Annotated in this window: 42 protein-coding genes (1 of these 42 running past the window's edge); 24 read left to right on the plus strand and 18 right to left on the minus strand. The window is 41.5% G+C overall.

Features of this window, described 5'->3' with window-relative positions; genetic code table 11:
* Positions 1–120: 120 nt before the first annotated feature.
* Entirely contained in the window at positions 121–306 is a 186-nt protein-coding gene (locus tag H6G14_RS18465; protein ID WP_242053475.1) for a PIN domain-containing protein, read from the minus strand.
* Entirely contained in the window at positions 303–521 is a 219-nt protein-coding gene (locus H6G14_RS18470) for a hypothetical protein (protein WP_190568790.1), read from the minus strand. Before H6G14_RS18470 ends, H6G14_RS18465 begins: the two co-directional genes overlap by 4 nt.
* 417 nt (positions 522–938) lie before the next feature.
* Between H6G14_RS18470 and H6G14_RS18475 the strand changes: the two genes are divergently transcribed.
* The 4 genes from H6G14_RS18475 to H6G14_RS18490 all read left to right on the plus strand — a co-directional run bounded on the left by H6G14_RS18475 (position 939) and on the right by H6G14_RS18490 (position 5,397).
* Complete coding sequence (locus tag H6G14_RS18475) at positions 939–1,652, plus strand: biliverdin-producing heme oxygenase (RefSeq protein ID WP_190568791.1); 714 nt, start codon at positions 939–941, stop codon at positions 1,650–1,652.
* A 367-nt stretch (positions 1,653–2,019) separates the two neighbouring features.
* Positions 2,020–3,402 (plus strand): oxygen-independent coproporphyrinogen III oxidase, encoded by a 1,383-nt coding sequence (hemN, locus tag H6G14_RS18480; protein ID WP_190568792.1) that lies wholly within the window; start codon positions 2,020–2,022, stop codon positions 3,400–3,402.
* A 194-nt stretch (positions 3,403–3,596) separates the two neighbouring features.
* Complete coding sequence (locus H6G14_RS18485; RefSeq protein ID WP_190568793.1) at positions 3,597–4,982, plus strand: aromatic ring-hydroxylating dioxygenase subunit alpha; 1,386 nt, start codon at positions 3,597–3,599, stop codon at positions 4,980–4,982.
* 205 nt (positions 4,983–5,187) lie between these two features.
* The gene (locus H6G14_RS18490) at positions 5,188–5,397 is read left to right on the plus strand and encodes a hypothetical protein (protein ID WP_190568794.1); all 210 of its coding nucleotides are present in this window, start codon (positions 5,188–5,190) and stop codon (positions 5,395–5,397) included.
* A gap of 69 nt (positions 5,398–5,466) precedes the next feature.
* Here H6G14_RS18490 and H6G14_RS18495 read toward each other — a convergent pair whose 3' ends face one another.
* On the minus strand, positions 5,467–6,381 hold the full coding sequence (locus H6G14_RS18495) for a polysaccharide pyruvyl transferase family protein (RefSeq protein WP_190568795.1): 915 nt from the start codon (positions 6,379–6,381) through the stop codon (positions 5,467–5,469).
* Positions 6,382–6,625: 244 nt separating this feature from the next.
* Complete coding sequence (locus tag H6G14_RS18500) at positions 6,626–7,894, minus strand: tRNA nucleotidyltransferase/poly(A) polymerase-related protein (protein ID WP_190568796.1); 1,269 nt, start codon at positions 7,892–7,894, stop codon at positions 6,626–6,628.
* 85 nt (positions 7,895–7,979) lie between these two features.
* On the opposite strand from H6G14_RS18500, the gene H6G14_RS18505 reads away from it, so the two are divergent.
* The 4 genes from H6G14_RS18505 (at position 7,980) to H6G14_RS18520 (ending at position 12,671) form a co-directional block, all read left to right on the plus strand.
* On the plus strand, positions 7,980–8,228 hold the full coding sequence (locus H6G14_RS18505) for a Ycf34 family protein (protein WP_011320529.1): 249 nt from the start codon (positions 7,980–7,982) through the stop codon (positions 8,226–8,228).
* A gap of 98 nt (positions 8,229–8,326) precedes the next feature.
* Positions 8,327–8,983 carry a tRNA (adenosine(37)-N6)-threonylcarbamoyltransferase complex dimerization subunit type 1 TsaB gene (gene tsaB, locus H6G14_RS18510; RefSeq protein WP_190568797.1) on the plus strand — a complete coding sequence of 219 codons (657 nt, stop codon included), beginning with the start codon at positions 8,327–8,329 and terminating at the stop codon, positions 8,981–8,983.
* 155 nt (positions 8,984–9,138) lie between these two features.
* The gene (gene surE, locus H6G14_RS18515; protein WP_190568798.1) at positions 9,139–9,819 is read left to right on the plus strand and encodes a 5'/3'-nucleotidase SurE; all 681 of its coding nucleotides are present in this window, start codon (positions 9,139–9,141) and stop codon (positions 9,817–9,819) included.
* A gap of 1,472 nt (positions 9,820–11,291) precedes the next feature.
* On the plus strand, positions 11,292–12,671 hold the full coding sequence (locus tag H6G14_RS18520) for an esterase/lipase family protein (RefSeq protein WP_338421201.1): 1,380 nt from the start codon (positions 11,292–11,294) through the stop codon (positions 12,669–12,671).
* A gap of 113 nt (positions 12,672–12,784) precedes the next feature.
* On the opposite strand, the gene H6G14_RS18525 is transcribed toward H6G14_RS18520, so the two are convergent.
* From H6G14_RS18525 to H6G14_RS18535, 3 genes are all read right to left on the minus strand, one after another.
* Positions 12,785–15,958, minus strand: a complete 3,174-nt coding sequence (locus H6G14_RS18525) for an efflux RND transporter permease subunit (protein WP_190568800.1) — start codon at positions 15,956–15,958, stop codon at positions 12,785–12,787.
* 111 nt (positions 15,959–16,069) lie between these two features.
* Positions 16,070–17,389, minus strand: a complete 1,320-nt coding sequence (locus H6G14_RS18530; RefSeq protein WP_190568801.1) for an efflux RND transporter periplasmic adaptor subunit — start codon at positions 17,387–17,389, stop codon at positions 16,070–16,072.
* Positions 17,390–18,252: 863 nt separating this feature from the next.
* Positions 18,253–18,612 carry a hypothetical protein gene (locus H6G14_RS18535; protein ID WP_190568802.1) on the minus strand — a complete coding sequence of 120 codons (360 nt, stop codon included), beginning with the start codon at positions 18,610–18,612 and terminating at the stop codon, positions 18,253–18,255.
* Between the two features lie 550 nt (positions 18,613–19,162).
* Between H6G14_RS18535 and ppsA the strand changes: the two genes are divergently transcribed.
* On the plus strand, positions 19,163–21,622 hold the full coding sequence (gene ppsA, locus H6G14_RS18540) for a phosphoenolpyruvate synthase (protein ID WP_190568803.1): 2,460 nt from the start codon (positions 19,163–19,165) through the stop codon (positions 21,620–21,622).
* Between the two features lie 78 nt (positions 21,623–21,700).
* On the opposite strand, the gene H6G14_RS18545 is transcribed toward ppsA, so the two are convergent.
* Complete coding sequence (locus H6G14_RS18545; RefSeq protein ID WP_190568804.1) at positions 21,701–22,027, minus strand: hypothetical protein; 327 nt, start codon at positions 22,025–22,027, stop codon at positions 21,701–21,703.
* A gap of 112 nt (positions 22,028–22,139) precedes the next feature.
* On the minus strand, positions 22,140–23,099 hold the full coding sequence (locus H6G14_RS18550) for an orange carotenoid-binding protein (protein ID WP_190568805.1): 960 nt from the start codon (positions 23,097–23,099) through the stop codon (positions 22,140–22,142).
* Between the two features lie 425 nt (positions 23,100–23,524).
* Between H6G14_RS18550 and H6G14_RS18555 the strand changes: the two genes are divergently transcribed.
* The 7 genes from H6G14_RS18555 to H6G14_RS18585 all read left to right on the plus strand — a co-directional run bounded on the left by H6G14_RS18555 (position 23,525) and on the right by H6G14_RS18585 (position 32,858).
* Positions 23,525–24,985 carry a dolichyl-phosphate-mannose--protein mannosyltransferase gene (locus H6G14_RS18555; RefSeq protein WP_190568806.1) on the plus strand — a complete coding sequence of 487 codons (1,461 nt, stop codon included), beginning with the start codon at positions 23,525–23,527 and terminating at the stop codon, positions 24,983–24,985.
* Positions 24,986–25,172: 187 nt separating this feature from the next.
* The gene (locus H6G14_RS18560; protein WP_190568807.1) at positions 25,173–26,288 is read left to right on the plus strand and encodes a sensor histidine kinase; all 1,116 of its coding nucleotides are present in this window, start codon (positions 25,173–25,175) and stop codon (positions 26,286–26,288) included.
* Positions 26,278–27,048 carry a response regulator transcription factor gene (locus H6G14_RS18565; protein WP_242053477.1) on the plus strand — a complete coding sequence of 257 codons (771 nt, stop codon included), beginning with the start codon at positions 26,278–26,280 and terminating at the stop codon, positions 27,046–27,048. The genes H6G14_RS18560 and H6G14_RS18565 overlap by 11 nt, the downstream gene beginning before the upstream one ends.
* 576 nt (positions 27,049–27,624) lie before the next feature.
* On the plus strand, positions 27,625–29,922 hold the full coding sequence (locus tag H6G14_RS18570; protein ID WP_190568808.1) for a sensor histidine kinase: 2,298 nt from the start codon (positions 27,625–27,627) through the stop codon (positions 29,920–29,922).
* Positions 29,876–30,322 (plus strand): response regulator, encoded by a 447-nt coding sequence (locus tag H6G14_RS18575; protein ID WP_011320548.1) that lies wholly within the window; start codon positions 29,876–29,878, stop codon positions 30,320–30,322. The genes H6G14_RS18570 and H6G14_RS18575 overlap by 47 nt, the downstream gene beginning before the upstream one ends.
* Before the next feature lie 125 nt (positions 30,323–30,447).
* Positions 30,448–31,608 carry a hybrid sensor histidine kinase/response regulator gene (locus H6G14_RS18580; RefSeq protein ID WP_190568809.1) on the plus strand — a complete coding sequence of 387 codons (1,161 nt, stop codon included), beginning with the start codon at positions 30,448–30,450 and terminating at the stop codon, positions 31,606–31,608.
* A 164-nt stretch (positions 31,609–31,772) separates the two neighbouring features.
* Positions 31,773–32,858, plus strand: a complete 1,086-nt coding sequence (locus tag H6G14_RS18585) for a S66 peptidase family protein (RefSeq protein ID WP_190568810.1) — start codon at positions 31,773–31,775, stop codon at positions 32,856–32,858.
* 138 nt (positions 32,859–32,996) lie between these two features.
* Here the strand turns inward: H6G14_RS18585 and H6G14_RS18590 are convergent, their stop codons facing one another.
* Positions 32,997–33,878: a UTP--glucose-1-phosphate uridylyltransferase gene (locus H6G14_RS18590; RefSeq protein ID WP_190568811.1), complete on the minus strand. Its 882-nt coding sequence runs from the start codon at positions 33,876–33,878 to the stop codon at positions 32,997–32,999.
* Positions 33,879–33,890: 12 nt separating this feature from the next.
* Entirely contained in the window at positions 33,891–36,560 is a 2,670-nt protein-coding gene (locus H6G14_RS18595; RefSeq protein WP_190568812.1) for an MASE1 domain-containing protein, read from the minus strand.
* A gap of 427 nt (positions 36,561–36,987) precedes the next feature.
* Between H6G14_RS18595 and H6G14_RS18600 the strand changes: the two genes are divergently transcribed.
* Together H6G14_RS18600 and H6G14_RS18605 are read left to right on the plus strand one after the other, a co-directional pair.
* Positions 36,988–37,926, plus strand: coding sequence for a M23 family metallopeptidase (locus tag H6G14_RS18600; protein ID WP_190568813.1), 939 nt, complete (start codon positions 36,988–36,990; stop codon positions 37,924–37,926).
* A 128-nt stretch (positions 37,927–38,054) separates the two neighbouring features.
* The gene (locus H6G14_RS18605; protein WP_010997428.1) at positions 38,055–38,594 is read left to right on the plus strand and encodes a late competence development ComFB family protein; all 540 of its coding nucleotides are present in this window, start codon (positions 38,055–38,057) and stop codon (positions 38,592–38,594) included.
* Between the two features lie 70 nt (positions 38,595–38,664).
* On the opposite strand, the gene H6G14_RS18610 is transcribed toward H6G14_RS18605, so the two are convergent.
* Positions 38,665–39,483 carry a L,D-transpeptidase family protein gene (locus H6G14_RS18610; RefSeq protein WP_190568814.1) on the minus strand — a complete coding sequence of 273 codons (819 nt, stop codon included), beginning with the start codon at positions 39,481–39,483 and terminating at the stop codon, positions 38,665–38,667.
* Positions 39,484–39,713: 230 nt separating this feature from the next.
* Between H6G14_RS18610 and H6G14_RS18615 the strand changes: the two genes are divergently transcribed.
* The 3 genes from H6G14_RS18615 (at position 39,714) to H6G14_RS18625 (ending at position 42,127) form a co-directional block, all read left to right on the plus strand.
* A complete protein-coding gene (locus H6G14_RS18615) occupies positions 39,714–39,908 on the plus strand; it encodes a hypothetical protein (RefSeq protein WP_190568815.1) in 195 nt (64 codons plus the stop codon).
* 801 nt (positions 39,909–40,709) lie between these two features.
* Positions 40,710–41,366 (plus strand): sigma-70 family RNA polymerase sigma factor, encoded by a 657-nt coding sequence (locus H6G14_RS18620; RefSeq protein ID WP_190568816.1) that lies wholly within the window; start codon positions 40,710–40,712, stop codon positions 41,364–41,366.
* A gap of 155 nt (positions 41,367–41,521) precedes the next feature.
* On the plus strand, positions 41,522–42,127 hold the full coding sequence (locus H6G14_RS18625; RefSeq protein WP_190568817.1) for an anti-sigma factor family protein: 606 nt from the start codon (positions 41,522–41,524) through the stop codon (positions 42,125–42,127).
* On the opposite strand, the gene H6G14_RS18630 is transcribed toward H6G14_RS18625, so the two are convergent.
* Entirely contained in the window at positions 42,124–42,591 is a 468-nt protein-coding gene (locus H6G14_RS18630) for a gamma-glutamylcyclotransferase family protein (protein ID WP_190568818.1), read from the minus strand. The two genes, H6G14_RS18625 and H6G14_RS18630, sit on opposite strands and share 4 nt — an antisense overlap.
* 87 nt (positions 42,592–42,678) lie before the next feature.
* Here H6G14_RS18630 and leuS point away from each other — a divergent pair, with 87 nt between their 5' ends.
* Entirely contained in the window at positions 42,679–45,297 is a 2,619-nt protein-coding gene (gene leuS / locus H6G14_RS18635) for a leucine--tRNA ligase (RefSeq protein ID WP_190568846.1), read from the plus strand.
* 204 nt (positions 45,298–45,501) lie between these two features.
* On the opposite strand, the gene H6G14_RS18640 is transcribed toward leuS, so the two are convergent.
* Positions 45,502–45,933, minus strand: a complete 432-nt coding sequence (locus H6G14_RS18640) for a nucleoside deaminase (protein ID WP_190568819.1) — start codon at positions 45,931–45,933, stop codon at positions 45,502–45,504.
* A gap of 16 nt (positions 45,934–45,949) precedes the next feature.
* Here H6G14_RS18640 and H6G14_RS18645 point away from each other — a divergent pair, with 16 nt between their 5' ends.
* Positions 45,950–46,873: a nucleoside hydrolase gene (locus H6G14_RS18645; RefSeq protein ID WP_190568820.1), complete on the plus strand. Its 924-nt coding sequence runs from the start codon at positions 45,950–45,952 to the stop codon at positions 46,871–46,873.
* 256 nt (positions 46,874–47,129) lie between these two features.
* Here the strand turns inward: H6G14_RS18645 and H6G14_RS18650 are convergent, their stop codons facing one another.
* Positions 47,130–48,002 (minus strand): N-acetylmuramoyl-L-alanine amidase, encoded by an 873-nt coding sequence (locus H6G14_RS18650; protein ID WP_190568821.1) that lies wholly within the window; start codon positions 48,000–48,002, stop codon positions 47,130–47,132.
* 641 nt (positions 48,003–48,643) lie between these two features.
* Here H6G14_RS18650 and H6G14_RS18655 point away from each other — a divergent pair.
* Positions 48,644–49,216: an ABC transporter permease gene (locus tag H6G14_RS18655; protein WP_190568822.1), complete on the plus strand. Its 573-nt coding sequence runs from the start codon at positions 48,644–48,646 to the stop codon at positions 49,214–49,216.
* A 3-nt stretch (positions 49,217–49,219) separates the two neighbouring features.
* Here the strand turns inward: H6G14_RS18655 and H6G14_RS18660 are convergent, their stop codons facing one another.
* From H6G14_RS18660 to H6G14_RS18670, 3 genes are all read right to left on the minus strand, one after another.
* Entirely contained in the window at positions 49,220–52,096 is a 2,877-nt protein-coding gene (locus H6G14_RS18660) for a DUF11 domain-containing protein (protein WP_190568823.1), read from the minus strand.
* Positions 52,097–52,417: 321 nt separating this feature from the next.
* Positions 52,418–56,254 (minus strand): porin family protein, encoded by a 3,837-nt coding sequence (locus H6G14_RS18665; protein WP_190568824.1) that lies wholly within the window; start codon positions 56,252–56,254, stop codon positions 52,418–52,420.
* Positions 56,251–57,671 carry the 3' portion of a DUF11 domain-containing protein gene (locus tag H6G14_RS18670; RefSeq protein ID WP_190568825.1) on the minus strand. 109 nt of this gene lie beyond the right edge of the window, so 1,421 of the gene's 1,530 nt are visible here — the last part of the coding sequence; its start codon lies beyond the right edge, outside the window — the gene reads right to left on this strand; the stop codon is at positions 56,251–56,253. The genes H6G14_RS18665 and H6G14_RS18670 overlap by 4 nt, the downstream gene beginning before the upstream one ends.

Raw genomic sequence — 57,671 nt, forward strand, 5'->3', positions numbered from 1 at the left:
TTTATCCTTTGACTTACATTCACTATTTATCTAAGACAATTGGCTTTATTCTAGATGTTTGAATTTGCTTCCCAATTCTTATTAGCAATTAAGATGCGTTCGCCCTGAGCCTAATAGGGATTATATTAAGGATTGAATTTTGATGGCGCGTAGAGGGTTGATAGCTGACCCATACTTTACTTCCATCACTGTTAATGATGAAATGAAAATGTCGCTGGGTGTGCTAGCTTTGAATCGCTTGAGAGTGTTTTCTTCTCCCTTGACAAAATCACTAATCACGCAAGTATCGAGTAGATAACCCATCATGAAAACTCTATTTCATTAGGTGGTAGCAGTTCGTCTCTGTATTCCTCAAAAATAATATTTTCTGCTACACCTTGATATTGCATAATCACTTCTGGCCAAATGGAAGTCTTTGTTTCTAAAAAAGTAACAAAGACTCTGCTTTCAGTAATACCTTGTGGTGTTTCAGCCAGTTCAATTTTGCCATTCTTATAAATGCCTTCAATAGTTTTTAGCATGATTATTTACCTCCTGTCTAAATTTTAGTATTCTCCTCCGAAAAGGCAGAAGGCGATCGCCTCATGTTATCGGTTACCTCAGTACTTATACTTCATTTCTTTACTACCCTGATACACTTGGACGACATTCACCCAATCTCAACAAAACATCCTTGTACCTAAGTCCTCAATTTATTACGTGAGATTAAGGGAAATATAAAAAAATATTAATAGCCATATAGTTATACAATCATTAATAGTTAAATGATTTTGGGGCTAAAAATAGTCTGGATCTATCTGGGCAGTGGTAATTGCCAGACAGATGAATGCACAGCCTCTCTAAACCTAGAATAACAATCCTCACAACTCTGGCAGCCATCCAAAGTTGATGAATGTGACTGCCTAAAAATCTGGCGTTTGAATAACAAGGAAGCAAAAATGAGTAGCAATCTAGCTGTTAAACTGCGCGCTGGCACTCAAAAAGCTCACACAGCAGCAGAAAACGTGGGATTCATGAAATGTTTTTTAAAAGGCGTTGTCGATAGAGAAAGCTTCGCCAAATTTTTAAGCAACTTGTATTTCGTCTACAGTGAATTAGAAGCCGCGATTCAAAGCCATGCCAACAATCCGGCGATCGCTCCGATTTACTTCCCAGAACTGAATCGCCTAGCCTCTTTAGAAAAAGACATGGTATTTTACTATGGTAGTGAATGGCGTAGCCTCATCGCCCCCTCAGCCAGCGCTCAAGCTTATATCAAGCATATTCGAGAGCTTTCTGCCAATGCACCCGCCTTATTAATTGGTCATACCTACACCCGCTACATGGGCGACCTTTCCGGCGGTCAGATGTTGCAAAAAATTGCTCAGTCAACCTTAAAGCTATCTGGCTATGAGGGTACATCCTTCTATAACTTTGAGCAAATCCCTGACAAAAAAGCCTTCAAAGACCAGTATCGTCAGGCATTGGACTCAGTACCCGTTGACGATGCCACAGTAGATAGAATTGTTGCAGAAGCCAATAACGCCTTCCAATTCAATATGCAAATGGCTACAGACCTAGAAGGTAATTTAATTAAAGCTCTCGGTCAAGTAGTATTTAATAGCTTAACTAGCGCCCGTAACCCAGGCAGCACAGAAGCAGCAGTATCTTGAATCAGCCAAGAAATGGGGGAGAGGATATTCAATAATTTTGTAGTGAATTTTGAATTGATTACCCCCTAAGCCCTTCATTTAGTTCAATCAACACATCACGGTCTAGCGTTGATATCTAAACTAAGAAGCAGCTAGAGCATAAAGCTTTTATTAGCAATTTGCTGTGCGTCAAAAAACAAATTGCTTGTCCCCTATACCCATACAACCGACCACTAGTCAGTTATGACGGAAATCAAAATATCATTAGGCAAAATTCCCATAACTCAGTCGATAGGTGTTGTTGAATTTTGTAGCCCTCGCGCTTCCCATAGTGTATTTTGACTTCCACGTAGCGGCATGGTGTGGTTGCAGTACCTTGGAGGTTTTGATGGTTTTTGTCTTACCTGGTGTCAAGTTTGATCTAGACATGATCAAAAAGTATGACACTCCTGCACCTAGATATACCAGTTACCCACCCGCTACACAGTTAACTGAAGGATTTAACGCCGCCGATTATCAAAGTGCGATCGCCGCCTCAAATCGCAGAAAATCGCCAATATCGTTGTACTTCCACATTCCTTTTTGTCAAAGTTCCTGTTACTTTTGCGGTTGTAATACGGTCATTTCCAACAACAAAAATATTGCTAAACCATACTTAGAGCATCTGGTAAAAGAAATCAAGCATACAAGTAACTTGATTGATCCAGATAGAAAAGTATTGCAAGTTCACTGGGGTGGCGGGACACCTAATTACTTAGATTGTGACCAAGTAGAATTTTTGTGGAAACATATTCATCACCACTTCAATATTGATCCACAAGCAGAAATATCCATTGAAATTAACCCCCGCTACGTCGATCAAAATTACATCTCCTTTTTGCGTGAGATTGGTTTTAATCGGATTAGTTTTGGTATTCAGGATTTTAATAGCCAAGTACAAGAAGCCGTCAACCGCATCCAACCGGAAGAACTGCTACTTGATGTTATGAGTTGGATTAAAGCAGCTAAGTTTGATAGTGTGAATGTAGACCTAATTTATGGTTTACCCCATCAAACCTTGCAAAGCTTTCGGGAGACGGTGAAAAAAACCGTGGCATTAGACCCCGATCGCATTGTAGTTTTTAACTTTGCCTACGTTCCTTGGTTGAAGCCAGCCCAGAAAAATATTCCCCTGGAGGCGTTACCCCAACCACAGGAAAAGCTGGAAATTTTAAAAATGACCATCGAGGAACTGACTAATAGCCAGTACCTATTTATTGGGATGGATCATTTTGCCAAGCATAACGATGAGTTAGCGATCGCCCAACGTAACCACACCCTCCAGCGCAACTTCCAAGGTTACACCACCCACGCCGGTACAGAACTTTTTGGCTTTGGTGCGACATCTATTAGTATGCTGCATGATGCTTATGTGCAGAATCACAAGCAGTTAAAAGAATATTATCAAGCCGTTGCTAGTGATGCTTTACCTGTGAGCAAGGGTATCAAACTCACAACCGATGATATTCTCAGACGAGATGTGATTATGTGTATCATGTCTAACTTTTATCTGCATAAGCAAGAGATTGAGGAGAAATATCAGATCAATTTTGATGAATATTTCTCTCAAGAAATTGCAGCTTTAAAACCATTAGCAGCTGATGGATTAGTTAGTCTCTCCAGCAAACACATCCAAGTAACAGAAATTGGTAGATTACTAGTGAGGAATATCGCTGTTGTCTTTGATATTTATCACCACAATCAAGACAAACAATTCTCTCGGACTATTTAATTCAGAGGGGCGCGGGGGCTGAGGTATGGGAGAAAAATTTACCTAGTCTCCAATCCTCAGTTTTTTTCTAGTCATCTGATTGGCACTAGTTTCGGGCTTGATGAACTTCAGAGTTATGCAAGAAAGCGTTATCTGTCTGCAACGATACTTGAGATAATAAATTAACAATCTCAGCCGAAATTATAATTAATTTGATGACAACTAACTTCTCGTGGACTCAACAGTGGTATCCAATAACTCCCCTTAGCTATCTGGAAGTATCTCATCCGACTCCCATCACTTTGCTAGGGAAAAAGCTGGTGATTTGGCGAGACAAAGATGAAAAATGGGTAGCAATGGATGATGCTTGCCCTCATAAATTGGCACAGTTGTCTTTAGGAAGTATCAACAAAGATGGAAAGCTAATTTGTCGTCATCATGGTTGGTGTTTTGATGGTGCAGGGAAATGTACTAATATTCCCATGTTGAGTGATGAAAAGGCTTTAGCCACTGCTTGTAATAGTGAGCGATCGCAAGTAACAACATACCCTACCCAAGTGCTACAAGGATTACTATGGATATGGCCAGATAATAGTCCTACTGCTTTTGCAGACAGCACTTCAAAGCAACCTGCATTGATGCCAGAATCTACACTTGACAGCCCCTTGAACGATTGGTTCATGTCAGAAGTTCCTGTTGGTTACACGGTTTCTGTTGAAAGTACTTTTGACCCTTCTCACGCCCAATTTTTACATGAAGGACTTGCTGGATTTTCTCCAGAAAGAGCTATCCCCATACAATATTTTGAAGTCTTAGGCAAAATCTCTGCTGAAGATGGTTTTACGTTAAAGCATTCTGGTTACAATATTTTTAACAAAGATATGGATGCGACTAGAAAATTTATTCCCCCCTGCTCTAATACAACAATCTACAAATATTCCAACGGTAAATCTGTTTTATTTCAGTTATACTTTGTCCCTACAAAACCTGGTTATTGTAAACAAATTGGTAAGTTTATTGCTGATAGCCTTCCACAGAAACGGAATTTCTGGTTTGAGCTTTTACCAAAATATTTACAAACTGGCTTAAAACATTCATCCGGTTATAAATTAAGTAACCAAGATTTATCAATGATGCACTCTCAAGCTATTAATGAGAATGTGGGGAATAGAACTTGGCAGAAGTCATATTTTATGCCTTCTGTCGCTGATATTGGCATCGTTACTTTTCGGAAATGGTTAGATGAGTTTGCTGGTGGTAAACCTGCATGGCAGGGAGTGGAAGAAGTGCCTTTTCAAGAATTAAGTGATGAGCAGTTATACGATATCTGGCACAGACACACAAAACATTGCCCTAGTTGTCGGCAATCGCTAATTTTGATAGATAAAATCAAAGATTTTTGTCAAAATTTGACGCTAGGATTGACGATTTTAGCATTATTACTAATGGTCATTAATTTACCTATAAGGGTATGTATTACACCAGCTTTAATGGGAATATTAAGCTTAATTGGTTCCTATAAATTAGATTCAATTCGGCAACGTTTTCTTAGTAGTATTCCCAAAAAAGGTTTACCCGTAGTTGAATTATATAAAAATTAAAAATATCACCTTATACCGTTTCTTGATGTAGCTTGCCTGGCGTAGCCATAGATGCTCTTTATTCTGTACTGTAGAGACGTTGAATACAACGTCTCTACATCATTTATTCGGCGCAACTTCATAGAGAATTGGTATTAGTTCATTTCTATTACGCGAACGGTGAGATTTTTGGTAAAATATAGGTAAATTACCAAAATTTTGGCTTATGTCTGACTCCATGAACTCCCTACGCACTTTGAGTCAGACTATTTGTCATAATTGTGCTTTTCACACCAAGGTAGGAGGAGCGATCGCCTGTGTTCACCCGGAAGAATTAAGGGTAAACTGTGCCGTTGTCATTTTCTGCAATTCCTTCCAACCATCCCAAGAAATTGATAGTCCTTGTGTGACTTTCGGTAGCGATGACGGAGAATAGCCCACTTAGTAGTGGAGGGTAGGGCGCAGTGAGAGGAATCACTGACAACTAACAACTGACAACTGACAGTTAAATCTTGAACTTACCTTGAGCAAAATCAAGTTTAAACTGCTCCAAACAGCCCTCTAATCGGGATAACATTTCTTCAATCCGAGCATCGCTGCTTAGGTGAGGTTTGGCTATTTTGACTAAACTAGACAGTTCCTTTGCGGTTTTTTGCTGTCTTAGCCATTCCTGCAATTTTCGAGCTGGAGTTAGGAGATGATCTAACTTATTAGTAGTCTTGTTATTAGCCCATCCACCTGTAGAAGAACGGGGTTGATAAAAGTGACTCAGGGAGTAAGACTGATACTCAAGTTTCATAGAAGCACACCAATCTTGCCACTTCAGGGGCAGAATCGAAGGATGGGTGCTTACCGGAATCCAAGGTACTCGTAGGGTATCTGCAACGATCGCTCCGTGCATAGCTTCACAAATCAGAACTTCTGTTTGACGAATGCGTGTCAAAATATCTTCAATTTCCCAAGCTGGACTGATATAACCAAAACCCAATTGATCACAAACTCTCTGCCAACCATCTCCCGCAAAATTATAGTGAGGCATATAGGAGAATTTATATTTTTTGGGAATGGAACTGTGATCTATTAATTTACGTAGCAGGAGTGCGCCATCTGTAACCGCTAAATCCCTCCTCAAACCCAATTTTTCTGCTGAGATTGGCCCCCGTACACAGTAGATATGATAAGACTCATCAATTACAGGGGTAGCTTTTTCATAACCTGCGCCTGTGCTAAAAATCACTCGCAATTTTGCCTGGGGGGTACGGCGTGGGAGTGCGTCGTTAATCAGAGTGCCAATTCCCACAAAAGCACAATTGGGATCATCATCCAAGATCCCAGGAATCAGCTTCTCCCACAACCAAGGATTCAGCGCATCTCCAAAATTTTGCCTACCTTCTGGATACTTGCAATAGTAAAGTTTCATAGTTAACTAAAATATAACTTTCATGAGCATAGAGACTAGAGATTATATCTTGTCCGGTTGAACACCTATCATACCCGTGGCCTTGGTAATTAGTAACCAGTAATAGTTACCCGTGACCATTTAAACCAAGCATATTGTAAGTAATTAACCGGACTTGAGTAGTAATTTTTTCACAGATTAGTAAATATTTATAAACCTGAGAAGATGACCAAATTTGCAAAATGGGGTGATGAAAAGAAAGGTTCTAACCTTCAAGTAGCTGTCTAGCAAAGGCGATCGCTGCTTCTGTTGTTGTCACTTTATCTTCAATTCTGGCGATCGCAATTTCTGTTAGCAGTTCTCCCACCAGTGGCGAGGGAGGAATATCGAGTGCTATCATTAGGTTTTTACCACTTACTAGCTGAGTGGGATGAGCGACCAGATCATCAGGGTTAAGGTAGCGGGTGATCAATGGAGAATAAACGGATAGCCGATTGTCGCCAGACATCGCCTCTACCAGAGTATCTTGTACTAAAGCTAAAACAGCGATCGCTACGAATACCATACCTGCTTCTTGGAACACAAAGTACTGTTCTCGCAAGGTATTAGCCGTTTTTAGCTGGGGAAATAGTTTCAGAGCCGTAGTGACAGCGCGAATCTCGGCGCGGCTGTAGGTGAGTTTTTGCAGCTCGATTTCTGCAACACTTGGATCTGGGTGGACTAGACAAGCGAGTTTGGCAATACCTAGCCAAGTGGTCTTTACTGTTTCCCGGACGTATCCTTGCAGTTCCACACCTAGTTGCGGCCAATGTTGTGTCAGTAAATCAGCGACTTCATCAACTACCGCTAGTTTATGAAAGCTTTCGGGTGTGGTATTTGGGAAGAACTGCTTGAGTAAACCATCATTCTCAGCTATTGCCATCCAAGTATGACCCTGAGGACTAGCAAGTAAATAGCCAATTTCTACTCGCACTCGTTCGGCGGCGACTTGACACAGATGTGATGCTAAATCACGAATAGCGGCTTGGGTTGTCGGTTCAATAGTAAAGCCTAGTTGAGCAGCTTGACGGTAAGCTCGTAATAGACGTAAAGGATCATCTTTGAGGTTAGCTTTGGCTATCATCCGCAACACACCCACCTGTAAATCAGCACAACCGTTGAGGGGGTCGATAATCTCTTGGGTGTGGGGATTGTAGGCGATCGCATTCACTGTAAAATCCCTTCTATGCAGGTCAGTCTCTAAACTATCCCCTTCCTGTTGGGCAAAGTCGGCTGTAGCCTGGGGAAATACCACCCGCGCAATCCGCCGCACCGGATCGAGTAAAACAAAACCAGCTTGATAACGATGAGCGATCGTTCTAGCTACTTTCACCGCGTCCGATGGTATCACGAAATCTAAATCCAGATATTCTCGACTTCTACCCAACATCGCATCCCGCACCGCACCACCAACCATATAAGCAGGTTTTGGCAAACATTCCAGGCTAAAAGGCCAATTTTCAGGTGCTAGGGTAGAAGGAATAAATCCAGACATTGTAATAAAACTCTAACCAGTAACTGGTGCTGAATGCTTTAGCTTAAGCTAGATTAACAATAAAGGACTTGGAGTTGGTTCTATTATGTGTATTTGCGTAAACTGCCACTATGTAGACCGTTGTGTAACTTATAATGCCGTAGAAACACAACACCAACAACCCCATTTAACTGAAACCCCAGATTTTGACCCCAATGAACCCTCCATCAACGTTAATATTCGCACCAAAGATGATGTGATTGAAATGGAATGGGATGTTGTTGGTTGTCTCAGCTTTAAGCGAGAAATGGGCAAGTGGTCGAAGTTGCGTCCGGGTGAGTTAGTCCCGACTTGATTTATTGGCAATATCAATAGGCGGAAATATTCGTAGGGCGATGCCCACCAAAATCATGATACGGTGGGCTATAGAGACTCAGATTTTATTATTTTACTTTGACTACGCCAATAGCAGACCCCAAATCTACAAAATACGGTTTATCCCTCCACACTACTACCCCAGAATTAGGGCTAGCAATTAGTAATTTGGCTGGCGAAACTCACTCCCAAGTGTGGAATTTAGGGCGAGATTTATCTAGTTATATACATCAATATTTAGTAGAATTTATCGCACCTCAAACTTGGGCAGACTTGGCTTTTATTGCAGTTGCCAAAGGGCCTGGAGGTTATACAGGAACTCGTATTGGTGTTGTCCTGGCTCGCACTTTAGGGCAACAGTTAAATATTCCTGTGTTTGGTATTTCCACCTTAGCCGCAGTGGCTTGGACAGAAGTCGGTAAAAATCAACAAACAAAAGCTATTGCTGTGGAAATGCCGGCTCAAAGAGGTCAGATTTTTGGGGCGATTTATCAGCCTTCTCCTCATGGTAATGAATTAACAACTTTATTACCTGATAGAGTATTTACACCAGAAGCATGGCAGGAGACTTTAGCTAACTGGCAAAGTGATTACCAGTTAGTAGAAGCCAAAGTAGATTTAGCAGCAACGGTGACAAGTATTTTGGAGCTTGCTAATTTAGAATGGCAACAAGGTAAGCGCCCTAACTGGTCAGAGGCTTTACCGTATTATGGACAACATCCTGTAGATGTATGAAAAAGGCAGGGGGCAGGGGGAGCAGGGGAGGCAGGGGAAGCAAAGAAGAATAACTATGGACTGTTGACTGTTGACTGTTGACTGTTGACTAATCATTAATTTTGAATTTTGAATTTTGTAGCTTTAGCTTCCCGTAGGGTATTTTGAATTGATTCATGACCATAATCTTAACTAACGACGACGGTATTGATGCGCCAGGAATTAAAGCCTTAGCTCAAGCCGTCAGTGGCAAAAACTTTATTGTTGCTGCACCAAGAGACCATCAATCAGGTTGTGGTCATCAAGTTACTACTACTCGCCCAATTAATCTCCAGAGACGTTCTGATAGTGAATATGCGATCGCTGGTACTCCCGCCGATTGTGTCAGAATTGCAATTACACAAATTTCACAGGATGTCAAGTTTGTTTTGTCAGGTATCAACGCTGGTGGTAACTTGGGGGTTGATGCTTACATTTCCGGCACTGTTGCGGCTGTGCGAGAAGCTGCTATGCACGGTATTGCCGGAGTTGCTATTTCCCACTATCGTAAAGCCAAGCAAAATTTTGACTGGGAACTAGCTGCTAAATGGACAGCAGAAGTTTTAGAGGAATTACTGCACCGTCCTTTAGAACCGGGATACTTTTGGAATGTCAATTTACCCCATTTACAGCCAGGGGAAACCCAACCAAAGTTAGTGTTTTGTCAGCCTTGCACTAAACCTCTACCAGCCAACTATCGCATTGATGGCGACGATTTTTATTATGTGGGTGAATATGGCAAGCGTGAACGCACACCAGGAAGTGATGTGGATGTTTGTTTTACAGGTAACATTGCCATTACACAATTAAGGGTTTGAACTCAATCCCGATACCCTTATAAGCTATTCTGCTTTTAAGTTGCACAATCCATCGTGAGGGCTGTTGACAGTCAACGGTTAACAGTTAACCGTTAACAGTCCTTGTTAGTAGTTGTACAATTTAGCCGCGCATTAGCTTACTGTCACAAAGGTAAAACTTACAAATCATCGTCACAATCTGGTTGTATCCCCGTCATATCCAACTGCTAAGTTAAAAATACACAGCCGACACCTTCACTACGGAGGCTTTGTAGATAGTTGGTATGTTTACTTTTGTTCTGGCTACATTTTTGGTGAGTTTACTCACTGCATCTGGTTGGGCGGCGATCGCCTACCTGTTTCCTCAGAATCATTCCCAAGATTAATGATCATCGAAGGCGGCTATCCCTCCCACCACCGTTAACTGCTGACTGATGACTGTTAACCGTCAAGCGTCAACCGTCAACGTGAAATCCCATACCCTTTTAGGGGTGGGATGAGCTTAACCATAACTCTTTTACTCAAGCGTCAGTACATGACGCTTGCTTTTTTTTGATTTTAAGTCCAATATGAGCGTTAAAGCAATTCGCAATTACTTAGTGCTTTAGAGTTAGTATTTTTACCCAGAACTCATTTCAGATTTTAACCCAATCCATTTCGTAAATAAGTATTTATATCTGCTGTTAATTTTTGATTTTTTTGCTATTAAATCCGTTGTGTAATTAATTCGACCAAGTTATTTTGGAGAAATAAACAAATTTGTGTTCCAGAGGCTTGATTATGAATCAAATACAATTAACTCTATTGATTAGTTACTTACTCATGACTTGCTATTTCTTTAGCAACTGGGTGAGTTTTTCTCTGCGCCATCCTACGTCTTCACCAGAAGATAAGTTTTTAACTCTTGTTATGTGTTTAATAACAACAGTTTTCTGGCCTTTAATTGTACCAGTGTCATTACTTGAAATTATTAAGCACAGAAAAATAGAGGTTAGCACTATAATTCCTGTTTTGTTAGTGATATTCGCTGTAACTATTTCTTACCTAATATCAGAGTTATCTACCTAAGCCAAGAATTTATCTGTAAGTTGCAAGGCTGTTATAGCTATAGCTAGATAGATTAGGACATCAAGCTAAGATGAAACCCTGCCAATAAGAGGCTTTCTAGTCTGTCAACAGACAACAGTCAACCGTCAACAGCTATAAATTTAAATTTTTTAACACAGTTAGAAATATGAGGGTTAGTTGACGTGTAAAACGTTAACTCAGTTATTAAAAATTAAACCAAAAGCGCTGAATGTGACAATTTTGTCACAATTTAGACAAAGTTTTTCAAAGTTACCCCTAGTTATAAATTAAACCTGAGATAATTAGGAGCTAGAGCAAGGATTGGCTGTTTAACTTGTGGTGCTGGATGTGTCATTTATTTTTGAGCTAGTTTAATGCCATCCTTGTGGGTGGATACTTTTCACAATTAATGACATCTACTACCTGTGAATAAGCTTATGCCAGATGCGACTCCCAAAAATCCAGTTGTTATGCTCCACGGTTACTCTGATAGGGGGAACTCTTTTCAAACGTGGATAAAAAAGTTTGAAGAAAATAATTATGATGTCAAGATTATTCATATTTGTCAATATATATCTCTATCTAATGAGATTAACATTGAGGATATTGCTGAAGGATTAGATCAAGCTTTAGCGGAGAAATTAGGTAATAACAGAACTTTCGATGCGATCGTTCACTCAACTGGAATGTTAGTGATTCGTGCTTGGCTGGCGAAATACTCCAGCCAAGGTTATTATCGACTCCAGCACTTAATTGGGTTAGCACCAGCCACTTTTGGTTCTCCTATCGCCCACAAAGGGCGCAGTTTTTTAGGGGCGCTGTTTAAAGGAAACAGAGAGTGGGGGCCAGACTTTTTAGAAGCAGGAACTCGCATATTAGATGCGTTGGAATTAGGAAGTAAGTTCAGTTGGGATTTGGCGCATAAAGATTTACTAGGCGAAACCACATTTTACGGTTCAGATAGTGATACACCTTTTGTATTTACCTTTTGTGGAACACAACAGTTCTTTCAATCATCATTAATAAATAACTTTGTCGGCAGAATCACAAATAGAGTTGGTGTACCGCTTGATGGTACAGATGGTGTTGTCAGGTGGGCTGGATGTGAATTGAGAACACGTAAAATAACTATAGATTTTACTAAAAAGCAACCTGAAGATAAATTATCTATCTCACCCTGGAAAAATAGTGGTATTGCCCATACAGTTAGAGTTAAGGATCATAACCACGGCAGAATTATGGGTGATCCTAGTTCAGACTTGGTAGAGTCGGTGTTTCAGGCATTAAAATTTACATCTGAACAAGATATTAATCTTTGGCATCAGAAAGCTTTAAAGACCCTATCGCCAAATGATTCAGAGAACGCAGAATGGCAACAGTTTATCATTCGAGCGATAGATGATAATGATGAGCCAATTCCTGATTACTATATTGAACTGGCGACATCACAAAACAATCAGTGGAAGCGAATTGAAGATTTTGGTGTAGATGTTCACGTCTATGCACAAGATAAAAGTCTACGCTGTTTTCATGTAGACATCACCAAGACTAAAAATTTGCAAAATTTGCAAATACGTATTGTTGCGTCATCAAATTCCGAGTATGTGCGTTATTCTGGGTATGCTTCCAGTGTAGAAGATTCTGATTCTGTTACCGATTTAGAGCTAGATATTTCTCCTATTTTGCAGCAGAAAGATATCAAATTTTTCTATCCATTCACCACAACTCTAGTGGAAATAAGACTTAAGCGGCAAACAAGAAAGCAATTATTGCAGTTTATGGCTTTCGCTGAATCACAATTTTGATTTTCTGGGGATTGGGGATTGGGGACTGGGGATTAGGGAAGAAAATTTTGGAGTAAGTTCTCCCCTTGCTCCTCTACTTCCCCTGCTCCCCCTACCTCCTCTACTCCCCTGCCTCATCTATGACTAGTCGAGGGAATTTTGTCATCATGGGTAGAATCTAGGGGTATGTGTGGGGGTTTTGGTCTAAAGCGATCGCGGATTTTACTAATCACGATGTAGAGAATGGGAACAACAAACAAACTCAACACAGTTGAGACAATCATTCCCCCCGCCACGGCTGTACCGAGAGATTTTCTACTCGCTGCACCTGCGCCTACGGGATTAATCAATGGCCAGACACCAAGAATAAACGATAGGGAGGTCATGAGAATAGGTCGCAACCTTTCTTGTGATGCTTGCACGGTGGCTTTGATAATTGGCAAGCCCCGTTCGCGCAATTGATTTGCAAATTCCACAATCAAAATAGCGTTTTTACTAGCCAAGCCAATCAACATGACTAAACCTACTTGGCAAAATACATCATTACTTAGACCCCGCATCCACTGAGCAGATAAGGCTCCCAAAATAGCTAGGGGAACTGACAGCATAATAATCAATGGGTCAACGTAGTTCTCATATTGAGCTGCCAACACGAGAAAAACAAAGACTAATCCTAGTCCAAAAATTACAGGTGCTTGACCTCCTGATTCTTGTTCTTCGGCTGTTATCCCCGACCATTCGTAACCCATACTGGCGGGTAAAACTTCTTTTGCTAATTTCTCCATCGCTGTAGTTGCTTGACCAGAACTATAACCAGGCGCAGCCGCACCGTTGATGGTGATTGAGCGGAATAAGTTGTAGTGGTTGATTGTTTGCGCTCCAGTCGCCGGAGTAATTTTCACTAGGTTACTCAGGGAAATCATTTGATCGTTGGCAGCGCGGACATATAATTTACCAATATCCTCAGGGTTAGAGCGAAATGGCGCATCTGCTTGCACGTAAACTCGGTAAGTCCTTTGTTGAAAATTAAAATCGTTGACGTACCTGGAACCCAAGTAAGATTGCAGAGTGTTAAATACTTCGTCTACATCAACTTGTAAGGCTTTGGCTTTGTTGCGATCGATGTCAATAAACATTTGGGGTGTGTTAGCACTAAAAGTACTAAATACACCTTGCAAACCAGGAGTCTGATTCCCCTTCATCATGATCTGACCCATGACTTGCAGCAGATTATCTAAACCACTGTTACCTGCTCTATCTTGCAGTTCAAATTGAAAACCGCCGAAGTTTCCTAAACCATCAATGGGTGGAGGACTCACTGGGAAAATTCTGGCTTCGGTGATGTTGGCGAAGACTCCCGCCAACTTGCCAATAATTTCTGGTGCTGATTGTCCTGGTTGTTGGCGCTCATCCCAAGGTTGGAGGGTAGTAAAAATTACCCCACTGTTGGCACTGTTACCACTAAAACTAAAGCCACCAATGGCAAAGGTTCCTGTAACTTCTGGCAATTTGAGGATTTCTTTTTCCACCTGAGCCATGACATTGCTGGTGTAGTTGAGGGAAACTCCTTCTGGCCCTTGGATGATGGTGATGAAATAGCCTTGGTCTTCGTCGGGGATAAATGCTGTGGGTACGCTGAGATAAACCCAGCCTGTCAAGGCGATGGAAGCTAGGAATAATACAACAACGATCGCCCTAACCTTCACAAGAATATTGAGCGATCGCTCATATCCCCGGCGCACCCAATCCAAAAACCTATTAATCTGGTGAAAAATTTTGCCTAACCAACCACGGGGACGCTGTCCCCGACGTAGCAATAAGGCGGAAACGGAAGGTGTAAGTGTTAGAGCCAAAAAGGTGGAAATGACCATCGAAAAGGCAATGGTCAGGGCAAACTGTTTATAAATCTGTCCTGTAGTACCTGGAAAGAAGGCAACAGGAACAAATACCGCCATCAATACTAAGGAAGTAGCAATTACAGCCCCAAACAGTTCTCGCATGGACTCGGATGCAGCCTGACGGGGCGACATTCCTTCTTCCTCAATTAATCGGGAAATGTTTTCCACCACGATAATCGCATCGTCCACCACTAACCCTGTAGCTAATGTCAAACCAAACAAAGTTAAGGTGTTAATGGAAAACCCAAAGACCTTAATAAAGGCAAAAGTCCCAATCAAAGTTAAGGGGATGGTAATTACCGGAATCAGGGTTGTACGCCAGTCCTGCAAGAAGAGAAAAATTACCAAAACGACCAGAATCAGGGCTTCTATCAGTGTCTTGACTACTTCCGCGAGGGATTCTTCCACAAACAGGGTTGTATCAAACGCCACTTGATATTTCAACCCTGGGGGAAAGCTTTCCGCTAACCGAGCCATTTCGGTTTTTACTGCCTTAGAGACTTCTAAAGCATTACTACCTGGGGTAGGAAATATCCCTATACCCACACCCTCATTACCTCGGAATCGCAGAAACGAACTATAATTTTCTGCCCCCAATTCTGCCCTACCTACATCTTTGAGCTTGATGAGTGTGCCATCGCTCCCCGTTTTAATTACCATGTCGGCAAATTCCGTGGCTTCGGAGAGTCTGCCGCGAGCCTGTAAGTCTATTTGATACATCTGGTCTGGTAGGGACGGCTGCTGACCGATTTGCCCCACCCCTACCTGTATGTTTTGTTCGTTAATGGCATCAATTACATCTTGAGCCGTCAGCTTGCGACTGGCTAGACGATTTGGGTCAAGCCACAACCGCATCGCATAGCGCCGTTCACCAAAAATCCGCGCCTCGCCTACACCATCCAGTCTTTTGATGGCATCTACTATATATTGGTCGGCATAGTTACTTAAAAATACGGTGTCATATTCCTGTTGTTCGCTATACAGCCCCATCGCTAACAGGATATTGTTGGATTGTTTGCTGACTGTGACTCCAGTACGTTGTACAGCCTCTGGTAACTGGGGCTGGGCAATAGATACGCGATTTTGGACATCAACGGCGGCAATATCTTTGTCCCGTGACGGGTCAAAGGTGATGGTAATTGTACTCGTACCATCGTTACTGCTGCTAGATGTCATGTACTTCATACCTTGAACGCCGTTGATTTGGCGCTCTAAGATACTCGTTACTGTATTTTCTACGACTTCCGCACTAGCCCCAGTGTAGTTAGCATTAACAACAATTTGTGTGGGGCTAATTTCCGGATAGCGATCCGTAGGTAGGGTAGGTATACTGATCGCGCCTACCAGCAAAATGATAATGGCGCAGACACTTGTAAATACAGGTCGCCTGATAAAGAAGTCAACAAACATTGGGGTTTAGGGATTGGGGTTTAGGGATTCGGGTTTGGGGTTTAGGGATTCGGGTTTGGGGTTTTGGGTTTATTCTCCCAGTACCCAGTCCCCATTACCCAGTCCCCAACCCTAAGATTCTGGAACAATAGGAACGCCATCACGGAGATTCAGCAGTCCTGAGGTGACAATTGTGTCTGTTGACTGCAATCCTTTGATGATTTGGTAATTATTTCCTCTGATGTCACCCAACTGCACTCGTTTTTGCCGCGCAACTAGTTGGGATGTTCCTTGGGGTGTTTTTTCCGTTTGGGTGACATAGACAAAAGTTTCCCCGGCGATGCGTGTGACTGCTGTAATTGGAATTAAAACGCCTGTGCGTTGATTCCAAATCACTCTAGCTCTCACTAGTTGATCTGCCCTTAGTTGACCATTTGTGTTGTTATATAAGGCTTTTACAAGAATTGATTGGGTTTCATTGCTGGCATTAGGAGCAATGAAAAATACCCTACTAGTACCCAATGTTTGACCTTGGGTGTTCATAATCTCTACGGGCATTCCCTGACGTAATTGGGGGCCTCTTTCTAGAGGTACAGAGATATTGACCTCCAAGGGTCGGTTTTGAGTGATGGTTAATAGTGGTGTGGAACTATTGACAAAATCACCAATCTTGATAGGGATATTGCCGACAGTGCCTTCAAAAGGGGCGGTGATGCGATAGAACTGGAGTTGGACTTGTTGCTCGTCAGTGTTAGCCTGGGCTTGCTGCACTGATTTTTGTGCTTGGGCGACACTAGCTTTTTGGGCTTGAATCCTAGATTCTATGGCGTTGAGATTCGCTCGTGCTGTCGCTATTCTGTTGGCATACTGATCTTTAGTTTGTCGAGATACAGCGCCTTGATCGGCTAAAGAAGCATACCTGTCGTACTCTTGCTGATTCAATCGCACATCAGCAACATTAGATAATCTTTCGGCTTCTAAGGATTTGAGGGTAGCATTGGCGTTTTCTAGCTGTGCTTTGCTGGCTTGGGTGGCTGCATCGTTACTGATAACGGCTGCTTGCTGCTGTCTGGGGTCGATTTGAATCACGGCTGCACCAGAGGCGATCGCATCTCCTGATCGCACAAATATTTGGGTCACTTGACCCTGTACTCTTGGTTGGAGAGTGACGGAACGCCGGGACTCTAAGCTAGCCACAAAGTCTGTGCTTTCTTCAATAGTGCCGACTTGTACTGGTGACGTTTTTACTCTTACGCCTGGGGGTTGAGCCTCAGCCGTAGCTGGTGGGCGATCGCTCGGAGTCAGTAACCGCCAAACTATAGCTGTTCCACCCCCTAATAATAGGATGGCAGCCAACAATAACCTGAGCCACCGCCGTTGTTTTGGTGGTGGCTCAGGGGGTTCCTGGGGAAGATTATCTCTAAAATCAGTTTGAGGCTCAGAGGATGACATGGTTTACAGGGAACCTAAGAACTAATTAACTAACAATTGTCACGCCGTGTGCAATTTTCTCCTAGACCTAACCCCCAACCCCTTCCCTACAAGGAAAGGGGAGTAATAATTAAAGCCTCTACGCCACTTGCTACAACGCGGGGAACCCGCGCAAAGCAGTGGCTCCTCCTTGCAGGGGAGAGGTTTGGAGAGGGGTTTTAAGAATAAGTCGCACATCGCGTAATTGTCACAAGGATAAATATGTAGGCGATGGAATTTACTTATTTAGCATGAGTCTCCATAAATCGCTTTGTGTTAGCTCACCCAAAATATACTGTTTTTATATTTTCGCCAATCTACCTAAAGGTGAATGATAAAGTCTAGTTTACAAATCGAGAGTACATCTTGTCTTTTCAATTATTGCTAAAAATTTTCTAATCTTGCTTTCGAGATTCCCTATTTTTCCGTAATTGGTGATTGGTAATATAGGATTTTCCTGCTGTTTGTCGATTAAGTTTGATTTATATGGATTAGTTTTTAACTGTTATTTTTCCCTGTAAAACTAAAGGTAGGTTACAAGATTAACCAAGAAAATTACCTATCATAGTTATTTTTATTAATGAGTATCGATAATTACAAAATATCATATCTTTTTAGTGAAACCAAGTTGTTTTTTGGCTAGGACTTATGCACCCAGATAGTCTGTTAGGACTGGGTGTATGGGGGTAAGGCTCCCATTTCTCAAAAGTTTCAGGTGTTTGATGGGGCGGAGGTCAAAGAACTTGTACAATAAATCTCCTCTACACCCTTGGTTTTTCGTTTTCATCTGCAAATCAGATTGATTTTATCAATAGTCTCTTATTGTCTAATGTACCTAATAAAAATTATTCGACTGCTGTCAAACTTTCAGATTTTTTACCTAATGAAGTACTGGCAAGAAAACTAGAAATAGCAAAAAGCATCCAACCCACACATACCTGCTTCTTTGTTTGCCAATCTTGTCTGTTATTGATGGTAGGAATTGGTTGACTATTCATCTCTAATTTCCAACAAGTCGCGGCACCTATACCAAACAATACAGCACCGACGATAGAGGAAATTGTCACAGTTCTAAATATCCAGTAAGCAAAATTTTGTTCCATCCGTAAACGCCTGACGGCACGGCGATTACGAATCGTACTTAGTTCATCTTTGTTCAGACTGAGTGGAGCTAGTGGATAGGTTATTTGTTGATTTCCCATCATTTTTGTCACCTAATATCTCCTTCTACGTCATATATGATATCCGTAACTCTGGTTATATATAAACTTTCGTCGGAGATAAATTATCAAGTAAATATCAAGATAAAAAGTTTAAACAACTGCTGGTTTTGGAAGCAAATACCCAAAGATATAAGTAGGACAGCATAAATATTTGGAGTCGAGAATAGTCAGGTATGCTGAAGGAATGAGGAGGGATGATTCTAGTTCATCTTTCTTAACTAAGATAGTTTTGTTGTTGGACGGCCTACTTACTTAAGAAAGAGATTTGATTATTACAAAAATATAAATATCTGTAGGAATACTGGAACCATAGTTTTGGTTTGTTTACGAATCTTGAAGACATGGTGTGAAAAACCAAAATCTATTTTTTTTTGCTATGGTGATCCCAAAGGAATTATTAAGCACACAGCGAAGTATAAACAGTATTGATCGTGTTAGTGGTGCTGTGATGGCGTTCTGTCCGACCGCCGAAGTAACAAAAATAAAAAACTAATTCTCCAGAACCAAAGCATTAATCAGGGAGGTAATACTGATGGTGACAGTATCTCAAAACACTTTGGCAAAATGTTCTCAAGAGGAATCGTTGGTTCTCTGGCTGGATAAAGTTGGCATTAAAGATATTGCCTTAGTGGGTGGTAAAAATGCCTCTTTGGGGGAAATGATTCAGCAACTGACACCCAAAGGTGTGAACGTACCGACAGGATTTGCTACTACTGCTTACGCTTATCGTTATTTCATCCAATCGGCTGGGTTAGAAGCCAAGTTACGGGAACTGTTTGCAGATTTGGATGTGGAGGATGTGAGAAATTTACAAGAACGGGGACTCAAAGCGCGATCGCTCCTCATGCACACCCCATTTCCTGTAGAATTACAACAGGCGATCGCCTCTGCTTATGAAAGTTTGTGTAAGCAGTACAATCCTGACACAGATGTCGCCGTCCGTTCCAGCGCCACAGCCGAAGACTTACCAGATGCGAGTTTCGCTGGACAACAAGAAACTTATCTCAATGTAGTTGGCGCAGAAGAAGTATTAGCAGCTTGTCATAAATGCTTTGCTTCCCTATTTACAGACCGTGCCATTTCCTATCGCCATACTAAAGGATTTGATCACTTTAGTGTCGCCTTGGCTGTGGGTGTGCAGAAAATGGTACGTTCTGACCTAGCCACCTCTGGGGTGATGTTTTCCATTGACACAGAAACAGGTTTTAAAGATGCAGCCTTAATTACAGCAGCCTACGGTTTAGGTGAAAACGTTGTCCAAGGCACAGTTAATCCAGATGAATATTGTGTATTTAAGCCGACATTAAAAGCAGGATTTAAACCAATTATTGATAAAGAATTAGGTAGTAAAGAATTAAGAATGGTCTACGATGAAGGCTCTCAATCTACTAAAAATGAACCCGTATCAATAGTAGAACAAAATAAATTTGCTCTCAGTGACGCAGACATTTTACAACTGGCTCATTGGGCTTGTTTAATTGAAGACCATTATTCTCAAGCCCACGGTAGTTACACCCCAATGGATATTGAATGGGCAAAAGATGGCATCACCAACCAACTTTTTGTAGTGCAAGCACGTCCAGAAACGGTGCAGTCCCAGAAGAATGGGAATGTGTTGCGGAGTTATCGCTTGGGACTGGGGACTGGGGAGAAAACACAGAATATATCACGCCTCCCCCTCGTTACTGGGCGCGCCATTGGTGAAGCCATTAGCCAAGGGAAAGCGCGGGTAATTTTAGATGCCAAACAAATAGAAGAATTCCAAGCCGGGGAAGTTTTGGTGACGGAGAGAACTGACCCTGATTGGGAACCAATTATGAAACGTGCCAGTGCAATTATTACTAACTCTGGTGGTCGTACTTGTCATGCGGCAATTATCGCACGGGAATTGGGAGTGCCGGCGATCGTTGGCTGTGGTAACGCTACGCAGGTTTTAACAACTGGACAAGAGGTGACTGTTTCTTGTGCGGAGGGCGAGGAAGGTAAAGTTTATCCTGGGTTATTACCTTTTGAAGTCAAAGAAGTTCCCTTAGAAAACTTACCCCGCACCCATACCCAAATCTTGATGAATGTGGGTAATCCCCAAGAAGCGTTTAGTTTATCGGCAATTCCCAATGATGGTGTTGGTTTAGCCCGGACGGAGTTTATCATTGCTAACCAAATTCAAGTCCATCCTTTGGCATTGATTCACTACGACAAATTAGCGGATGCAGAACAAAAAGCCAAAGTTGCGGCTATCACCGCCACGTATGATGATAAACCCCAATATTTCGTCGATAAATTAGCCCAAGGTGTGGGCAGAATTGCCGCAGCCTTTTATCCCAAACCTGTAATTGTGCGAATGTCCGATTTTAAGAGTAATGAATATCGCAACCTTGCAGGGGGTTCCCAATTTGAACCAGACGAAGAAAACCCGATGCTGGGCTGGCGGGGGGCTGCACGTTATTATGATCCAGGTTACAGAGAAGGTTTTGCTTTAGAATGCCATGCTATCAAGCGGGTGCGAGATGAGATGGGGTTAACTAACGTTATTCCCATGATTCCTTTCTGTCGCACACCAGAGGAGGGACGCTTGGTTTTAGCAGAGATGGCAAAACATAATTTAAAACAAGGTGTTAACGACTTGCAGGTTTATGTAATGTGCGAGTTACCAAGTAACGTCATCTTGGCCGAACAGTTTGCAGAGGTGTTCGACGGTTTCTCCATTGGTTCCAACGACCTGACTCAGCTGACACTAGGATTAGATAGAGATTCAGCTTTAGTCGCTCGACTATTTGACGAACGTAGCCCAGCTGTGAAACAAATGGTGAAAATGGCGATCGCCTCTGCAAAAAAACAACGCCGCAAAATCGGCATCTGTGGACAAGCACCAAGCGATTACCCGGAATTTGCCCAGTTTTTGGTAGAAGAGGGAATTGATTCTATTAGTCTCAATCCCGACTCTGTATTAAAAACGATGCTGGAAATAGCTAAGGTGGAACAGCAAAGCTGAGGCAAGAGGTAAATCAATTCAAAATTCAAAATTCAAAATTCAAAATTCAAAATTACAGAATTGCTTACTCAGCAAAATTTACATCCTAGCCAAGGCTGACACTTTGGAAAGCTTGTCTTTAGATAACCCTTCCAGTTCGTTGACATGAAGCCAGCCATCTTTGACTAACCCAGCAAAGACAAACAACAGAGCCGAGTATTGGTAATCATATTTACCCTCGATTTCATGCCTTCTAGCACTCAAGAAATCGTGTAATTGCCAAAGCTCGTCCAACTCTACAAGTGTGCTGGCTTCCTTTTGAACCTGTTTCAGCAAAGCCTCAATCTCTCGCTTGTAAGCTTGATCAAAGGCTGTTCTAGCTATCTTCTTCTCAATATCAGTCCACTCGGCTTCACTCACGTGCATGACTCAATCTTAAACTGGTGTATTAATTGCGTTTGCTCAGAATAATTGAGCGCCCTTGGTTAAGAGAGCGCTCACCGCGATAATTTATTTTTTAGTTTTTTGTTATTTTCCCTTAGCGAACCAAGTTTAAAAGTTCTTTGGGAGAGGCTAACAAGTCAATAGCTACAAAAAAGATTTTACCTTGGGGGTTGAGCAAGAAGCGCCAAGCCATGTTCATCCCTACTGCTGCACCAAACCAAGGGGTCTGAACTTTACCTGTTACTTTCACCTGAGTGTAACCATCCTCTGCGGGTTCAGCTACACCGCGCTCTGGGAGCAAGTTAAGGTTCTGGCATTCTTCACGGAAGAACCGCAGAATTGCATCCTTACCAACAATTGGTCTTTGGAAGGGAGGCTGCAAAGCTCCATCCTCCACGAACAACTTGATCAGTTCATCAAAGTCATTGGCGTTCAAGTTGTTCATGTAATTCAACACGGTGGAATTATTAATTCCCTCGATGGAGACTTGAACACGCTGGGAAATATCTTTAGGTGCAACTAATGGTTCAGCAACTCTTGTATAGCCGCCTAGTTTAGCTGCATCAAATCCCATGTCTACAACAGAACTGCGGAGGACGGTAATCTGTTGTCCTTGATCCAGACTTTTCAAGGTTTCCAATACTGCATTAGCATTGGCTGAGAGCTGATAGCCAGCAGGAATTGGTGCAACAACACCTTGCTCCATCCATTCTCCCAGTTGATTCCAAAAACCTAGCTTGATATTAGGCGACCAAGTAGCATAGGTGCGGCAAATGGGCGTATCTGTGTGATTTGCCAAATCGCACATAACCTGAGTTTGTTCTTCAAAGGTCATTTCTTTGATTTGCTTGAGAATGCCTTCTGCAAACTGCATACTAGCTGCACCAGGGGCTGCAACAGTAATGGTTTTGCCCATCTCTAAGAAAGCGAACCATGTCCATGCCAGTTGATCTTCTGCACTGAGTTGGTTGAATCGTGCAGTCAGCGCTGGCACTGCATCAGCCTGTAATGTGTTGGGGAAGATACGACGGGCGGAATCGATAGTAATTGCCATACAGAGAGCTACCTAGCGAAGTTTTTACCTGACAAGAGGCGAAGCAAAAAGTTTCAGAGGATACAGTTTTGCTCCTGTGTTTAAAAGTATCACAAAAGTTTGCATAAATTAAAAAAACTTTACACTCTTCTCAAGAGCTTGGCTTAATAAAAAGCTGTAGCTATTGAATAGTCTACTCTTCAGCCCTCAATCCTCGCTCAATTCTCGTTTACGGAAAATGCTTATCTGTAAATTCTTTAGTTTGGTAGGGCGCGTCAAGTCGCTTCGCTCCAATTCAAAATTCAAAATTCAAAATTCAAAATTCAAAATTCAAAATTAAAGACCCCACGGATAAATCCGGGGGCTTGTATCCTTTTTTGTTCGGTCAAAAGTCAACGGTCAAGACAGTTTTATACTAATGACTATTGACTAATGACTATTGACTAATGACTAAAAATTGGTATCGAATTGGCTTGGTCGGTATATTTTTACTGTCCCTGTCCTTACGGTTTTGGGGACTAGATAGATTTAATACTCTCGTATTTGATGAAATTTACTACGCTAAATTTGGTCACAACTATCTCAACTACATACCATTTTTCGATGCTCATCCACCTTTAGGCAAATATATGATTGCTATGGGAATGTGGCTGAGTAGCTATATTCCTTTGTGGACAGAGGGCGTAAATGGATTAACTGGTGCATTGCGGTCTCCTGGGAGTTATCGTTGGGTGAATGCTTTATCTGGCTCATTTATTCCGCTAATTATTGCCAATATCGCCTATCACATCAGTTATCGACGCAGCTTTGCTTTAATTGCTGGTTTATTCACAGCTTGCGATGGTTTGTTTATTGTGGAATCTCGTTATGCCCTCATCAATATTTATATTGTTGTATTTGGATTATTGGGGCAATGGTTATTCTTATTAGCATTAACTAGTCAAAGGCAGAGACGTAATTTATATTTAGTCATAGCTGGTATGGCTTTTGGTTGTGCAGTTGCCACAAAATGGAATGGTTTATTTTATTTAGCAGGTATTTATTTAATTTGGAGTATAGGTTGGATTTGGAAATTCGTTACATCTGAATATCAACCAAGAGATAATTCTGTTGATGTAGAACCTATTAGCCTTCAGACTTCACTATATAATATAACACAAATCAATATTGGACAAATTATATTTTTCTTAGGGATTATCCCCACTGTAATTTATAGTTTGATTTGGATACCGCATTTACAAATAAATCCTAAGTTTGGATTTATTCAAGTACATCAAGAAATATTAGGCTTTCATGAACGTCTTGACGGTAATACGGCTCAAGTACATCCTTACTGCGCTGCTTGGTATAAATGGCCTTTGATGATTCGGCCAATGGCATATTATTATCAAACGGCTCAAAGTGTTAATGATCCATTACCTGTCTTAGGGCCGCCTTTGCCTAGTGGTGCGGGGAAAGTGATTTATGATGTTCATGCAATGGGGAATCCTTTTTTATGGTGGTTTGGCGTGGCTGCATTATTATTTTTACTGGGGATGCTGATAGCAAAAGTAATGATTCCTTTGGTAAAAGAAAAGCGCCTATCTTTACCAGAAAAACTTTCTGTTGATACTTGGATTGCTTTATATATAGTCTGGAATTACGCTATTAATTTATTACCTTGGACGATAGTATCACGGTGCGTTTTTATCTATCATTACATGACAGGTGTAGTGTTTGCATTTTTAGCGATCGCCTGGTTTGTTGATCAATGTCTGCGTAGTTATTATCGCCCATTGCGGATTGTCGGTGTGACGATTTCCTTTGTAATTGTTGCTGCGCTTATTTTTTGGCTACCCGTTTATTTAGGGTTACCTCTTTCTCCTGAGGGTTACAAAATGCGGATGTGGTTTAAATCTTGGGTTTAGTCTGCACTGTAGAGACGTTGCATACAACGTCTCTACATTATTTATTGGGCGCAACTTCATAGAGAATTGGTATAATCTGATTTAATTTTAGAAAATATCTAAGTATCTGTAGAGTGGTCATTACCCACCCTACGTATATCTTATAAAGAGAATATTAGTTTTATAGCCAAATCACAAGTTAATATAAATGCTAGCCCGGCGAACTAAATTACTATCCCAAAACTCATTTTTGGTAAAAGCCTCAGTCATCTTAGGGCTATTGATCACAGTGATATCTATGGAGTTTTCTACGCCAACAGAATATGTATTTGGGTATCTTTATACTGGGACAATTCTGTTAGCTAATCACTGGTTTGGACGTATAGCAACTTTATCGACGACATTTATTGCTGTATTTTTAACAATTCTTAATATTTGGCTTCCAGATAATGAAGTGATTAGGTTTCCTACAGTTGCTAGTCGGACGATCGCCTGTATGTCCTTGATTGTAACAGGAATTTTAAGCGATCGCCTGCGTCGTTCTCAAGAAGCGATCGCCCTCACTCGTGCCACAATAGAATCACAGGAAGAATTAGTGAGACTGCGGGAAGATTTTGCTTCCACTCTCACCCACGATTTGAAAACACCGCTTTTGGGTGCTATTGAAACTCTCAAAGCTGTTCAACAAGAAAAATTTGGTGCGGTATCATCAGCACAGCAGCCGGTGTTAGCCACAATTATCCGCAGCCATCAAACTTCTCTACAACTCCTAGAAACTTTATTAGATATCTATCGCAATGATACAGAAGGTCTAGAGCTAAATTTAATTCCTGTGGATTTAACCACCTTGGCAGAGGAAGCAGCGAGTACACTAATTGATTTGGCTGCTAGTCGGCGAGTTCATATATCGTTTAATTATGGTGACTCTGATTGGCGGCGATCGCTGTGGGTAAAAGGTGATCCTCTACAATTGCAACGGGTGTTGTATAATCTCCTAGTCAATGCTATCAATCATTCTCGGCGGGGCGATCGTGTAGAGGTTATATTAGAAACCCAGGCCTCCTATCAAGTAGTAAAAATTTCCGATACTGGTGCAGGTATTCAAGCAGAACAGTTTCCTCATTTATTTGAACGATTTTATCAAGGACATAGTGAACGCCAAGCCAAAGGTTCAGGTTTAGGACTTTATTTATCTCGACAAATTATTGCAGCTCATAACGGTATAATTTGGGCAGAGAATAGAGTTCCTACGGGTGCTATGTTTGCATTCAAATTGCCTGTTCTCCCATTTCAGCCCTCTTTATCTGCGTCGGATGGCTTCTAACCCGGTAAAAATTTTGTTGGTTGAAGATGATGAACTCTTTCGCTTAGGCTTGCGCGTGCGATTACAACAAGAAGCAGATTTAGAAATTATTGCTGAGGCTGAAGATGGTGAAACAGCCCTTGATTTAATCAGGCAAAACTCTCTGGATGTGGTGTTATTAGATGTAGGATTACCAGGGTTGGGGGGAATAGAAGCTTGTAAACAAATTAAGCAGCAAAATCCTCAACTACCAATTTTAGTTTTGACTTCCCATTCCCAAAAACCGTTAATTTCTAAATTAATTGAAGCAGGCGCTCAAGGATATTGTCTCAAAGGAATTATAGCCGAAAAATTAGTATTGGCACTGCGTTCTGTAGCGGCTGGGGCTTCTTGGTGGGATGAAACTGCAACTAGGGAAATTCGCTCTTCAATTGAGTCTAGCCAGTCTCAACCGCCAGAACAAAATTTCACAAAATCTGATCACCCTTTAACTGGGCGTGAATTAGAAATTTTAGCTTTCCTTGTCAAGGGTAAAACGAATCAGGAAATTGCTACGGCACTCTACATTACCCCTGGAACAGTTAGAGTTCATGTTCATGCTATTCTACACAAATTAGAGGTTAGCGATCGCCATCAAGCTGTAGTTGTTGCTTTACAAAAACGATTGATTCAAAAGGCGTTGCATAAATGCGGGATGAATTGGGACTTTTGTACAAAGCAGAATATTGATTCTTTGCGTCTTTGCGCCTACCCTTCGGGAACGCCAAGGGCGAATGCGTGAGACAAAAATCATCCCACTAATCAGCAACGCCTGATTCAAAATAGTGCGATCGCATATTAATATTCAAGTCATACCAATTTGAAAAAATAATTCGACAGATATACAGCCCCAAACGCTTATCCTGTCTTGATTCTTAATTTTGAATTTTGAATTTTGAATTTTGAATTGGTATCACTTCACTCCAATTCAAAATTAAAAATTTTGATAAATTTTTTATTACTGATATAAGGGGCTTACAGAGTAAAAAATATCCAAATGTAGGGTGCGTCAGTATGAATAATTTCTGATTATAGTTAGGTTATATCGCCCTGACGCACTCTACCAAACTGAACAATAACTATAATTCAGATTTTGTTTACATAGCTAAATATATACGGTTTAATCAATCACCGCTTTTTTACATTTCTTATCTCTATGTATCTTTTCCGACTGTTAGACTGTTAGCGCAAGCAGTAAGTAATTTGTAGTTAGTAATTAGTAATGTCTTAAATTAAGGAATGTAAATAATTAATTACTTAGCTTAAAAAATATATCGACTATAATTTTGATGATTCCAGGGAATCAAAGAGGATTGTTATGAGAATAGACTTAGAATCACCCAATATTAATGTTACTAGTTTAAAAGAAGCGCCAATTCATCTTTCCGGACAGATTCAACCACATGGTGTGCTTTTGGTTTTAGAAGAGCCTGATCTGAAAATATTACAAGTGAGCAACAATACTTGGGGTATTTTGGGTATCAAGACTGAAGATATATTACAGAAAAAATTAGAAGACTTACTCGATTCATTCCAAATAGAACGGATTCAAACAGGCTTATCTTCTGGAAATCTGGAATTTATTAACCCTACCAAAATTTGGATCAGAAAAAAGGGGGATGATTACGCAGTATTTGATGCAGTTTTTCATCGCAATACGGAAGGCTTTTTGATTCTGGAGTTAGAACCGGCAATTACTCAAGAAAATATCCCATTTTTAAGCTTCTATCATCTGGCTAAAGCTTCAATAAATCAGTTGCAGAAAACAGCTAATCTGCGGGATTTTTGTCAGATAATTGTCCAAGAAGTCCGCAAAGTTACCGATTTTGATCGGGTAATGTTATATAAGTTCGATGATGATGGACATGGTTCAGTCATCGCGGAAGAAAAACTAGACAGCCTAGAACCATACTTAGGACTGCATTATCCAGAATCTGATATACCTAAACCAGCCAGAAAATTATTTATTTCTAATTCCATCCGGGTGATTCCCAATGCTCAGGCTCAAGCTATACAGATGATACCATCTGTAAATCCAGTGAGCGATCGCCCGGTTGATTTAACTAACTCAATTCTCAGAAGTGCGGCGAACTGTCACCTGGAATATCTACATAATATGGGTGTCGGTGCTTCCTTAACTATTTCCTTAATTAAAGACAATAAACTGTGGGGATTAATTGCTTGTCACCATCTTTCAGCCAAATATGTTTCCTATGAATTGCGGAAAGCCTGCGAATTTTTGGGACGGGTGATATTTGCGGAAATCTCCGCCAGGGAAGAAACAGAAGATTACGATTATCGGATGAATCTGACCCATATTCAATCACTCTTGGTTGAATATATGTCCCAAGAAGATAACTTTGTTGATGGTTTAGTTAAGCATCAGCCGAATCTTTTAGATTTAACCAGCGCCCAAGGTGCGGCTGTCTGTTTTGGCGACCATTGTACATTAATCGGTGAGACTCCCAAAGCAGAAGATTTAGTTTTCTTAGTCCAGTGGTTGAAGAACAACGTCGAGGAAGAAGTTTTCTACACTGATTCCTTACCGCAAGTTTATCCAGATGCGGAAAGATATAAAAATGTCGCCAGTGGTTTGTTAGCGATTCCTATTTCCCAACGGAATTATGTTTTGTGGTTTCGACCGGAAGTAATTCAAACTGTAAACTGGGGTGGTGACCCTAATCAGCCCTTTGAAGTTAATAAGTTAGATGGGAATGTGCGTCTGTGTCCCCGCAAATCCTTTGAGTTGTGGAAAGAAACAGTCCGCCTCACTTCTTTACCTTGGCGATATGTGGAAATTAAAGCGGCGTTAGAATTGCGGAAAGCAATTGTGAATATCGTTCTGCGCCAAGCCGATGAGTTGGCGCAGTTAGCGCAGGATTTAGAACGTTCCAACGCCGAACTGAAAAAGTTTGCCTATGTTGCATCCCATGACTTACAAGAACCGCTCAATCAAGTAGCGAATTATGTGCAGTTGTTGGAGATGCGCTATCAAGATGAACTAGATGCAGATGCCAACGAATTTATCACTTTTGCCGTCGAGGGTGTAAGCTTGATGCAGACCTTAATTGATGACGTTTTGGCGTATTCTAAAGTAGATACACAAGCGATCGCTTTTCAACTAACAGAAGTAGAAAAAGCATTGGATAAGGCTTTGGGTAACTTGCGCCAACGTATCGCCGAAACAGGCGCGGCAATTACTCACGACCCTTTACCAACGGTAATGGCTGGTAGTACCCAACTCATGCAGCTATTCCAGAATTTGATAGCCAACGCCATTAAATTCCGCAGTCAGGAAGCGCCGCAAATTCATATAGGTGCAGAAAGGCTAGAAGACGAATGGCTATTCTCCGTCAGAGATAATGGGATTGGTATTGACCCCCAATTTAGCGATCGTATTTTCGTAATTTTCCAACGCTTACACACGCGGGACGAGTATCATGGTACAGGTATGGGTCTAGCAATCTGTAAGAAAATTATCGAATGTCACCGGGGACGAATCTGGGTAGAGTCACAACTTGGTGAAGGTGCTACCTTCTACTTTACGATACCAGTTGGAGGTCGAGAGCGTGAGCGTAGAAACGGAAGAAAAACACAAAACAATCTTTTTAGTTGAGGACAATAAAGCCGATATCCGCCTCATCCAAGAAGCATTTAAAAATAGCCAATTGCCACACGAAGTGGTAACAGTTAGAGATGGTATGGACGCAATGGCCTATCTGCGCCGGGAAGGAGAGTATACCCATGCACCGCGTCCAGACCTCATTCTCTTGGATTTAAACCTACCCAGAAAAGATGGTAGAGAAGTACTGGCGGAAATCAAAGCCGACCCAGTACTTAAACGGATACCGGTAGTAGTTCTCACAACATCCAGAAACGAAGACGACATTTTTCACAGCTACGACCTACACGTAAACTGCTACATCACCAAATCCCGCAACCTCACCCAACTTTTCCAAATCGTCAAAGGAATAGAAGAGTTTTGGCTCTCTACCGTCACTCTACCACCGGAGTGAGGGCGATGAAAAAGCACGGGAGCAGGGGAGAAAATTATTAAATTTTAAATTTTAAATTTTGAATTTTGAATTTTGAATTGATTACTCCCCATTCACTACTTTCAAGGGGGTAAAACCAGAAAATTATGGTTGGACACTCAGTCAGGATTTTATTAATCGAGGATAGCCTCGCAGAAGCTAGGTTATTACAGGAATATTTGCATCAAGCTGAGTCCAAACAATTTGTTCTGGTTCATGTGACGCGATTACAGGAAGCACTCAATGAACTCAAACAGACCAGCTACGATGTGATTTTGTTAGACCTCACCCTACCGGATAGCCAAGGATTATCATCTCTACCCAGATTAATAGGACTCGCTCCCAGCGTACCGATTGTTGTCTTAACAAATACTAACGATGAAGACTTAGCCATTGAAGCAGTCAGACAGGGAGCGCAAGATTATTTAGTTAAGCGACAGGTAAATGTTCATGTCTTGGTTCGTGCTGTATGTTATGCAATCGAGCGTAAGCAAGCATTAGAAACATTACGTACCATGAATACAACCTTAGAAAACCGGGTGGAAGAACGCACGGCTGAATTGGTAAAAGCACAAGAAATTAACCAGTTTAAATCTGAGTTTGTTTCTATGCTCTCCCATGACATTCGTAATCCCCTCAATACTATTTTGCTAGCTGCTGGATTGTTGCAAAACAATGAAGACAAATTAACCCAAGAGAAAAAACGTTCTCATTTACAAATGATTCGTTCCGCCATTAAAAATATGGCACAGCTATTAGATGAAGTATCATTAATAGGTAAAGCTGAATCAGGTAAACTCCAGTGTGAACTTATCGCTATAGATTTGGAAGCATTCTGTCGCCAATTAGTAGCAGAAGCGCAATTAACTATAGGCGAGAAGCAGCTAACTGTAATTTTTACCTGTAATAAAACATTTGATGAAGCCTTATTAGATGAAACTTTACTGCGTCACATTTTAGGTAACGTACTAGGTAACGCTATTAAATATTCCCTTCCCGGCGGTATAATCCACTTTGAATTGACTGCTAATAATCATGCAGTCATGCTTAAAATTCAAGATTGCGGCATTGGTATTTCTCCAGCAGACCAAAAGAACTTATTTCAATCATTCCATCGTGGGGAAAATGTAGGAGGAATAGCAGGTACTGGTTTAGGGCTAGCTATTGTTAAAAAATGTGTTGATGCTCACGGTGGTGAAATTATCGTTAATAGTGAGGTTGGGGTTGGTACAACGTTTACTATCATCTTGCCATTAATCGATTTTTAAATGTTTGATATTTCCTATATATAGTCGTAGCCAGATAGATTAGGACACCAAGCTAAGATCAAACCCTGACAACACAAAGCTTTCAAGCCTGTCAACCGTCAACAGCTATTTCTCCCACTACTAAGCTGAGTACAGCTATGATGGGGGTTTCCTAGAGGTGTGAGATGAATATCAAGCGTCGGCAATTTCTGAAAACTTGCGGATTAGCTACTGTAGCTACTCAGATTCCTCTACTTACTGTTCAAGGTGAGGAACCGTCTTCTCTACAAGACGCTACACGTAGCTTGCTTCTCCGGAAGAGTAGGAGCAACAATCTGTCATCGTCAAACACTATCATCAAGCCACAACGGTTACAAGTAGGCGATACGGTGGGATTAATTGCGCCGGCTGGTACCTTTGAGCCTCGATACATAGAAATAGTGCAGCAACATCTGACTAACTTGGGATTAAAAACTAAGATGGGAAGACATATTTTAGACCGTTATGGTTATTTAGCAGGTAAAGATGCTGACCGCGCCAAAGATGTAAATGATATGTTTGCAGATGATTCGGTGCAAGCAATTCTGGCTATGCGTGGGGGTTGGGGTTGCAATCGGATTTTACCCCTACTCAATTACCCTTTGATTCATTCCCATGCCAAAATTCTCATGGGTTATAGCGATATTACTTCTTTATTATTAGCTATAAATGCCCGCAGTCGTATTTTCACTTTTCACGGGCCTGTGGCTACATCCACCTGGACATCCTTTATGCTGGAGTATCTGAAGCGTATTTTGTTTGATGCAGAAGCAGTAACATTAGAAAACACTGATTCTCCTGAAGGAAAAGTACAAACAATCACACCGGGAAAAGCTCAAGGTCAACTTATAGGTGGGAATTTATCAGTTTTATCTGCGATGGTTGGTTCTCCCTATCTACCTGCTTGGCAAAATAGAATTTTATTCTTGGAAGATGTCAATGAGGATATTTATCGCGTAGATAGGATGTTAACACAGTTAAAAAATGCTGGAATACTATATAGAATTTCTGGTTTTATATTTGGTCAATGTACTGACTGTAAGCCAACTAATGAAAAATCATTGACTTTAATGGAAGTATTACAAGACCATATCATTCCTTTAAAAATACCTGCTTGGTATGGTGCAATGATTGGTCATATTCAAGATAAATTTATTTTACCGATTGGCGCAAATGTGGAAATTGATGCTGATGCTGGAACCATACAATTATTAGAGGCGGCAGTCAATTGAAAAAGCCTAATTCTGAATTAATTCTTACTATTTATAAATTAGAACATCAAGCTCAGATAAAATCCTAACAACACAAGGCTTTCCATTATGTTAAACGTCAACAGCCATACCATAAATATACAGGTGTTTAAACGCAAGCTATATAAAATCAATCAATGTCTGGTGATAAGTATTTGGTAGACCCGTATCAAAACATTTACCTTTCACCACATATCCTTTCATTCCTTCTACTTGACACAATTTATCTAAACAATTTGTTAACTGAAATTCACCGCGATCGCGTAAATTTTGGTTTATACTTTCTGCTAAGAATTCAAATATTTTTGGTGTGAGCAAATACAAGCCAAAAACACATAAAAACTCATCTTCTGCCATACCTTCTACCCGCAAATACTCACGAGCATAATCAATACTGGGTTTTTCTGCAAGTTGCGTTATTTCCAAAATAGAATGAAACTCTTGCCACAATCCTGTGACACATCCGGCTTTGTTAATTATCGCTGCTGGCATTATAGTTAAGCCAACAACACTTTGATGAACTTGTGCATAAATCTCTACAACTTGTTGAGCGCAAGTTTTTTTTATGTCGGATTTATAAACATGATCACCTAACATTAATAAAAACGGTTCATTTCCTACCCAATCTTTGGCACAAAATACTGCATGGCCATATCCTTCTTGTTCTGATTGTGTCAACAAAACAACTTTCTGTCCCAACTCTTGCAAGTATTGACTATATTCTTGATTTTGTGGCGAAAGTTTTTGTAAAAGTTCTGGTGCGGGTGGATTTTTAAATAAATCAGCAAAAACTCCTATATCATCAGGCTGTACAACAATACCAATTTCTGTGATTCCTGCACTAATAGCTTCTTCCACAATAGCTAAAATTACAGGCTTTGCTCTACCATCTTGATCAATAATTGGGAATAGTTCTTTTTTCACAACTTTAGTAGCTGGAAATAATCTAGTACCAAAACCAGCAGCCGGAATCACGGCTTTTCTTACTTTATTAATTTGCATAAATTAATATTTTTAATTTTCTACGGAAACATAACTAAATTCTGGGGGTGAAGCAGCTAAAACCTCTGATATACCCTGAAGTAATTTTTCTGCTTCTACGGGTTTAACTAAGTGCAGTTGAAAGCCAGCAGCTAGTGCCTGTTTTTGGTTGATTTCTCCAGCATAAGCAGTTAGAGCGATCGCTGGAATTTTACCACCTTTTGCTGAAGGCATGGCTCGAATTAACTGCATCAACATATAACCATCTATTCCTGGCATTCCGATATCACTTAAGAGCAAATCGACTTTAGTTCTGGCTATTACTTCTAAAGCTTCACCGGCTGATGTCACTGCTGTTACTTCGGCTCCAGATTGTTCTAACATTAATGTGAGGAATTCACCTGTATCAACATCATCATCTACTACCAAAATATACAGTCCAGCTAAACCCCAAGTATTATCTGGCTGTCCCACTTGTGGAACTTTCTGCGGCGCATTCAGCATTAATGGTAAATTGACTGTAAATGTTGCGCCCATACCTTCCCCTGCACTTTCTGCTTTGACTGTGCCACCATGTAGTTCTGTGAGATGCTTAACAATAGCCAACCCTAATCCTAAGCCGCCAAATTGTCTTGTTATTGTGCCATCTGCTTGACGAAAATACTCAAATACATAAGGTAAAAATTCTGAACTTATCCCCTTGCCATTATCTTGAATTTGAATTTGGGCAGAATTATGAACTCTTTCTAGGACTACCTGTATTTGTCCTGAGGAAGGAGTGAATTTAATGGCATTAGCCAGCAGGTTCCAGATAATTTGTTGTAAACGAGCAGCATCACCTGCAACCATACCAACATTCACATTGAGTGCAGTTTTAACATGAATATTTTTCGCCTCTATTGCTAGACGCACAGTCTCCAAAGCCTCTTCAATCGTATTCACTAAATTCACCGACTGAATATTTAAGCTTAATTTCCCTTGCTGAATACGAGAGACATCTAATAAATCTTCAATAAGTTGGATTTGTAATTTAGCATTCCGCTCAATTGTTTCTATCCCCCGTCGGCGCATAGCTTCTTCCAGATTGCGCTTTTTCAGTAGAGTGGCCCAACCTAAAATCGGGTTAAGTGGAGTACGCAATTCGTGAGAAAGAACTGCCAAAAATTCATCCTTTAAACGATTAGCTTTTTCAGCCTCGCTTCTAGCGATTTGCTCACGCATCAGCAGATATTCCCGTTCTTGTTCTGCTTGTTTGCGTTCAGTAATATTCCGAAAAAATATCCCTAAGCCATCTTCAGCCGGATAGGCGTGGACTTCAAACCACATATCCCATAGTTCGTACAATACCTCAAAATGGACTGGAATATTTTCAGCTAGCGATCGCCTATATTCTCGCTCAAAGTCTGTACCTTTAGTTCTCGCCCACTGTTCCCAGTAGTTCTTACCAATCAAGTCCTCTGGTTCTAAATCTTGAATTTTTGCCGCTTGGTGATTACAGTAAGTAATCCGCCAGTCTCGATTCACGGCAATAAAAGCATCAGTCATACTTGACAAAATATTGCTCAACCGACCACGTAGCGCTTGTTCACGCTGAAGTAATTCATCCTTTTCTCGATGGGATTCTTCTAAACAATCATTGATTGCCACCAGTGATTCATTGAGTTGAATAAGTTTTTCTGATAATTCTGCGCGGGTTTGGTATTCCCCACGACGCACTTTTTCTACTGCTAACTCTACTTGAATATTCGACCTTTCAGTAATAGCAATGCCCACAAATAAACTTACCGCACACTGTACCAATAGGCTCAATTTGTGGACGTGTAAAACTTCCGCTTGTACTGGAAACGTTGACAAGGACATGGCTTTAGGGTAGGCAACTAAGTAAGCAAATAGCGTTACTAATACACAGAAACTTGAAGTTAACATTCCACTAGTTACGCCAAAGCGGGTTGCAGCCCATAAAACTGGAACAAAGCCTAAAAAAGACAACTGTTGTAACTTAAATTCGTTTTGATTCGTTTCAGCCACTGTTACAGTTGCTATAGCTAAACAAAGTAGTAGTATGGCGCTGAATTCTAATAAGAGGCGGAAAGAAGGACGGAAATTTTGAGGAACAAATCCAGAATTTAGTGGTTCGGTACGGCGTAACCAGCCTTGAGATTGAAAATAAGGGGTAAAAACTAATAAGGCAGTAGGCGCAATCGCCATGACTCCAATTGCATTACCTAACCACCAATGGGGTATGTTAGAACTCAAACTAGCGAGAGGCATTTTGCCTATAGCGACAAGACATAAACTCCCAATTGTCGCTAAAGTAGCGCAGGCGACGAGGGGAGTGCTAACAGTAAAAAGAGTGGCATCTTTGAGGGTATTGATGGTTCGAGAACCCTTCCAGAGACGACGGTACAGTAACCAAGCGCTCAGAGGCTCGATAATATCCACAAGAGCTATTAATCGCTCCCAACCATGTAAACCCCAAAAAGGAGACATGAGAAAAGAAGCCAATCCGGTGATAATAATACCACAAGGGCCGAACCAAAAAGTTAAAGCGATCGCCACACCTGATGGAGGAAACCACAAAGACACTCCCGGCTGAATGCGGTAAATCAGCGCCATCCCATGAGCCATAACCAGGGCGAATAAGCCCAACAGCGAAATCATCAGCCATCTACGCATAATGGCAATTTTCATGGAGTCTGTCATGGGTTACATCATCGAAGGGTGCTTTGTGCGTCAGCTCATGCAGTCAAGACTTTACCAGGAGGCATTATGAACTGCTACACCAGTACATATGAAAACACTTTTTCTCGTCTTTTCCATTCAGACTGGGGAGTAATACAATATGCAGCCATATCAGACTAGCGTAGGAGATCAGCTCTAGTTGGTCAAAGACAATCGCATACCGTCAAACCACTAATATTCTCATCTAATTTTTGAATTTTGCAACTGCTTGATAGTTAAGATAATTATCATTTGCAATTTTATACATTACGCTTAGTATAGTTTAGTCCATAGAGAATTTCTAAAGACCGTAACCTTATGGTCAAAAAAATTTGCCTCTGCCGGGAAACTCCAGCAACTATCAGCTAGTCTTTTTCCCAACAGAAGTAAAAATCTTGATTGAGTTATTATGATTACCAAAATTCCCCATAGTAATTATCAAAAAAACAAATGCAGTTTTGATATTAGAGGAGATAAACGCAATCATTTTTTGCCCGGTAATTTATTTATAGGTTTATGTGCTGCCTTGCCTATTACCTTGGCATTACCGGTAGAAGCTTTGCAAGTACAGGTAAATCCCAAGAATCCCCGCCTGGGGGACACAGTTTCTGTAGTGATCAATTTAGATAATCCAGACAACACCAATAACCCGACTGTGTCAGTGGGAGAGAAAACATACCCAGCTTTTGAAGTAGCACCCAATAAGTATCGGGCATTCATACCCACAACCCCCCTAGAAAAGCCAGGTACTCGCAAAATTAGAGTATCTGGTGATGGTCAAGTTCAAGAGTTATCAGTGCCAGTAGTTACTCGTAAGTTTCCTGTGCAGCGTATCACTTTACCACCAGGTAAATCTGCTGATGGTGCTACTCAACACGAACTTAATCGTGCTGCTGCTTTCAAAGCATTACAAACACCACAAAAGTACTGGAATGGTAAATTCCTCAGGCCAAATAACGGTCGCATCAGCACTGTTTATGGTGTACGTCGCTACTACAATGGTAAATTTGCCAATGACTATTACCATCGTGGTCTGGACTACGCTGGTGCAGCAGGTTCGCGCGTAGTCGCCCCAGCTGCCGGAAAAGTAGCTTTAGTAGGTACTGTAGCTCAAGGATTTCGGGTTCATGGTAATACAGTAGGCATTGACCACGGTCAAGGAGTTGTCAGTATTTTCCTCCACCTGAGTCGGATTAATGTTAAAGAAGGTGACTTTGTGAAAGCTGGACAATTAATTGGCACAGTAGGTTCTACAGGGGCTTCTACCGGGCCGCACCTACACTGGGGTTTATATGTTAATGGTCAGTCTATTGACCCAACTTCGTGGAAAAACAAAACTTTTGAATAAAGAGGCGTAATTAATCGTTTCTGTTGTTGACTTTGTATATTTTTTGTCGATAATGAGTTAGACAAAATAAGTTTGAATCGGTTCCGTCCTTACCTTGCTTGGGTGGCTTAAATATTAAGATGAGCGTTATGAGTATTGAAAAAATTGTAGAACAAGCTCTCCAGGATGGTTATCTTACGCCAGCAATGGAAGCAGAAGTTGGACGCATCTGTGATAACGCCTCAGAACTCTCAATAGAAGAGTATATGGCGTTGGATAGGTTGATGGGAGCGTTATTGACTGGTGAGGTAGTAGCGGTTCCTCGCAAGCAGTTCATTAACGTGATGGAAGAGTTGGTATTAACTGAAGCGATCGCCAGAGTAGCAGAAATTGAAGCTACTAGCGAGAGTTCCATCGATGTCGGGGATATTGCCGCTTATGCCCTCAACCGCTTACCCCCCTTATATGCCACCACAGAAGAAGGTGCTAGCTACCAGCGCATACGCGCCAAAGCAGAACTGCAAGAATTAATCGCCCAGCAGGTAAGTGAGGCAATCAACCTTAATCTTGACCAGCCAAACGACAACAGAACGCCTGTGTCAACAAAAACCACTGGCAATGAAGTCTTGCGTCAGGTTAGCAGCTTACTACAAGTCTACGCCCCTAGTTTTGAGCAGAAATCTTCATAATCAGTCAGTTTTCAGTTGTTAGTTGTTACTTTTTAGGTTTTACTACTAACCAATGACTACTTACAACTGACTAATTCTGTACTATCACGGGTGTCCCTACTTCTACTTGGTCATACAACAAACGGACATCAGAATTACGCATCCTCAGACAGCCGTGAGAAATAGCTGTTCCCAGAAGATGAGTGTCTGGTGTACCGTGAAAGCCAATTTTGTTACGTCCATCAGACCAAAAGCCAATCCATCTTTCCCCTAAAGGACTATCAACACCCGCAGGGAAAACTTTGCCTGTGATGGGGTGTCGCCAGATGGGATCGTGTTCCATATGTGACACGTTGAAAGTACCCGTAGGCGTTTCCCAACCCCTCTTACCGATAGCAATTGGGTAACTAGCTATCACTACATCTCCAGCATAAACATAAGTGCGGCGATCGCTTAAATCAACCACTACTTCTTTCTTGGTATTTTCTAGTTTATTAGATGTTTTTCTATGTGCCGCAGGTTGAGATAATCGTAACTGGCTTTGATCTGATAAATCAGCGTTTTTTCTTGACTCTGGTGTTAATAACTGTGTTTTTTTAGGTAAATTAGTCTCTAAAGCTACATTTTGGTTCACAGTATCCGACTTATTATGAGATTTAATAGTCGAAGACTGCGGTTGAGATAGTCTATCTGGAGTAGTGGCACCAAAAGGTGCCGGCGCGCCAAAAGCGGTTTCGCCTAAACCCCCCTGATAAACCCCTCCAGGGCGGCTTGCTGTGCTGGGGATTGGCTTCTTAAACTGACCCTGCGCTGTAGTAATGCGCCAATGCACAGCTAACGATAATATGGCTGTGCCAAAGCAAAGAAACATTACCATACGCCCTACAGATTCATTTCTTACCATTGCCATCGCCTATTGTTTATCCCTGACATATTCAGCAGACTAATTGAATATTTTTATTCCCTAATTATCAAGAATTTATAAATTCTTATCTGTTCCCTCATAACTATGCCTACACACTTGGGCAGACTAAGGGTATATAGGCATTACACATGGACAAATTCTGGAGCAGAAATTTGTTTCGCTGAAGTGTCGAGGAGAGAATTTTTAACATCGAACTTATCGGCAGCACCTTCCAAGTGCAGCAATCAATCTTTAGTGGTGTGGGTGGGAGAAAGACCATGTTAGAAAAACTATGGCTAGCAGTCACGATTACATTTGCCCTCAATTTATTTTTTCAGGTTCACGTTCCTGATCAAACCAATTCTGGTGCTATTTATCAACACAATATAGATACATCAACAACAATCTTGGTCAAAATACCGGAAAAATGACACTTCCCAGTTACTACAGACCCAGAAATTTCTGATCTTAAATTTTCCTGGTATCCGAATTAAAATCATTAGCCAGGCAGTTTTTTAATGGGAATTGAGAATTACTTTCTGGGTCTAGATGATGTGCATCACTCTGCCTCGCTATTTTTTTAGGCTGGTATTATTACTAATAATAAAGTCTAATAGAGCCAGTTTCTGTCAGCCAAATAACTAAGTTTCATATTTCATCATAATCAACATAGCTATTGTTAAAATAGAAATTTTGGACATATTACGTAGATTCTAGAAGACAACCTTGGACAATTTATTGTGTTATGAATTCATATTTATATTCGGTTTGAAAGTGCTGAAATTATAACTTTGTTTCTACTACATCCAGATGCTTTAGAAATAGTAAAGTCAATTTGGAAAAATTTCCACAAAAATTATATAAAAATTACTTTCCTCCCTTTTTATCTTGCTTATACATAGATAATTTTCTATGAAAATCCGTTACAGACTCATTTCATTTAGTCAATAACAATCTGCATATTGATTAAACAGCTTTTAAGCATACATCAATGATTTTGTCAACCATAATTAGTCACCTAGCATTAGCTCCACAACCATATGTAATATAGCCTTGACTTGGCAGATGAACAAAAAGAATCCCCAAGAACAAGATTGACGTTGTGCGTCAGACCAAATGCACCCAATATCGAAGAAGTCAGTGTTACAGTCTTAAATCCGTCACGTAATTCAGGAACAAGTGGCCCATTAGCAGGTCTAATAGATAGGGATGAATTAACGCCAGTACGATCTATGAGTCAATCGATTACTGTATCCTGGTCAACGGTTGATGCGAGGTGTTCAGAAGCATCTGTGCAAGTTGACAAACTCTCGAACCACGATTTAATCTTGCGCTGTCAAGTAGGGCTGCGTCCTGATCGTGTTGCGTTTGCCGAGCTATTGCGCCGCTATCAAACCCAGGTTGATAGAGTTTTGTATCACCTAGCCCCTGATTGGTCAGACAGAGCCGACTTGGCTCAAGAAGTTTGGATTCGCGTGTATCGGAATATTAACCGATTGCAAGAACCATCTAAGTTTAGGGGCTGGTTAAGCCGGATTGCTACCAATTTGTTTTATGACGAATTGCGTAAACGCAAGCGGGTTGTAAGTCCTTTGTCATTAGATGCGCCCCGTTCTGTAGATGATGGCGAAATGGATTGGGAAATTGCTGGAGATACACCAGGGCCAGAGGAAGAACTGACAACTAGAGAATTTTACGAACAACTGCGAGAGGCGATCGCGGATTTACCAGAAGTATTTCGCACTACCATTGTTCTGAGAGAAATCGAGGGTATGGCATACGAAGAAATCGCCGAAATCACAGGTGTATCCTTGGGAACAGTCAAGTCGAGAATTGCTAGAGCTAGATCCAGATTGCAAACTCAATTGCAAACTTATCTTGATGCCTAATTTACAATATCCTTAATCTATCCTATGGGAGAATTTAACTATTGATTAAGAATTGTGAGGAACCTGTATCATGCCCTTGCCATCATTAAAAGAATTAATAAACCTCTCAAGGTTGTCCCCCTTCTGCCCGTGGATGAATTGGTAATAATGTTAGTATGACTACTGATTCTAATTTTAATGACCGTTGTCGGCGGCAATTTTCGAGAGATTTACCACAAAAGATGGCTAGGCATACCAACGAAGCAACGGGTGCTATGGATATGGTGAAGCGCGATCGCTTTGAATTATTGAGTGCTTACCTTGATGGAGAGGTGACAGCCGCAGAACGTCGGCAAGTCGAAGACTGGTTAGCCAACGATGTGGCAGTACAGCGCCTCTATTCCCGACTATTAAAGCTAAGGCAAGGCATACGAACTATGCCCATACCAACAGCCCAACAATCACCAGAAACAACAGCAGAGCAAGTATTTGCCAAAGTTAACCGCCGTTCTCGATTAGCTTGGAAATTAGGCAGTGCGGCTGTTGCAGCTTGTGTGATTGGTGCTGTTACTAACTGGCTACCAGGGCGGCAAACGAGCATACCCCAACTAGCCCAACAACCCCAAGAACAGCCTACTCAAGCTGTCACCAAGCCAGATGCACTGCCTATGATAGCCTTGAACAACCCAGTAATTGAAATTCCTAAAGCAGCCGTAGCCTCACCTAACAACTTTATACAGCCGCAGCCACAACTAGGAGAGATTCCCCCAGATATCAACTAATCACCAAATGTGTAGTCGGCAGTTTGGTGCTGACACTTATTGTGGCTACTCCACCAACCATCAGGTAGGTGAACACCTCTTAGCATCTCCACTTTGGCTGGGTTCATCAAGTATACCCAAGCCCATCCGAGAGACAAACCCAGGGGATTTTTTACTTTAACCTCCAGGCGATTGTAAAGATTCTCTGACATTTCTCGCTCAGGCTGATAATCTTCTAGCGTGTCCAAAGCATCTAGAATTCCTAAATCAGCAAAAGAAAGTAAATATCCATGAACGGTACTTTCCCCCATCGTCATGGCTGGATAGCCCATTGGCAAAGCAAATAACTGACCTAGTGTAGTTGCTTTTTCGGCTGACACTACCTTGCCAGCACAATATCTTTGATAATTTCCTTCACCTGGTTTGAGAGTGCCGTAAACAAAAATCCGCACTCCGCCGAAAAATTTTGTTTTTAATTGTGTCATCCCTTTTTTAACCGACTGATTCCTTTGCCTACCATCATCTACAATATGTAGGCAAACAAGATTACAGAGCCAGTAGGAGAATTTTTGGTGGACTCCCGATACAACCCCGCAACACTTGAGGAAAAATGGCAAAAAACATGGGTAGAACTTGGTTTAGATAAGACCCAAACACAAAGCAATAAACCAAAATTCTACGCTCTATCCATGTTTCCCTATCCATCGGGCAGCCTACACATGGGTCACGTCCGTAATTACACAATTACAGATGTGATTGCCCGCCTCAAACGAATGCAAGGGTATCGGGTACTGCATCCAATGGGATGGGATGCCTTTGGTTTACCAGCAGAAAACGCCGCCATTGACCGTGGTGTACCTCCTGCCAACTGGACTTATCAAAACATCACTCAAATGCGGCAACAATTGCAGCGTCTTGGTTTATCCATTGACTGGGATAGCGAAGTTGCCACCTGTTCGCCAGACTATTACAAATGGACACAGTGGATTTTCTTACAGTTCTTGCAGGCGGGGTTAGCTTACCAAAAAGAAGCAGCCGTCAACTGGGATCCCATTGACCAAACCGTATTGGCAAACGAACAAGTTGATAATGAAGGTCGTTCTTGGCGTAGCGGCGCTATAGTTGAGCGTAAATTGCTAAGGCAGTGGTTTTTAAAGATTACTGACTATGCCGAAGAATTATTAAATGACTTAGATAAATTGACGGGTTGGCCGGAACGCGTCAAATTGATGCAGGCGAACTGGATAGGGAAATCTGTAGGCGCGTATTTAGAATTTCCCATTGTCGGCAGCAATGAAAAAATAGCCGTGTATACCACCCGCCCTGATACAGTTTATGGGGTTAGCTATTTAGTATTGGCACCAGAACACCCCCTCACCAAGCAAGTCACCACCAAAACACAACAAGCCGCAGTAAACACCTTTATTCAAGAGGTGGCAAATCAAAGTGAGTTGGAACGTACCGCCGAAGATAAACCTAAACGCGGTGTAGCAACTGGTGGTAAGGCAATTAACCCGTTTAACGGCGAAGAAGTACCCATTTGGATTGCCGACTATGTACTGTATGAGTATGGTACTGGGGCTGTGATGGGTGTACCTGCCCATGATGTACGGGATTTTAAATTTGCTCAGAGATATGATTTACCCATTGATTTTGTCATTGCAGCCCCTGATGATGTAGCAGGTTTTGACTTAAGCCCGACATCAGAGACAGAAGAAGTCACACAAGTCGTGCAAATAGAATATAACCAAGCCTACACAGAACCAGGAATCTTAATTAATTCTGGGGCTTTTACTGGTATGACTTCCACAGATGCCAAGCAAGCGATTGTGAAATATGCCGCAGAAAAAGGTTTTGGCAAAGAACGTATTCAATATCGCTTGCGGGACTGGTTGATTTCTCGGCAACGCTATTGGGGCGCGCCGATTCCCGTAATTCATTGCCCTAATTGTGGGATAGTACCAGTGCCGGACAAAGATTTGCCAGTTATCTTACCAGAAGAAGTGGAATTTACTGGACGCGGTGGTTCACCGTTGGCACAGTTGGAAAGCTGGGTAAATGTACCTTGTCCTACTTGTGGTAGTCCTGCCAAACGGGAAACTGACACGATGGATACCTTTATTGATTCCTCGTGGTATTTCTTGCGGTTTACGGATGCTAGGAACGAAGCACAGGTATTTGAATCAGCAAAAACCAATGACTGGATGCCCGTAGACCAATATGTAGGCGGTATTGAACACGCGATTTTACACTTATTGTATTCCCGGTTTTTTACTAAAGTGCTGCGCGACCGAGGTTTGTTGAACTTTGATGAACCATTTGAACGTTTGTTAACTCAAGGGATGGTACAAGGTTTAACTTACTTCAATCCGAACAAGGGCGGTAAAGATAAGTGGGTTCCTTCCCATTTAGTTAACCCCAATGACCCCCGTGACCCCCAAACAGGTGAACCATTGCAACGGCTTTATGCCACCATGTCCAAATCTAAAGGCAACGGTGTCGCACCAGAAGATGTGATTTCTAAATATGGTGTAGACACAGCACGGATGTTCATCTTATTTAAAGCGCCGCCAGAAAAAGATTTGGAATGGGATGAAGCTGATGTAGAAGGACAATTCCGCTTTTTAAATCGGGTTTGGCGTTTGGTGACAGATTATGTTGCATCTGGGGTCAACTCTAAAAATAAATCTGGTGAATTGAGCAAGTCAGAAAAAGATTTACGGCGGGCAATTCACAGTGCAATTCAGTCGGTCACAGAAGATTTAGAGGATGAGTATCAGTTTAATACTGCTATTTCTGAGTTGATGAAGTTAAGTAACGCCCTTACTGATGCTAACGGCAAAGATTCACGGGTTTATGCTGAAGGTATTCACACATTAGTGGTGTTGCTGGCTCCCTTTGCGCCACACATTGCTGAAGAATTGTGGCAGTTATTGGGTAATAGCGAATCAGTGCATACGCAAACCTGGCCTGCTTTTGACCCAGCCGCTTTAGTTGCTGATGAAATCACTTTGGTGATTCAAGTGAATGGTAAGAAGCGCGCTGATATTCAAGTTCCGTCACAAGCTGATAAAGCTGAGTTGGAGAAATACGCCCGCGAATCAGAAGTTGTGCAGCGTCACCTTGAAGGCAAGGAAATTAAAAAGGTAATTGTCGTGCCTGGAAAGTTAGTTAATTTTGTCGTTGCTTAACTATTTGTGTGTTTCTGGAGAAAAGCGTTAGAGGTCGGTGTACCAAAGCTGTCTTTTTCTGAGTCAATTGATAATGACTGCCGTAATCCCCACCAAAGGTATTGCGGCATTTTTTTATTTTTAAACACAGAGGTGGTTCAAAGTTTATGCGGAGGGACGCAGAGGTTTGGTGAAAGCTCTGTGTTTCGTAGTGATGAAAAACATCTAATTGCCTATATCCTCATTCCATAGTTCAGGATTAGTTTGAATAAACTCACTCATCATCTGTTCGCATTCATCTAAATTTAAATCAATAACTTCCACACCGTGGGACACCATAAAATCTTTAGCACCAGGAAAAGTCCTAGATTCACCGACGATGACTTTCTTAATGCCAAATTGCACCACAGCCCCAGCGCATAAATAACACGGCATTAAGGTTGAATATAATGTGGTACCTCTGTAACTGCCAATTCTGCCAGCATTACGGAGACAATCGATTTCGGCATGAGTAACAGGGTCACGGTCTTGTACACGTTTATTATGTCCTCTGCCGAGAACTTTGCCATCTTTGACAAGAACAGAACCAATGGGAATTCCGCCTTCTTGTCTACCTTGTTTTGCTTCTTGAATGGCGGCCTGCATAAACTCATCCATTTTTCATCCTCCTTATATGACAAAACAACTAGTGTTAATGGATCATGATGGTGGTGTAGATGATTATCTAGCAACTATGCTCCTGTTGACGATGGAGCATATTCAACTCCTGGGTGTTGTCGTGACTCCTGCTGATTGTTATGTCCAGCCTGCGGTGAGTGCTACGCGTAAAATTATTGATTTGATGGGATTTTCTCATATCCCAGTGGCAGAAAGTACTGTACGCGGGATTAATCCTTTTCCTCGGCTGTATCGGCGTGATTCGTTTATTGTTGACCATCTGCCTATTCTCAATCAAAACGAATTGATTCATACACCTTTGGTTGAGGAAACTGGTCAAGATTTTATGGTCAGAGTATTGCGAGAAGCACTAGAACCCGTAACATTAATGGTTACAGGCCCACTCACAACGGTTGCAGTTGCTTTAGACAAAGCACCAGACATTGAAGCCAAGATTGACAAGATTGTGTGGATGGGTGGCGCTTTAAATGTTTCTGGTAATGTGGAAAAAAGTTTAGAGGCTGGACAAGATGGTTCTGCCGAATGGAATGTTTATTGGGATGCAGTTTCAGCTGCACGAGTGTGGCAAAGCGAAATTAAAATAATTATGTGTCCCTTAGATTTGACTAACGAAGTACCAGTGACCTCGGAGTTAGTATACAAAATGGGGCGACAACGGCATTATCCTGTATCTGATTTAGCAGGGCAATGTTATGCCTTAGTTATCCCACAAGATTATTATTTTTGGGATGTGTTAGCAACGGCTTATTTAGGACACCCAGAATTTTATCAACTCCGCGAATGGGAGACAGAAATTATTACTAGTGGTTTGAGTCAGGGACGGACTAAAGTTATCGCTGGTGGGCGCAAGATTTTAGCTATGGATAAAGTGGATAAGGATGCTTTTTATGCTTATATTTTGCAACAGTGGGCAAGGTAATACTAATTCAAAATTCAAAATTCAAAATTCAAAATTCAAAAAAATGGACGGTTGAGAAATTGACATCCTAAACAAAGTCAACTTAAGCAGGCTTCATGAATGTAAATTAAGGGAGCAAAAAAATAAATTGTCCGAAATTTATAATTTGTTAGGGTGCATCAGTATGAAAAATTTCTGAGTATAGTTAGGTTCTATGGCGCTGACGCACCCTACATTTTGGATATTTTTTATCTAGAATTCCCTAAGTTGTTTGCAACTATTTTTGCGCTCTATAAACTGGACTTATTTGACGATAAGTGTTGAGTAATTCTAAGAATTTATCAAAATCAAAACTTAAGGGGTCAACTCTCTGGCTGGAACGGTCTACTGCTTTGTGTGTGGTGATGCGATCTTCTGGTACTTGGCTTTGAGCAATTAACCAAGCTAAAGAGTTATACTGCTCTGGTGTATAACCACTATGAGATTTTAGGAGATTATTGCCGCGTCCGTCTGGTGGTGTTTCTAGAGAAACATGATAGGCAAAATTATTGACAGATGGTGGTAAGTTAGGATTAGTTTGTACAGTTTCAATACCATCTGCGCCATCAAAAACTGAGTTAGCAGCACCAAAGGCTCGCTTTTCTGGAGGGACTAAATATAAAACAGTTCCATCTAATTTAATTATGGCATGGTAACTTGCCTGGACGGTTTCATCTGTATGGGGTGTTTGGAAAAAATTAACTGCGCTGGAAGCAGAGTTACTAGTTTCATGCAAAACAATAATTGGTTGATTTTTTATCGGTGAGCCATTAATATCTTGGGCATAACGTTCACCATAATTACTTGGATGTACAGCCGCAATTTCTAATTTTGGCTTGTACTTGGCAAACGCTTGAGTAGTTATATATCTACCAGAAGACTGATTAGTTATAACTGGAAAATTGCTAATATCTTGGGCTTTGCTACCTTGGTTTATTTCGGACTGGATTTGTATCTGAGGATATTGTCTCCAAGTGGCTATATCTGAGTTTGATGATGTTGCTGTATTTTGTTGTATGTGTGTAGATTTTCCTGCTAATAAAGCCAATATCAAAGCGGCTAACATCAGAAAAATTAGTGTAACCCTGGTAGCCCAGTCACGGAAATTCATTTTTTTATAATTAATAATGCTGCCTTAATTAATCTTAATATACTTCTCTTATTCCAGAAAAGGTTATTAGCATAATTTTTTTAGCTACAAAAAGTATTTCTCTAGAGAGATAAATACGGAATTTTAATATTGTTTAATTATATGTTTTTGATTTGAAATAGCCAATTTCCTTACATCTCACATCGAATTTCTTGACGGTAGGCTCATTACTACTGACAGACCGATTCCTAAGATGCTCTGGTTTTGTTGGTTGTCGATGGTATTGCTCACTCAACAGTAATTCCAGGTATATGTGTCTGTATAACGTTTAGCACATCTTCGCTTTGTATCTTTGGGGGCAAAAGCAAGAAATCTTTCAAGATGTACCGAAGTGAATTTCGTATTTTGGATACAATCCTTAATTTATATGAAATCGAGTCTTAAAAAAAGAGAATTATTGTATCTTAGCTAACAAAAAATACCATTCTAAATATAGTGTCTGCCGCGAAAAATAAATTCTGGAGATTTTATTTATTTTTTGAGTCTTAGTTGAATTAACTGATATATTTGAATCAACACTTTAATTTATGTTGATTGTTCATCTATTAGCCATTTTTTGCTTGCCGCAGTATTTTTCAGACGTTTCAAATAAGCACTGAGGCATGGATCAAAGTATATTTTTAGATGTCTTAACTAGCTTACAAAAATTATTTGTAGGTTATATTCCCGCCGCTATATTCGGCAGCTTCATTGGATATCTTATAGGTATAAATGTTGCTGTATATCAATTGATGCGGCGGATTTTTCAGATTCCTAATAGTATTCCTCCCATTGCTATTCTTCCCCTGACATTGGTTATTTTTCAAGAGAGTGAATCAGCTGTAGCGGTAGTAATTTTTATGGCTAGCCTTTGGACGATTATTATTAATACTGCTATAGGGATTCAACATTTCCGTAGACAAAATAATAACTTTCGCGCCGTTATCTTTCATACATCTCATGCACTGAAATTGGGTATTTGGGTAGCATGGTTTACTGTGATCGCTATAGAAATGTTACTCGCGTCTAAAGGACTTGGTGCTTTGTTGTGGAATAGTTATAAATCAGGTAATAGCAACTACATAATTGAGGGTATACTCTACATTGGTATTATCGGATTTTTACTAGATCAGTTTATAGATTACACAGGTTATCTTTTAGCCCAAATGGTAACAGATAGCAAAAAATCTTCCTGAACGTTACTTTACTTTGCCTCGAAAGCGCACGAAGCCGTAAGACTCTGGTGGATTCCCGCTACTAGTTGCAGGGGGTAGGTTGGGTAAGATCAGATTACGTGTAATCTCCACTACTAAAGCTCCATTGGTATTGCTACCAATGTTGTTGCAAACGCTTGGTGTATTAGGATCATTAGCTGGGTAAAAAGTGGCGCGATCGCTATCTGCTACATTACTTAAATAAACTGTTGGTATAGTAGAGCCAATAGCTAAACCAATACCTTGATCTGTTCCTGACAAACCACCATCATTAGGAGTCAGACTATTAAAAGCATTGGGAATAAAATTAACATTAGTCGGAACTAAGTCACACAATTTCACTTTAGTTACATTACTTAACCCATTGGAAAGGAAGTAAATTGTGTACTCTAGCTCATCTCCTGGTTTGACAACGCCAGCATTAATCAATCCTCGCAAATAGCCGACAGGCCATTTAGAATCACTGTCATTAGTAGCATAAGGTTCTGGCACATAGTTACTGGCATTGCTAGGAACATCACTACGACCATCGACAATATCATTTAAATCTTGATTATTAACGCGGGTAATACGTTTAGTTAACAGCAAGTTAGGACTAGAGCTAATAGCATTTGATGCTGTAAATAAAGTGGGGTCATCATCTGCCGTACTGGTAGGGTTGTTACCAGTATTTACACCATTATCAGCAATTTGTAAGAATGAATTGCCAAGAGTTGGGGGGTTACTAGTAGCACCAGCAGAATCTGCATCAGTAAACACTGTACCGACAGTTCCTGTAGAATTATCAGGTGTGTTAAAAGTAGCATTTGCTTGGTTACTAATGGGATTACCCCCATTAGCATTATTAATTGTGGCAGTGATTTTAATCGTGATGGTATCGTTTACACCCAGAGTTCCAGAATTTGTCAAAGTCACCACACCAGCACCGTTATAACTGGGATTCAGCGTAATATTATTCCCCGACGTTGCCGTAGTAATTGCTGCACTCACAAAGGTTAATTGTGAGGGTAATGAGTCGTTAATCACAAAGTTAATAGCATTGCTATTGCCTGGACTCAGGTTAGAGTAGGTGATGGTATATTCAATGCGATCGCCTACAGTCACAGTTCCACTATTATCATTGTCCGTGAGGAAGCGAACAGACTTGGTTCCTCTGACATTTGCTTGATTACTAGTAGTAATTACCAAGGGAGTATTGATTGCTTGACTGGGGAAATATGTCCAAGTATCTATCCCCTTAAAGTCACCATACCCACCACTAAACTCATGCTCTCCTAATGCGCTATTAATCCCTCTAGCGGCATTCCGAGGGCTAGTAGCTCCTGTCCCATTCAGGTTAATCGTCGTACCGTTAGCTGTAACATAATTGCTGTCATTGTAATAAACGGTAGTCGCTCCAATCGGCTGTCCATTCATATCTACAAGGCTAGGAAAAGCAGTAGGAGGGTTTTCCATTGTGATTTTAAATCCCAAAGGATTATTTTCCGCATCCAACATGGGAAAGTGATATTCACCAGATCGTGTTGTGATGATGGCATTATATGGATCATTGTTTGGTCGAGGTGGGAGATTTGTCCCAGACGCATCCTTCCCATCCCAAAACACTACATTTGAGCCAACAGACAGCACATTTTGTAGCACTCGATCAACGCTAGGGTCATAAATGTTATCCGTGTTGGTGTCAATAATTATTTGATAGCTACCAGTAGAAACGGCATTGAAGCTAAAATTTCCTCCCACACCCACAGGGGCTTGATTCCCACTACCTCCGGTACCCCCAGTAAATTTGAATGAAGTTGGTACTGTCGGCACAGTCGCCAACGTAGAAATACCTAAATAATTGAGCGTTGAGTTGTCAGGTCGATTGAAGAAAACTAAGTGGGTAATGTCGGTTGCAGTATCAGCAACAGTTGGATCTTGGACTCGCACATTACCGCTAAAGATCAAATCATTATTAGTAGCGCCACCGGCAGAACGGTACACAGTGCTGTTATTTGTTTTATCGATAAATCCCCGGTTATTAGCAAAAAATATAAAACCAAAGGGATCGATTCCATTCATATCAGTTTCGTAGCGATACCCATCTTTGGTTTGAATATACAGCTTAGAATTGAGTGCTATGGGATTACCACTACTGGCATTTGACCCCATATTCATCGCAATATAGTTAGTAAATACCCGTCCTTTCTTAGCAACGCCATTACTCCGAACTGTGATATCCCAAGCCGCTACCCCTGAGAGTTGAGTACCATCTGTAGGAAATTGCACCGTTACATCTCTTGGCGGTGGATTGCCTGAACCACTCGTATTTACAGAACGAAATTCAACTTCATAAATACCAGTTTCTGTAGCGACAAAACTACAAGGGATATAGCCACCACTATTAGGTAAAGGGCCGGCCGTTTCTTTAGCAATTGTGTCAATAAAACCAAAACCAGTAGCCAGAACATCACAAGAGCCATTTTGACCATTAAAGGGACTGCGGTAAACAATATCCTGTGGGTTTGAGAAACTAGTAGCGACACTAGAACCAAGATTAACTGTTTCTCCCACTTCCACATACACTTTCAGTGTAGTTTTCCGAACAATACCTGCTGCTGTTAAATTTGACCATTCCAGGTAAGGTCTATATCCACCATCAGAAATTAACTCTTTGCTACCTTCCGCCCAGCTAGGTTGGATACTATTTCCGAAAATACACACAAAAAAGCCCAGGCTACTCAGCCATAGTTTTCGGCGACTACTGGTTAATGGCTTTTTCATGGTTTTTTTGTTTAGATTGCCCACAGTTGCAGAAAATCTATCATTTCTATAGATTTTTATGGTGGCGATCGCTTTTAAGTAATTAAATAAATATTTCATTGGTAAATTTAAAATTTAAACAACATAGGCATAAATGTAGGTGTAATCAAAATGTTGCGAAATATCTATCCAAAATTGTTGGACTATTTTTCCCATCGGCGACAGTCGCATTTCACCACCAATAACATTGCCAACAAAAATGAGTGCGATCGCCTGTACAAATAGTCACAAAATACTAACCATTAGCAACATAATCCTGATTTTTTAACCCCATAGATTCCACCCGATATTTGCCCCGAAATTTTGTTTATTCATCATCCAAATTATTCCCCATACACAACAAAATCTGTAGAGACATTGCCGTGCAAAGTCTCTACCACGTCACGGTTGACGCGCCACAGATTTTTGTAATCCAAACCCATCAAATAATTCATTCAATTTCAACGTCAGACCTAAATAAACCCCCCCTGCTGACCGCGTACCGGAAAAATCCCGGTCATCAACCTTACCAAAGGCATAACCAGCCGAAAGCCGCAAATTAGGACTCAAATAATATCCAGCCTCCACTACAAAACCCGTCTCTGTATGGTTAGTTTGACCAATCACCCGCGCCTCACCGACTAAGTCCCAGCTATATCCCAGGCGATAAGTTGCACGCAATTGTCCCAAATTCACCGTACTAGTACCAGCTAAATCACTGGCTAAATAAGAGGTACTATGACGCAGCGCATATTTACCATAAAATTCCCATTGCCAATTAGGTGCATAAATAGCTTCTACAGCAAAGGTATGGTCTTGAGAACCAGTACCACTACCTAAAAGAATCGTGTCAGGAATAGTCGCCGGATTTTGACGATATTCATAACGCAACAAGGCGTTAAATTTATCGTTGTTGGGGTCGCGGTAAGCTAAACCCAACTTCAAATTGGCTGTATCCCCCAGACCAGAGAGTTTTTGATTGGAAGAGTTGGCTTGTTGATATCTCACTAAAGCTGTGAGTGCAGGAGAAATTTTCCCTAAGGCGGCGGCTGTAATCACCGTGTTAGAACCACCAGAAGAAGTCCGATGTTCATAACGCGCGCTTGCTTGGAATTGAGGATTATCAGAGTATTCCAAACCTATGCTGTAACTATCACCCCCATTAAATCCAATAGAAGAAGCACTTTGACCAACAGCAAAGGGTTGGGCAAATTGTTGACCTGCGGCGGTGCGGTTGAAGAAGTTACCAAAGACGTGTTCATAAGCCAGATTCAGCCTTAAACCACGAGCAATCAGCCAACGGTTATTTAACCCAATAGCACCTTGAGTAGTCAGTTCATTCGCCCCACCAATGATGGAGTAACGACCGGTGAGGGTAGTATCAGAACCGAGTTTATGCTCACCGTTAACACTTAAGCTGGTGATGGAGTTACCAGAAGACTGACCGCTACTATAAAACTGTTGAGCCAAGCTGATATTCACACCAGGAACAACAGCCCAATTAAGACCGAAGATAGTGCGGTCTGGATAGACAGTATCTTTTTGGGAAGATAGGGTGAGTTCGTTTTGGGCTTGGAATGTCAGGTTGTTGGTTAGAGGATATGTTAAACGGGAACGCAATTGATCTGATGTACTTTCTAGACCATTTGTCGCTGTCCGGTCTTCCCGATTACGGTGAATCCAATCCACATCTACAGTGGCTTTACCAAAACGTTGTTGAATCCCCGCCGAGATTGTTGTCAGGGAATTATCGACTTGGCTACCGGGAATTGCTTGTGAACGCGGAGAAAATAGTTCTTCAAATGTATCTAGTGGTTGGGGTGCAATACCAAAGTTGTCTTCATGGTCGTACTGGACACGGATATTTGTGGTTGGGGAAAGTCGCCCTGTTAACTGTCCACCATAGCGAGTTTGACCAGGGACAAAACTAATGGTGGCGTTATTGGCAAAACCTGTGTCGGCGTAGCGATAATAAGCCCGACCTTGGAAACCTGAAAAAATCTGCCCTTGGGCTTCCAGGCGGTAGGCTTCCCCTCGCACCCGCCCCATTATGTCAGAATCATTACGAGAATGGGCATATTCGGCAATTAGCTGGTTTTGAGAACCGAGAGAGATTTTGGCATCTGCACCATAAAGTTCAAAACCACGTAGTCCTTGATTCTCTCTGACATAGGTTGCAGCTATCCAACTTTCTTGGTTGAGGGTACGGGAAAAGTTGTATTGCAAACGACCTGCATAGATATTGCTATCAGAATTGTTGCTGTCATATTGATAGCTGACAACAATTCGCCGCACTAGAACCTGTCCCGTTGCATCAATATCAGTACGTAGGATTGGTTCGCGGAAGATGATAGTACCGCGATCGTAGTCTATTTCGTAATCTGGGCCGCGATTTAGTTGTTTACGTTCCAGCACCGTACCAGGACGATTGAGTTCTTCCAATTCGATAAAAAGGTTCTCACTACCAGGAACAACTAACCGCCGGGAAAGAAAGTAATAACCACTGGTTCCATCAGGTGCAATGGTGTCTCGTTGAAAAGCTTCTAAATTATTGCCATAGAAACCTGTAATTTGCAGATTACCTAAGTTGTAGCTGGCTTTAAAACCGTGGAGTTGGCGGGTAACGGCGGTGAATTGCTGAGAAGACCGAGCAAATTCTTCTGTGTTGTAGTCGCCCCACATAGCATAATCAGGCGCAGTACCCGGAATACCTGTAGAACGTTCAAAACGCAGATATACGCTGTCAGTTGAAGGTGTAACTACGTCTACCTTAGAACTATCGCCGTAAACAGGATAGTTTTGTTCGCTAGATTGGTATGACCGAAACAGACGATTATCACAGTTACAGTCTTCGTTGAGGCTACGAGAACTGTTATATGCGCCCGTAAATAACCACTCACCGATCGCCCCCGTGGCAAATATAGCTGAGTTAAACTCTAATTGGGTGCCGTTATCTCTATCAGGGGGGAGGAAATCACGGAAACTGCTGTAATAATTTGTTCCTCTTGCTCCCAACCGCACATCTATCACCCCAGTCACCAAACTAGGACGCAGCGCTGTGGCAAATTCGATTTGGGTAAAGGCTTCTAAATCGTTAGTTATAGCCCGAATCCTGGCTGTTTGGGATTGGAGAGGCGATCGCCACACCGCAGTAAATTCCCCCTTTTTCGCTTCTACCTGAAACCCTGGTTGTTCTGGTTTCAAGTCAGTTCCTACCAACTCTCCCACCGTGGGGATTAAGGTAATAATCGCATCTTGATTTGAGCGATTGCCATTTTCATCGAGGAGTTGACCGCGAATTGTCGCCGTTGAACGTCCATCAGCTGGGACACGAGATTCAACAGTTTCTACTGTGAGTTTTTTGGCTGTTCCCCTGACAACTACCCGCATCGTAACGGGTGCTTCTGTCCCTCCTACTATTTGTGCAGCTAGAGTATTTTCCCCTTCCTTGAGACCAACTCCATACCATGTCTGCGTTACTAAGTTAGTATCAGCATCAGTTTCTGTACGTCCCAACAAAGAAGAGTCTACCAATACCCCATTTACCCGCAACTCTACTTGACTACCAGACGGGAACTGCACTACTACGGTAGTTGCCGACACATCAATCACACTGTCAGCTGTGGGAGTCAGGATTTTCGCTACTGTTGCAGTTGTCGGAGTATTTTCCCTCCGTCCATTACCCTTATCTGTTTCTGCAACTAATTTGCGTAAACTTCTAGGTATGGGTGTATCTGTTGCTGGTTGAAAGGTGGGAATTTCTTTTGGGGTAGTTGGCGCTGGTTCTGCTAGTCTACTTAAACCTCTGGGTAATGGGTCATCTGCTGGTTGGAATGGTGAGATAGCATTTGTTGGTGCGTTGGATGTAGGTGTTTCCTCTGGTACTTCATTAGTCTGAGTTGTGCGACCTAATCCCCTCACCCCTTTCTCTACCGGGGAAGTGGAAAGATTCAAAGCCTCTGGGGCGGGAGAGGGGTTTTCTATTTCATCCTGGGTTAACTGAGTGGTTAATTCCGTAGTGCGACCTAATCCCCTAATCTCCTTCTCTCGTAGGGAAAGGGGAATATTCAAAGCCTCTCCCCTATGAGGGAAGAGGTCGGGAGAGGGTTTTTCTAAATCAGGTGAAAATTCTGGATTTTCTTGAGCTTCAGCATGAACTATTGCTGGACACAAGACAAAGCTTAAAGCCCCGGCCATTGCTCCCATCAACCGCAAATTGAAAATAGTTACAGGTTTCATGGCTTGACTACCTCCTCTGGGGTGGGAGTAACCGCAAAGTTCATCCTTACCAAACCACCAGGTTCGAGGCGTACCCAACGAGATTGGCTATTGCGTTCGCGGAATTTTTCGTTGGGAGCTAGTTTGTAACCAGGGACGCTACTCAGGTCTAATACTCCCGTGTGGCTTCCGGGTAAAACGTTGGCGAGTGAGAATAAACCGTTGGGATCTGTGGTGATACGGTTACCGTCTTGGAGGAAAATCACAGCGTTGGCAATTCCTACTTCTCCCGGCTGTTGTTCACCGTCAAAGTTTTTGTCATCAAAGACCCGACCAATAATAGTGCCGCAATCAGAAACTATACCTGGACGAATCTTCAGCTGGTGCGTTGCTGGGCCATCCTTAATCCTAAATCTGTTATCAGCCCGTTCAGCATTGACGATCGCACTATTACGACCACTACCACGCAAGGAATCGGTCGTCAGTTGAGCTGCATAGGCAATGTTAATGACTTTACCAACGGGAACATTGGCGTTAGAGCGAAATGTAATAGTGTTGCCATTACTAACGGGAGTGACAGTTACTGATTCCCCATCAATTTCACCACGCACAGACTTAGGAATAAAATTAAAACCTAAGGGTAAAGTATCCGTAATTTCTACATTACTTAAAGCCGCATCAGATAAATTTCGTACTGATAAACGATAGATAACAGTATCTCCAGGTTCAGCCGCAGCGCGATCGCCTGTTTTGATCAGCTGTGCCTGAGTTACCTGACACATATTCGTCGTGAACTCAAAAGCTAATAAATCTAGTCCCACAACTTCGGCATTAGGAACTAAAACCACAGTGCTTTCTACCCTAGAGTCACCAGTCAAACTGATTGGTTGACCATCCAAAGAAGTCGCAATATAACGCACAATATTGTTATTAATTGTGCCTGTGCTATTGAGAATTTCAATTTTAATCCGCCGTTGTCGATAAACGGAATTAGCTGGAGGGTTAACTACAAAAATATAGGTTCTACCCGGTTCAATTTGACCACGATTCGGGTCGAGCAGAAAATTATAAACACCAGCCGGATTATTGGTAATGAAATAAGGATTACTGTTCTCAGAATTTGGTCTTAAACCGCCAGGAGTATCGTTATTGGGAATATCAGGAACTTCTGTGGGTGTGAGGGAAACTAACTGACCTAATTCTGTGCCGGTGGGGTCACTGGGATTAGTTTCATATACACTCACCGAAAAACCAGTGTAGTCTGGTAATAAAGTTCCTGCACAACCTAAAATCCTCCCTAATGGGTCAACTAAAGGACTAGGATTGACATTAGTTTTAATAGTTGATCCTTGATATCGATTATTACTAGCTCTATCTTGATAAGAGTATGTAGCTTGGTTTGTGAGATTGACTACGGGAGTATTTTGCGCGGTCACTG

The sequence above is a fragment of the Nostoc parmelioides FACHB-3921 genome (genome assembly GCF_014696625.1).
GTDB classification, from domain to species: Bacteria; Cyanobacteriota; Cyanobacteriia; order Cyanobacteriales; family Nostocaceae; genus Trichormus; species Trichormus parmelioides.

Bases quoted from the DNA above. Each gene is read 5' to 3' on its own strand.
- H6G14_RS18465 (WP_242053475.1), bottom strand. From the start codon at position 306: ATGATGGGTTATCTACTCGATACTTGCGTGATTAGTGATTTTGTCAAG.
- H6G14_RS18470 (WP_190568790.1), bottom strand. From the start codon at position 521: ATGCTAAAAACTATTGAAGGCATTTATAAGAATGGCAAAATTGAACTG.
- H6G14_RS18475 (WP_190568791.1), top strand. From the start codon at position 939: ATGAGTAGCAATCTAGCTGTTAAACTGCGCGCTGGCACTCAAAAAGCT.
- hemN (WP_190568792.1), top strand. From the start codon at position 2,020: ATGGTTTTTGTCTTACCTGGTGTCAAGTTTGATCTAGACATGATCAAA.
- H6G14_RS18485 (WP_190568793.1), top strand. From the start codon at position 3,597: ATGACAACTAACTTCTCGTGGACTCAACAGTGGTATCCAATAACTCCC.
- H6G14_RS18490 (WP_190568794.1), top strand. From the start codon at position 5,188: ATGTCTGACTCCATGAACTCCCTACGCACTTTGAGTCAGACTATTTGT.
- H6G14_RS18495 (WP_190568795.1), bottom strand. From the start codon at position 6,381: ATGAAACTTTACTATTGCAAGTATCCAGAAGGTAGGCAAAATTTTGGA.
- H6G14_RS18500 (WP_190568796.1), bottom strand. From the start codon at position 7,894: ATGTCTGGATTTATTCCTTCTACCCTAGCACCTGAAAATTGGCCTTTT.
- H6G14_RS18505 (WP_011320529.1), top strand. From the start codon at position 7,980: ATGTGTATTTGCGTAAACTGCCACTATGTAGACCGTTGTGTAACTTAT.
- surE (WP_190568798.1), top strand. From the start codon at position 9,139: ATGACCATAATCTTAACTAACGACGACGGTATTGATGCGCCAGGAATT.
- H6G14_RS18525 (WP_190568800.1), bottom strand. From the start codon at position 15,958: ATGTTTGTTGACTTCTTTATCAGGCGACCTGTATTTACAAGTGTCTGC.
- H6G14_RS18530 (WP_190568801.1), bottom strand. From the start codon at position 17,389: ATGTCATCCTCTGAGCCTCAAACTGATTTTAGAGATAATCTTCCCCAG.
- H6G14_RS18535 (WP_190568802.1), bottom strand. From the start codon at position 18,612: ATGATGGGAAATCAACAAATAACCTATCCACTAGCTCCACTCAGTCTG.
- ppsA (WP_190568803.1), top strand. From the start codon at position 19,163: ATGGTGACAGTATCTCAAAACACTTTGGCAAAATGTTCTCAAGAGGAA.
- H6G14_RS18545 (WP_190568804.1), bottom strand. From the start codon at position 22,027: ATGCACGTGAGTGAAGCCGAGTGGACTGATATTGAGAAGAAGATAGCT.
- H6G14_RS18550 (WP_190568805.1), bottom strand. From the start codon at position 23,099: ATGGCAATTACTATCGATTCCGCCCGTCGTATCTTCCCCAACACATTA.
- H6G14_RS18555 (WP_190568806.1), top strand. From the start codon at position 23,525: ATGACTAAAAATTGGTATCGAATTGGCTTGGTCGGTATATTTTTACTG.
- H6G14_RS18560 (WP_190568807.1), top strand. From the start codon at position 25,173: ATGCTAGCCCGGCGAACTAAATTACTATCCCAAAACTCATTTTTGGTA.
- H6G14_RS18565 (WP_242053477.1), top strand. From the start codon at position 26,278: ATGGCTTCTAACCCGGTAAAAATTTTGTTGGTTGAAGATGATGAACTC.
- H6G14_RS18570 (WP_190568808.1), top strand. From the start codon at position 27,625: ATGAGAATAGACTTAGAATCACCCAATATTAATGTTACTAGTTTAAAA.
- H6G14_RS18580 (WP_190568809.1), top strand. From the start codon at position 30,448: ATGGTTGGACACTCAGTCAGGATTTTATTAATCGAGGATAGCCTCGCA.
- H6G14_RS18585 (WP_190568810.1), top strand. From the start codon at position 31,773: ATGAATATCAAGCGTCGGCAATTTCTGAAAACTTGCGGATTAGCTACT.
- H6G14_RS18590 (WP_190568811.1), bottom strand. From the start codon at position 33,878: ATGCAAATTAATAAAGTAAGAAAAGCCGTGATTCCGGCTGCTGGTTTT.
- H6G14_RS18595 (WP_190568812.1), bottom strand. From the start codon at position 36,560: ATGACAGACTCCATGAAAATTGCCATTATGCGTAGATGGCTGATGATT.
- H6G14_RS18600 (WP_190568813.1), top strand. From the start codon at position 36,988: ATGATTACCAAAATTCCCCATAGTAATTATCAAAAAAACAAATGCAGT.
- H6G14_RS18605 (WP_010997428.1), top strand. From the start codon at position 38,055: ATGAGTATTGAAAAAATTGTAGAACAAGCTCTCCAGGATGGTTATCTT.
- H6G14_RS18610 (WP_190568814.1), bottom strand. From the start codon at position 39,483: ATGGCAATGGTAAGAAATGAATCTGTAGGGCGTATGGTAATGTTTCTT.
- H6G14_RS18620 (WP_190568816.1), top strand. From the start codon at position 40,710: ATGAGTCAATCGATTACTGTATCCTGGTCAACGGTTGATGCGAGGTGT.
- H6G14_RS18625 (WP_190568817.1), top strand. From the start codon at position 41,522: ATGACTACTGATTCTAATTTTAATGACCGTTGTCGGCGGCAATTTTCG.
- H6G14_RS18630 (WP_190568818.1), bottom strand. From the start codon at position 42,591: ATGACACAATTAAAAACAAAATTTTTCGGCGGAGTGCGGATTTTTGTT.
- H6G14_RS18640 (WP_190568819.1), bottom strand. From the start codon at position 45,933: ATGGATGAGTTTATGCAGGCCGCCATTCAAGAAGCAAAACAAGGTAGA.
- H6G14_RS18645 (WP_190568820.1), top strand. From the start codon at position 45,950: ATGACAAAACAACTAGTGTTAATGGATCATGATGGTGGTGTAGATGAT.
- H6G14_RS18650 (WP_190568821.1), bottom strand. From the start codon at position 48,002: ATGAATTTCCGTGACTGGGCTACCAGGGTTACACTAATTTTTCTGATG.
- H6G14_RS18655 (WP_190568822.1), top strand. From the start codon at position 48,644: ATGGATCAAAGTATATTTTTAGATGTCTTAACTAGCTTACAAAAATTA.
- H6G14_RS18660 (WP_190568823.1), bottom strand. From the start codon at position 52,096: ATGAAATATTTATTTAATTACTTAAAAGCGATCGCCACCATAAAAATC.
- H6G14_RS18665 (WP_190568824.1), bottom strand. From the start codon at position 56,254: ATGAAACCTGTAACTATTTTCAATTTGCGGTTGATGGGAGCAATGGCC.